Source organism: Mycolicibacterium setense (assembly GCF_000805385.1).
GTDB lineage: Bacteria > Actinomycetota > Actinomycetes > Mycobacteriales > Mycobacteriaceae > Mycobacterium > Mycobacterium setense.
This window is the reverse complement of the sequence record NZ_JTJW01000001.1, coordinates 55616-112829: the sequence shown is the minus strand read 5'-3', so window position 1 is coordinate 112829 and position 57214 is coordinate 55616. Positions and strand designations below refer to the sequence as shown.

Sequence of the window (57214 nt, the reverse complement as noted above, 5' to 3'; positions counted from 1 at the left end):
CCCTGAACGGCGTGATCGAACCCGCCGCCACCACGCAGTCAGGGCAGTCTGGCCCGGAAACGGATACCCCTCGGCACCGATATACCGCGGAGCTTGCGGGCCAGATCGAGCGCACCTGGCAGGAGCGGTGGCAGGCGCTGGGCACCTTCAACGTGGACAACCCGGTGGGCTCGCTGGCACCGCAAGACGGCTCCGCCGTGCCCGCCGACAAGATGTTCGTCCAGGACATGTTCCCGTACCCATCGGGTGAGGGCCTGCACGTCGGGCACCCGCTGGGCTATATCGCCACCGATGTCTACGCCCGCTATTTCCGGATGACCGGACGCAACGTGCTGCACGCGCTGGGCTTCGACGCGTTCGGCCTGCCTGCCGAGCAGTACGCCGTGCAGACCGGGACGCACCCCCGCACGCGTACCGAGGCCAACATCGTCAACTTCCGCCGCCAGTTGGGCCGGCTGGGGTTGGGCCATGACACGCGGCGCAGCTTCGCCACCACCGATGTCGACTTCTACAAGTGGACGCAGTGGATCTTCTTGCAGATCTACAACGCCTGGTTCGACACCGCGGCCGAGAAGGCCCGGCCCATCAGTGAGTTGGTGGCCGAATTCGACTCCGGGGCACGCACTCTCGACGACGGTAGGGTGTGGGCCGAATTGTCGGAGGCCGAGCGGGCCGACGTGGTGGACGACTACCGCTTGGTCTACCACGCCGACTCGATGGTGAACTGGTGCCCGGGGCTGGGCACCGTACTGGCCAACGAGGAGGTCACCGCCGACGGTCGCAGCGATCGCGGTAACTTCCCGGTGTTCCGGAAGCGCCTGCGGCAGTGGATGATGCGTATCACCGCCTACTCCGACCGGCTGCTGGACGACCTGGATGTGCTGGACTGGCCGGACAAGGTCAAGACCATGCAGCGCAACTGGATCGGCCGGTCTACCGGAGCCTCGGTCGAGTTTGCCACCGCGGCAGGCGATGTCGAGGTGTTCACCACCCGCCCGGACACCTTGTTCGGCGCCACCTATCTGGTGCTGGCTCCCGAGCACGCTCTGGTGGACGCACTGGTGGCCGATTCGTGGCCCGAGGGCACCGACTCGCGGTGGACCTTCGGTGCGTCGACTCCGGCCGAGGCCGTCGCCGCCTACCGGGCCGGCATCGCCGCCAAGTCGGATCTGGAGCGCCAGGAGAACAAGACCAAGACCGGTGTGTTCCTGGGTGCCTACGCCACCAATCCGGTTGACGGCCGGCAGATTCCGGTGTTCATCGCCGATTATGTGCTGGCCGGTTACGGCACCGGTGCCATCATGGCGGTGCCCGGTGGTGACCAAAGGGACTGGGACTTCGCAGGAGAGTTCGGCCTGCCGATCATCGAGGTGGTCTCCGGCGGCGACATCACCGAGGCTGCCTACAACGGCGACGGCACCATGGTGAACTCCGGCTACCTGAACGGATTGTCGGTCGCCGAAGCCAAGGCGAGGGTCATCGAACACCTCGAAGCCGACGGCCGCGGCCGCGCCCGCATCGAATACAAGCTGCGGGACTGGCTGTTCGCCCGGCAGCGGTACTGGGGTGAGCCGTTCCCCATCGTCTACGACGCCGACGGCCGCGCCCATCCGCTGCCGGAATCGGCTCTGCCGGTGGAACTTCCCGATGTACCGGACTATTCACCGGTGTCGTTCGACCCCGACGACGCCGACAGCGAGCCGTCGCCGCCGCTGGGCAAGGCCACCGAATGGGTGCACGTCGAGCTGGACCTGGGTGACGGGCTGCAGACCTACACCCGCGACACCAACGTGATGCCGCAGTGGGCGGGCAGCTCCTGGTACGAGCTGCGCTACACCGACCCGCACAACTCGGAAGAGCTGTGTGCCAAGGAGAACGAGGCCTATTGGATGGGCCCTCGACCGGCTGAGCACGGGCCGAACGATCCGGGCGGCGTCGACCTGTACGTCGGCGGTGTCGAGCACGCGGTGCTGCACCTGCTGTACTCGCGGTTCTGGCACAAGGTGCTCTTCGACCTGGGCCACGTCAGCTCGAGCGAGCCGTACCGCCGTCTGGTCAACCAGGGCTACATCCAGGCCTTCGCCTACACCGACGCCCGCGGCAGCTACGTGCCCGCAGCCGAAGTGGTCGAGCGCGATGGAAAGTTCTTCTGGCCCGGCCCCGACGGGGAAATAGAGGTCAACCAGGAGTTCGGCAAGATCGGCAAGAGCCTGAAGAACTCCGTCTCGCCCGACGAGATCTGCGACGAGTACGGCGCGGACACGCTGCGGGTCTACGAGATGTCCATGGGCCCGCTGGAAGCGTCGCGGCCGTGGGCCACCAAGGACGTCGTCGGTGCGCACCGCTTCCTGCAGCGGGTGTGGCGCGTGGTGGTCGACGAGAACACCGGTGCAACCGGCACGGCCGAGCATGAGGCTCTCGACACCGACACGTTGAAGATCCTGCACCGCACCATCGCCGGGGTGACCGAAGACTATGCGGCACTTCGCAACAACACCGCGGCCGCGAAACTGATCGAGTACACCAACCACCTGACCAAGGAGGGTGTGTCGGCCCGGGCCGCGATCGAACCGCTGGTGCTCATGGTCGCCCCGCTGGCACCGCACCTGGCCGAGGAGTTGTGGAAGCGGTTGGGCCACGAGACCTCGCTGGCGCACGGTCCGTTCCCGGTGGCCGATCCGCAGTATCTGGTTGACGACACCGTCGAGTTCCCGGTCCAGGTCAACGGCAAGGTGCGGGGCAAGATCACGGTGGCCGCCGATCTGGACCGAGCTGGGCTGGAGGCCGCGGCGCTGGCCGACGAGAAGGTGCAGGCCTTCCTCGACGGCGCTACGCCCAAGAAGGTCATCGTGGTGCCCGGCCGGCTGGTCAACCTCGTCGTCTGAGCCATTTGTGTGCGTTCACCGGCGCTGACCGCCGGTGGACGCACACAAATCACCCGGGGCGGACCACGATTTCGTGTACGTGGCCGTCGGGTGGGGTGGTGACGGCCGTCGCCACGAGCCCGGCGACGGTCTCGGGCTTGAGGAATTTCGCGGGTTCGTAATCGGCACTGTTGCCGTCCCCGTCAGTCACCGCGTTTTCATAGGCCACCAGATCGCGCTGCATCTCGGTGTCGGTGCGCCCGGGGAAGATCGAGGTGACCCGCAGGGACGGTTCGTCGGCGCGCAGTGAGTCCGCGAATGCCCGCAGCGCGAACTTGCTCGCCGAGTAGGACGCCATTCCTGGCGAAACCTTCTGTCCAGCACCGGAATTGATGAACACGACGTGTCCGCGGGCGGCCCGCAGTGCCGGTAGCAGGGCCAGGGTGAGCGCCACCGCGCCCGTGACGTTCACCTCGAAGGATGCCCGCCACTGTTCGGCGATCGATTCGGAGACGCTGCCCGGGTAGAGCACGCCGGCGTTGTGCACCAGTACGTCGAGTTCGGCGAGCACCTCGGTCGCCGATTCGATCGAATCGGCGTCGGTCAGGTCCAGCGGCCAGGTCGGTGCGCCGAGGCGTTCGGCGAGTGCATCGAGGCGGGCCGACGGGCGTCCGGCCAGAAACAGCGTGTGGGTGGGAGCAAGGGCGGCGGCGATGGCCGAACCGATCCCGCCGGCGGCTCCGGTGATCAATGCAGACGGCACGACTGCAACGTTACTGTGACGCCGAATCGGATGCCGCCGTCCTGCGGACCCGGCCGCGGCGTCGCATCATGGTAGGGATGCCACCCGATCCCAGCTTCGCTCCCACCCAGCTCGCCGCGCGCGCCGCCTACCTGCTGCGCGGCAACGACCTGGGTGTGATGACGACTGCCGCGCCGTTGCTGTATCCGCACATGTGGAGCTGGGATGCGGCGTTCGTGTCGATCGGGCTGGCTCCGCTGAGTGTGGAGCGTGCCGTGGTGGAGCTCGACACGCTGCTCTCGGCGCAGTGGCGCAACGGGATGATCCCGCACATCGTGTTCGCCAACGGGGTCGATGGCTACTTTCCCGGCCCGGCCCGGTGGGCCACCTCGGCTCTGGCCGCCAACGCGCCGCGGATCCGGCACACCTCCGGTATCACGCAGCCCCCGGTGCATGCGATCGCGGTGCAGCGCATCCTCGACCACGCCCGCAGGCGCGGCCGGTCCACCCGGGCGGTGGCGGCGAGCTTCCTGGACCGGCGCTGGGCGGATCTGGTGCGCTGGCATCGGTGGCTGGCCGAGACGCGCGATCAGGACGGCCGTGGCCGCATCACGCTGTATCACGGGTGGGAGTCCGGCATGGACAACTCGCCGCGCTGGGACAGCGCCTACGCCAACGTGATTCCCGGGACTGTGCCGGAGTATCAGCGTGAGGACAATTCGATCATCACCGATGCCACGCAGCGGCCGACCGATCTCGAGTATGACCGCTACCTGTGGCTGCTCGAGGAGATGAAATCTGTTCGCTACGACGATGATCTGCTTCCGAAGGTGATGAGCTTCGCGGTTGAAGACGTGTTCGTCTCGGCGATCTTCTCGGTGGCCTGCCAGGTACTCGCCGAGATCGGGGAGGAGTACAAACGCCCGAACGCCGATGTCCGCGATCTCTATTCATGGGCGGAGCGGTTCCGGGTCGGGGTCGTCGAGACCACCGATGAACGCAGCGGTGCGGCAAGGGATTACGACGTCCGCGCGAAGAAGTGGGTGCCGACCGAGACGGTCGCGCAGTTCGCCCCGCTGCTGTGCGGCGGGCTGCCGCACGACCGTGAACGCGCCCTGCTGCGGCTGCTGGAAGGTCCTCGCTTCTGCGGGCACCCGGATCTCAAGTACGCGCTCATCCCGTCGACCTCGCCGGTGTCGCGGGACTTCCGGTCGCGGGAGTACTGGCGCGGCCCGGTATGGCCGGTGATGACCTGGCTGTTCTCGTGGTGTTTTGCCCGGCGTGGCTGGGCCGAGCGATCTTCGACGCTACGCCGCGAAGGCTTGCGTCAGGCCAGTGACGGGACATTCGCCGAGTACTACGAGCCGTTCACGGGGGAGCCGCTGGGCAGCATGCAGCAGTCGTGGACCGCGGCCGCGGTGCTGGACTGGTTGGGCTAGCGCCGCTACTCGGACTTGGCGTGGGCGGCGGCCTGATCGTTCTGGCCGGCCAGCCGCTCCAAGGGCACCAGCGCGGCCGCGAGGGTGGCCAGATCCTCCTGGCTCAGGTTGGCCAGGCGCGCGGCCAGATCGGCCCGGCGCGCGGCCAGCGATTCGCGGTGTTGCACCAGGCCCCGCGGGGTGACCTCGACGAGCACGGCACGCAGGTCAGAGGGGTCGCGGGAGCGCTTTACCAGGCCGAGCTTCTCCAGCCGGCGGATAGCCACGGTGGTCGTGGGAGTGCGCACGCGCTCGCGTGCGGCCAGCTCGGTCATCCGGATCGGGCCCTGGTCGAGCAGGGTGAGCAGGATCGACAGCTGGGCCAGGGTGAGCTCCCCGGCAGTGCCCTTGTTCGTGTCGCCACGGCGCAGTACCGAGAACACCTTGGAGAGAACGCGTTGCAGCTCTCCGGCCAGCTCTGTGACCTGTGAATCGGGCTCCACCATAATTCGCTAGTCTAACCTGTCTGAGCCTGCCAGGTCGTCAGCTTGTGGGGTTTGGCGCAGAGGGTTCCCCTCACAGCACCTGCGACAGGAAGCGGCGCAGCCGATCCGTTTCGGCTGCTTCGAAGATCTGGTCGGGTGCGCCCGACTCGACCACGGTGCCGTGGTCCATGAACACCACCGTGTCGGCGGTGGAACGCGCGAAGCCCATCTCGTGGGTGACGGCCAGGATCGTCATCCCCTCGGCGGCCAGCTCCGCGATCAATTCGAGGATTCCCTTGACCAGCTCGGGGTCCAGCGCCGAGGTGGCCTCGTCGAAGAACATCACCTGTGGGGCCATGGCCAGCGCCCGCGCGATCGCGACCCGCTGTTGCTGACCGCCCGACAGCGTGGCCGGACGCACATCGGCCTTGTGCCGCAGACCAACCCGATCCAGTTGTTCGAGTCCGACGGTGCGGGCGTGATCGGGACTCAGCCGCTTGAGCTTGCGCGGGCCAAGGGTGACGTTGTCGAGGACGGTCTTGTGGGGGAACAGGTTGAACTGCTGGAAGACCATGCCGATGCGCTGGCGCAGCTGGTCGGGATTGTCGGTCAGCACCGAGCGTCCGTCGAGCAGGATGTCGCCGCGGTTGGGTTCGTACAGGCGGTTCAGGGTACGCAGCAGCGTCGATTTTCCGGACCCGGACGGTCCGATGATGGCTGTCGTGGTGCCGGCGGGCACATCCAAGTCCACCCCTCGCAGCACCGCATTCGGCCCGAACGACAGGTGGATGTCCTTGGCGGCCAGCGCTACCGGCTCTGGTGCCGACATCAGATCATCTCCTGGTGGGTCAGCGCGGGGGGAAGAGGATCTTCCTCGGTCGGGGGCCGACCTCGGCGGAGCCGGTTGTCGACGAAGTTCACCAGATGGGTCAGCGGAATGGTCAGCAGCAGGTAGAACAGTCCCGCCGCCACCAGCGGTGACAGATTCCCGGTCTGCGCGTTGAGATCTCGACCCACCTGGAACAGCTCTCGCTGACTGGCCACCAGGCCGAGGAAGTACACCAGCGACGAGGCTTTGAGCAGCGAGATGAACTGGTTCATCAGTGCGGGCAGCACCCGCCGGATGCCCTGGGGCACGACGATCAACCGCATCGACGAGGCGTAGCTGAAACCCAGCGCCCGGGAGGCTTCCAACTGCCCGGCTTCCACACTCTGGATGCCGGACCGGAAGATCTCCCCGATGTAGGCCGCGGCCATCAATCCCAGCGCCGCAATGCCCAGCGGAAACGGGTTGTTTCCGGTCAGCCCGCCGACGACGGGCCCGACCCCCAGGCCGATCAGCAGGATGATCACCACTTCGGGCAGGCCGCGGAAGATGTCGGTGTACACCCGGGCCGGCCAGCGCAGCCACCGTGACCGGGAGATGCCGGCCACCGCGAGCGCCATCCCGAGCACCAGCCCGATCACACTGGCGCACACGGTCAGGATCAGGGTGTTGGGCAGGCCGGTGCGCAGCAGGTCGGGGATCGCCTGCTTGTAGAGGTCCCAGTCCAGGAACGAGTCGCGCAGTTGCGCCAGTGTGGATTTGGGTGCCGCCGGGGCACCGGCGTCAGGCTTTTCCTTGGCTGCGGCGATCGCGGCGAAATCGGGCAGCTGGGGAACGGGTGCGGCCTTGGAGCCCGGCTTCCACCCGGGCGGCAGGGCCCGGGGCACCCAGTCGGAGTACAGCTTGGCCCAGGTGCCGTCGGCGATGACGGCGTCCAGTCCGGAGTTGAGCGCGTCGATCAGCGGCCGGTTCTCCGTGGCCACCGCCCATGCCACGAAATTGTCCAGGCTGAAGGTGTTTTCGATGATCTGAGCCGGGTCGCCGGGCTGCACCGTTCCCGAGGCCTGTTGCGACGGCGCCACCCAGGCGTCGATCTGACGGGTCTTGAGGCTGGCGTAGACGGTGTTGTAATCGGGGAACTTCACCGGCTGCAGGTGCAGCGTGTCGATGACGTAGGCCTCCTGCACGGTGCCCTGCACCACGCCGATGCGCTGTCCGGCGGCGAGCTGACCGAATCCGGTGATCGGTGAGCCGTTCGGCACCACGAGCGAGAAGTAGCCGAAGTCGTAGCCGTTGGTGAAGCCGACGGTGCGCCGCCGGGCGTCGGTGGTGGTGATCGACGAGGAGGCCACGTCGAAGCGCCGGGACGCGGTCTGAGCCAGCAGGCCCGAGAAGTCTGTGCCGACGAAGTTGACCCGGAGGCCCAGCTTGTCGGCGATGGCGCGCAGCAGTTCGTTGTCGAATCCGGTGAACTGTCCGGCCGAGTTGATGCAGATGCTGGGCGGTGCGTCCGACAGCGTGCCGACGGTGAGTACGCCGGACGTGCTCAGGCCGAGATTCTCGGGCCGGATCGTGTTGAGCGGGGCCACCGTGGCGGTGGTGTATTTGTCGGCGCCGGGGCCGGTGGCCGCCGCGGCCAGGTTGGTGGGCAGTGCGCTCGCGCTGTCGACCCCGGGCGGTGCGCATTGGTCGACGTCTGCGCCCGCCGGTGCCGCCCACACCAGCCCGAGCAGGATCAGGACCGTGGTCAGCAGTGCGGCCGGTCGTCTGGCGTCCATCTGATGCAACTTAGTGGGCGGGCACCCGGTGGTGAGTGATTCCGCTCAAGGGGACCGCAAGTCGCCGAACACTCCGCGCCGGGTGAGCTCGGCGATCATGATCTCCGCCATCCGATCGGCGCGCTCGGTGCAGGCCGTGTGGGCGGCCTCGGGATCACGGGCGTGGATGGCGGCGGTTTCGGCTTCGTATCCGGGGAGGAAGTCGACCTTGGCCTTGGGATAGCTGATCCAGAACTCCGAGGGAGCGAAGCTCTTGCCGGCGCGGATGGTGGCATGGAGGCGCGGGCCCGCGTACTCGTCGTTGATCGAGTCGCGGTACATCCAGCACGCCTCCTGGAAGGATCTGGTGTCCTTTGCTGAACGCATCATGCGCAACGTGTCGTCGAGGTGCGCCAAGATACGCGGAGTGGGGCTGGCGGCGCAGCGCGCAGAGGCGATGCCGTTGAGAATTCCGTACAACTCATGGTGCTCGGCCACGGTGGCTTCGTCGAACCTGGAGACGAATGCGCCACGGTGATATCGCGTCGAGAGAATGCCGTCGTGCTCGAGCTGGACCACGGCTTCCTGGATCGGGACGCGGCTCAGCCCGAGGTCACGGACGATCTCGTTGCGGTCGATACGGTCACCGGATCGTAGTTTGCCCGTCATCACCAGATTGATGATGTGTGTGACAACCTGATCCTTCTCTTTGACCCCGTAGTTTTTCGGCACCCTCTTGTAACTCCCCCTTTTAGCTGGGACGCACACCCCCCGTGCGTTGGCGTTGCGCAAGTTTCTCACGGGTGGCGGCAAAGGGTGATGCGAGTGGCTTCAGCTCATCCGCCGACCTTTGCGCGCCGTCCGTCGCGCCATCGGCACAGGGCCTCGGCTGCGGTCAGGTCGTAGTCCGGTCCGTTGACGCCCACGGTGACGATGCTGACCCCCAGGTCCGCCAGCGCATCGGCCTCGGCGAGCATCGCGTCGAGGCCGCCGGACTCCTGCACCCCGGCAGAGCGCTGGACTGTCGAGGGATCGCGGCCGGTGGCGGCACAGTGTTCGGCGAGAACCGCGGCTTTGCCCGGGTAGGTGTTGCGGTCGACGAATGCATGCCAGATGTGGGCGTGTTCGGCCACCAGGCGCAGCGTCTTGCGTTCGCCCTGCCCGCCGATCAGGATCGGGATCTCCCGCGTGGGGGCCGGGTTCAGCTTGGCCAGCCGGGCCTCGATGCGGGGCAGTGCTTCAGCGAGGTCGTCCAGCCGGCTGCCCGCGGTGCCGAACTCGTACCCGTACTCGTCGTAATCCTTTTGCTTCCAACCACTTCCGATACCGAGGATGAGCCGGCCGTCAGAGATGTGGTCGACAGTGCGGGCCATGTCGGCCAGCAATTCGGGATTGCGGTAGGAGTTGCAGCTGACGAGCGCGCCGATCTCGATACGTGAGGTCTGCTCGGCCCACGCGCCAAGCATCGTCCAACACTCGTAGTGCGCGCCGTCGGGGTCCCCGTAGAGGGGGAAGAAATGGTCCCAGTTGAAGGCGATGTCGACGCCGATGTCCTCACAGCGGCGGACCGCATCGCGGATGTGGCTGTACTTGGGGGAGTGCTGCGGCTGCAATTGCACGCCAATATGGATGGGATGGCTCACTTTTTCGAGCCTACTCACGTGCCGGATGGTCTTCGCGCAAGCGCTCAGACGGTGCCGGATGGTCTTCGCGCAAGCGCTCAGACGGTGCCGATCTGGCCGCCGGGCTTCCACACCGCGACCACGGCGGGCCGCGCGGGGGTGTCGGCACCACCCGGCCAGTGCGACAGCGGTTTGTCGAGGGTGTAGTCGTCGCCCTCTCCCGGATGCTGCACACACACCGTGACGAGATCGTCGGTCACCACCGGACCGCATGTCTCGGCGCCGACCGGCACGGTGAGGAACTGTTTGGTCTCACCGCGGTTCGGGCCGTCGAGCGCCACCGCGAACAGTCCGTCGTTGGCTTCGAGCGCGTTGCCGTCCGTCGAGATCCACAGGTTGCCGTGGCTGTCGAAGGCCAGGTTGTCCGGGCAGGAGATCGGGCTGACGCGGTCCTTGTCGAACCCGGCGTAGTAGGTGTCGGCCGCCTTGGGGTCACCGCACACCAACAGCAGATCCCAGGTGAAGTCGGTGCCGGTGTGGTTGTCGGTGATCTCCAGGATCTGGCCGTTCTTGTTCTCGTTGCGTGGGTTCGCCGCATCGACGCCGGCCTCACCGGGTGTGCCGCGCTCGTCGTTGTTGGTGAGCGCCACGTAGACCTTGCCGGTGTGTGGGTTGGCCTCGAAGTCCTCGGGCCGGTCCATCTTGGTGGCCCCGGCCTTGTCGGCGGCGATGCGGGTGAACACCGCCGCTTCCTGCGCGGTGACGCCGTCGACGAGCGATTCGGCCTGTCCGTCCGGTCCGGACCTGAGCAGCGGCACCCAGGTGCCGGATCGCGAGAACGAGCCCTTGGCCGGGAGCTTGCCGGTGCCGTCGATCTCACCGGCGGGGATGTCGCTGGTCAGCTTGGCCACGTACAACGTGCCTTCATCGAGGATGGTCATGTTGTGGGCCATCGCGGCCGGATCGGTCCTCCAGCCGGGAGCGATCTTCTTGGCGGACACGAATTTGTACATGTAGTCGAAGCGTTCGTCGTCTCCGGTGTAGACGACCACGCTGCCGTCGCCGGTCACGTAGACATTGGCGCCCTCGTGCTTGAGCCGGCCCAGCGCGGAGTGTTTGACCGGCGTCGAGGCCGGATCCCACGGGTTGAGTTCGATGACATAGCCGAAGCGATTGACCTCGTTGGGGGTCTTCGTGAGGTCGAAGCGCGGGTCGAAGTCTTCCCACTTGAGCTCGGACCGCTCGTGCTTCACGCCGTAGCGGTCGTAGCGTTCGGCGTCGGCCGGTTTCGGTGCCGGTGCCCCTTCGGCGGCCCCGAAGTAGCCGTGAAAGTTCTCCTCACCGGAAAGTACTGTGCCCCAGGGGGTTACACCGCCTGCACAATTGGCGAAGGTGCCGGCCACGGCGCGCCCGGTGGGGTCGGCGGCGGTCTTGACGAACTCGGTGCCTGCCGCGGGTCCGGTGAACGTGAACGGACTGTCAGCCGTGATGCGGCGGTTGTAGCGGCCCATCACGGTTTTCAGCGCGCCGTCCGTACCCCGTTCCACCTCGACCACACCCATCCCGACCGCGGCGATCTCGATGTCGAACTGCTCGCGGGTGGGCGCCTCTGGGTTGTATCCGCGGAACATGAACTCCGGTGTGACGTACTCGAAGTTGGTCACCAACAAGTACCGGTTGGCCTGTCCGTCGATCGGCAGGAGCGCGGCGAAGTCGTTGTTGAAGCCGAACTGCTTGCGCTGGGCATCGGCGGTCTGCCGGTTGATGTCGAACATCGGGGCATCGGGCAGGACCGGGTCGCCCCACGCGATGACCACCCGCTGCTGGTAACCCTCCGGGATCACCACGGCGTCTTCGGTGTTGGGTGCGACGGCGGCGAACTTCATGCCGGGCGGCGTTTCGACGGGTAGTGCGGCCGGCGACGGCGTCTGGCCGGGCTTCGTGTCGGTACCGCAGGCAGCCAGCACCGACCCGGCGCCGACGGCCAGCACGGTGACACCGGCGGCCTGCAGCATCGACCGGCGTGACATCTGCTTGACGATGTCGCCGAAATACGGGTTGTCACTGGTGTTCGGTGCCGGCTTCGAACACGCATCGCCACATCGGTAGCGGCAGGTCACGTGCTGACGCGACGACGTTCCACGGTGAGCGACAAACAGATTCAACGGTACGAGCGGCATTCCGCGCAGATCCTTCCGCCAGACACCGGCCGCGGGCTGGGAGGCCGGACTGCCGGAAACCTACGGGAGCTGAGCTAGCAGCGGGTGAACAGCAGGCAACCTGCTAGCGACCGAGGATGCCGCGCAGGATCTCCACCAGCTTGGCCGGCTGATCACCCTGTACAGAGTGCCCGGAGTCGGCGACCACGTGGGTGCGCTGAAACCCCGGTGCGGTCCTGGAGAACGTCTCGGCGTCCTCGTCGTTGACGAAGAACGAGTTCGCACCGCGGATCAGCGTGGTGGGCATGGTGATCGCCGGGACGTCATCCCACAGGCCTTCAAAACCGTCGCCCTTGCGGAACGAGTCGTACCGCCAGGTCCAGGTGCCGTCATCGAGCTGTTTGGAGTTGTGGAACACGCCGCGACGCAACGACTTCGGATCTCGGTGCGGCGCTGCGGCGATGGTCACGTCGAGCATGGCCTGAAACGTCGGGAACGTGCGTTGTTCCTGCACCAGGGCGACGGTTCCCATCTGCGCCTTGGTCATCTCGGTGTGGCGCTCGGGTGCCGACGGCGTGACGTCGACGAGTGCGAGTTCGGGCACCAGCCGGGGTTCGGTCGCCGCGATCCGCAGTGCGGTCAATCCACCCAGCGACATGCCGACCACCAACTGCGGAGTGGGAGCGTGTTTCTCGAGCACCGGGATCAGGCTTGTCGCATTGAGTTTCGGGCCGTAGTCGCCGTCTTCGCGCCAGGCGGAGCGGCCGTGGCCGGGCAGATCCACGGCCAGGGCGGGCTCGCCGAGCCCGAGAATCACGGTGTCCCAGGTGTGCGCGTTCTGGCCGCCGCCGTGCAGGAACACGATCCGGGGGGCGTCCGTGCCGAACTTCAGCCCGCTGATCGGCCCCTGCTCGATGCGCTGGACCGGCGGCAACGGGCCGGTCGCGCCGATCTGTTCGGCGTTCTCGTGCAGTAGGCCGAATTCATCGAGACCGGCTAGTGCGTCGTCGCTCACCACGCCCCGACCCTACTCGAAAACGACTCTGCGCCCAGGGCGTAGGTGTGCGAGAAGCACACGCCCTGGGCGCAGAGTGAAACCGAAAGATCAGCCCTCGATGAAGGTCTCCAGCTCGATGCGGGCGACATCGTCGGCGATCTGCTTGGGCGGGCTCTTCATCAGGTACGCCGAGGCGGCCTCGATGGGGCCGCCGATGCCGCGGTCCTTGGCGATCTTGGCGGCACGCACCGCGTCGATGATGACGCCGGCCGAGTTCGGCGAGTCCCACACCTCGAGCTTGTACTCCAGGTTCAGCGGCACGTCACCGAAGGCGCGGCCTTCCAGGCGGACGTAGGCCCACTTGCGGTCGTCGAGCCACGCGACGTGGTCGGACGGACCGATGTGCACGTTCTTGTCCTCGATCTTGCCGGCCAGCGAGCCGGTGAGGTTGGAGGTGACGGCCTGGGTCTTCGAGACCTTCTTGGACTCCAGGCGCGAGCGCTCCAGCATGTTCAGGAAGTCCATGTTGCCGCCGACGTTGAGCTGGTAGGTGCGGTCCAGCGTGACGCCGCGGTCTTCGAACAGCTTGGCCATCACGCGGTGGGTGATGGTGGCGCCGACCTGGCTCTTGATGTCGTCGCCGACGATGGGGACACCGGCGTCTTCGAACTTCTTGGCCCAGACCGGGTCGGAGGCGATGAACACGGGCAGCGCGTTGACGAAGGCCACGCCTGCATCGATGGCGCACTGGGCGTAGAACTTGTCGGCCTCTTCGGAGCCCACCGGCAGGTAGGAGACCAGCACGTCGACCTTGGCGTCCTTGAGTGCCTTGACGACGTCGACGGGCTCGAAGTCGGAGATCTCGATGGTGTCGGCGTAGTACTTGCCGATGCCGTCGAGGGTCGGGCCGCGCTGCACCGTCACATTGGTCGGCGGCACGTCGGCGATCTTGATGGTGTTGTTCTCGGAGGCGAAGATGGCCTCGGACAGGTCGAAGCCGACCTTCTTGGCGTCCACGTCGAACGCGGCCACGAACTTCACGTCGCGAACGTGGTACGGGCCGAACTTCACGTGCATCAGGCCCGGCACGGACGTGTTCTCGTCGGCGTTGTGGTAGTACTGCACGCCCTGGACCAGGGAAGATGCGCAGTTACCGACGCCGACAATGGCGACCCGGATTTCTCCTGCGTGCTCAGACATGGACGATCTCCTTACTCGTTCTGTGTGCTCGGCCTGGGGCCATCTGCGGCGCTGTGCTCATGGGCTTTCTGGGTGTCCCTGCGCCGTGCGCTCGGCCGCGATCAACTCGTTGAGCCATTTGACTTCTCGTTCACTGGACTCCAGGCCCAGTTGGTGCAGCTGACGGGTGTAGCGGTCGAACGAACTACTGGCCCGCGCCACGGCTTCACGCAGACCTTCCCGGCGTTCCTCCACCTGACGACGCCGCCCCTCCAAGATCCGCATCCTGGCCTCGGCCGGAGTGCGGTTGAAGAAGGCGAGGTGGACACCGAAACCGTCGTCGGAGAAGTTCTGCGGCCCCGTGTCGGCGACCAACTCGGTGAATCGCTGCTTGCCGGCATCGGTCAGCTGATAGACCCGCCGAGCCCGACGCACCTTGGTGGGTCCCAAGGGTGCGGCGTCCTCGACGATCAGGCCGTCGGCCTGCATGCGACGTAATGCCGGGTAGAGCGAGCCATACGAGAACGCCCTGAACGCCCCCAACAGACCCGTCAATCGCTTGCGCAGCTCATAGCCGTGCATGGGCGATTCGAGAAGGAGGCCGAGAACTGCGAGCTCCAGCATCGAGATCACCCCTTTCGACAGATCAGATGGAATTGATCGCTACGACGGATCAACACCTCGCCAAACTGTATCGCGCCGATATATTCGGTGCCAAGTGAATGCCCAGAGTCACGCTGGGGTGGCCGCCGGGCCCGAGCGTCACGGCAGCGTGACGGAGGCAGCCTGAGCAGCGACGACGGCACGTCCGCGGCGAGGGGCGCTCACCTGCTGTTGCGGTAGATCTCCTTGATGGTGCCGTCGGGGTAGAGGTCGATGTTCCCGCCTCCGAAGTCACTGTTGACGATGACGGCGATGTTGACGGCGTCCGGGGTGGAGGGATCCTCGGACGGTGTGATGCGCAGCCAGGTGCTCTTCACGTCGGCACGCTTGGTGTTGAGTGTGTCGGGGGCACCGCGCATGATCCCGAGGGCCTTTTCGTAGTCGAACGCCGCGAGGTCGACGAGGCGGTCCTCGTCGCGCAGGGTGTCCGGTGAGCCCGGGTCGCCCCAGCCGCCGGCGTAGCGGTAGTACACCTTCTTACGGCTGTCCTGTGGATCCGGTCGGTAGGCCATCGCCGAGTCCGGATCGATGTGCAGTTCGTAGCCCATGGTGTTGCCGAATTTCTGGCGCATCTGCTCGAACAGGCCTTTGACCCCGTTGAGCGATTGCAGCTGCGTCGGCGGGGTCAGCACCACCGGCTCGATGCCGTCCGGCACGGCGCCCGGGTCGGGGTTGAAACTCAGCGGGGAGGCGGTGTTTCCGTACAGGCCCCAGCCGATGCCGATGCCGAGCACCACCAGCACCGCGGCCGAGGCGAGCCGCAGGCCCCATCCGGCGCCACCCGAGTTGTTCATGCGCGGCAGGCGCGGCTTGGTCAGCGTCGGCATCTGCACCGGTGCATTGGCGTTCTGCAGATCCTCGACGAGGCTGGCCAGATCCCCCAGCGTGGTGGCATTGGTCGCGGCCGACACCCGTTGGCGATGTTCTTCCATGGACAACTGGCCCTCGCCGAGCGCGTTGTCGAGCACTTTGCACGTGTCGTTGCGATCGCTGTCTTTGGCCCGCGTGGTCGAGGCCTGCCGAGTTGCCACGCCGATGATCGTAGGAGCTGTGACGCGGTCGCGCCTCGGTGTCCAGGGGGTCGACGTACTCTGGTCTTCGTGCGATTGCAGAGACAGGTGGTGGATTACGCGCTTCGGCGGCGGTCCCTGCTGGCTGAGGTCTATTCGGGGCGCACCGGCGTCTCGGAGGTCTGTGACGCCAACCCGTACCTGCTGCGCGCGGCAAAGTTTCACGGCAAGCAGAGTTCGGTGATGTGTCCGATCTGCCGTAAAGAGCAGCTCACGCTGGTGTCGTGGGTTTTCGGTGATCATCTGGGCCCGGTATCGGGCTCGGCGCGCACCGCGGAGGAGCTGGTGATGTTGGCAACTCGTTACGACGAGTTCGCAGTCCATGTGGTTGAGGTATGCCGCACCTGCAGTTGGAATCATTTGGTCAAGTCATATGTCCTGGGCGCGCCTCGGCCGCCGAAGGCACGTGGCACTCGAGGCACGCGCAAGTCGGCGCGTACGGCCAGTGAATAGCGAAGGGCGCCACAGCCGGTCAGCCAATGACATCCGTAATGCGGCTGACCGCCTCGGTGCGCGCGAAAATCGGCCGCCTGCCCGGGAGAACCGGCCCCCGGCTCGCGAGAACGGGCCCACGGGGCGCGAGAACGGGCCCACGGGGCGGGAGAACGGTCCCACCGGACGTCCCCGCCCGGGAGTTCCGCCCGACGACCGGCTCACTGCCGTGTTGCCACCGGTGCGTGACGGCGGGCCCGCCCCGCTCGATGTCGTCAGGGCCGCGATGGACGGCACACCGCCGCCCAAGCCGTCGCCACCCAAGTCTCCGCCTCCGCCGCCGGGAGGCGGTCGTGGATCGGGCCCTTCGGGTCCGTCAGGGCCGGAGCCCGGGCCCACCCGGCAGTTCCACATCAACTGGAAGCTGGTCCGACGCCTCTCGATAGCCGCGGTGGCGGCGATGATCCTGCTTCCGATCGTGACGTTCGGTATGGCGTACATGATCGTCGACGTCCCGCAGCCCGGTGATATCCGCACCAACCAGGTGTCGACCATCCTGGCCAGCGATGGCAGTGAGATCGCGCGCATCGTGCCTCCCGAAGGCAACCGGGTGGACGTCACCATCGACCAGATTCCGGAACAGGTCCGCAACGCGGTGATGGCCGCAGAGGACCGTGATTTCTATTCCAATCCGGGCTTCTCGTTCACCGCGCTGTTGCGTGCGATCAAGAACAACCTGGTCGGCGGCGATCTGCAGGGCGGATCGACCATCACCCAGCAGTACGTCAAGAACGCGTTGGTGGGTGACGAGCGCTCGGGCATCGGCGGTCTGATCCGTAAGGCCAAGGAGCTTGTCATCTCCACCAAGATGGCCGGTGAATGGTCCAAAGACGCTGTGATGCAGGCGTATTTGAACATGATCTACTTCGGCCGCGGCTCGTACGGGATCGCGGCGGCGGCCAAGGCGTACTTCGACAAGCCCGTCGAACAGCTCAACGTCGCCGAGGGCGCACTGATGGCCGCGCTGATCCAGCGGCCCTCGACATTGGACCCCGCGGTCGATCCCGAAGGCGCCGCCGACCGGTGGAACTGGGTGCTCGACGGCATGGTGGACATGGGCGCACTCTCGGCCGAGGAGCGCGCCACACAGGTGTTCCCGCCGACCGTGCCGCCGGATCAGGCCCGCCAGCAGTTCCAGACCACCGGCCCGAACGGGCTGATCGAACGGCAGGTCACCAAGGAACTGCTGGATCTGTTCGACATCAGTGAGCAGGCGCTGAACACCGAGGGCCTGCAGGTCACCACGACGATCGACCCGCAGGCACAGCAAGCCGCGGAGACTGCGGTGTCCAAGTACATGGACGGCCAAGACCCGGATATGCGGACCGCAGTGGTGTCCGTCGATCCGCGTGACGGCGCGGTCAAGGCCTACTACGGCGGCTCGGATGCCAATGGCTTCGACTTCGCTCAGGCCGGTCTGCCGACGGGTTCGTCGTTCAAGGTGTTCGCGCTCGTCGCCGCCCTCCAGCAGGGCATCGGCCTTGGTTACCAGGTGGACAGCGGGCCGGTCACCGTCAACGGCATCAAGATCAGCAACGTCGAGGGTGAGGGGTGCGGCACCTGCTCGATCGCCGAGGCGCTCAAGCGGTCGCTCAACACCAGCTACTACCGACTGATGCTCAAACTGGAGAACGGTCCCGAGGACGTGGCCAAGGCCGCCCACGATGCGGGCGTGGCCGAGAGCTTCCCCGGCGTCGAGCACACGCTGTCCGAGGACGGCAAGGGCGGCCCGCCGAACAACGGCGTGGTGCTGGGCCAGTACCAGTCACGTGTGATCGACATGGCGTCGGCGTATGCCACGCTCGCGGCGTCGGGCGTCTATCACAAGCCGCATTTCGTGCAGAAGGTCGTGAACTCCTCGGGCCAGGTGCTGTTCGACGCCTCAAGCCAGGACAACGGCGAGCAGCGCATCGACAAGGCCGTCGCCGACAACGTCACCTCGGCGATGCAGCCGATCGCGGGTTGGTCCAAAGGACACAACCTGGCCGGCGGACGCGCCTCGGCCGCCAAGACCGGCACCAACCAGCTCGGCGATACCGGGGACAACCGCGACGCCTGGATGGTCGGATACACGCCCTCGCTTTCGACAGCGGTCTGGGTGGGTACCTCCGAAGGCGTGAAACCGTTGAAGAATTCGTGGGGGGGACCGGTCTACGGATCCGGTCTGCCGTCGGACATCTGGAAGGCCACCATGGACGGTGCGCTGGAAGGCACCGACAAGGAGACCTTCCCCAAGCCGACGGAAATCGGCGGCTATGCGGGTGTGCCGCAGGCCCCGGCTGCACCGCCGCCCGGGACTCTCCCGCCAGGGGGTCCGCAGCCGTCGGTGATGCCTTCGGAGACCGTGATCCAGCCGACCATCGAAGTGGCCCCGGGTATCACGATCCCGATCGGCCCTCCGACGACCGTGCCGATCGGACCGCCGCCGGGAGCCCCCGTCGTGCCCGGCGCGCCGGGCGTTCCGGTGCCACCGCCGCCTCCGTGACGGGCGAGGTATCGCCCGCTCCGCGGGCCGGGTTCGACTCGCCGGCTCCGTCGACCGGGCTGGATTCGCCGGCTCCGCCGGCAGGGCTGGATTCGCCGGCTCCGCCGGCAGAAGACCGGCGGAGCGCCGACAACCGCGACCTCCCCAGCCGCAACGACCGGCTCGCCGAGGCGCTGTCGCAGACGGTCGGCGGCCCCGTCGGCCGTCACGCGTTGATCGGCCGGTCGCGGTTCATGACGCCACTGCGCGTGATGTTCGTGATCGCCGTGGTGTTCCTTGCGTTGGGGTACACGTCCAAGGCCGCCTGTCTGCAGACGACCGGCAAGGGCACCGCTGGTGAGCGCGTGGCCAACTGGGAGAACAACCGGGCCTATTACGAGCTGTGTTATTCCGACACGGTTCCGCTCTACACCGCAGAGTTGTTGAACCTCGGCAAGTTTCCCTACAAGTCCAGTTGGGTCGAGAACGACGCGACCGGCAAGCCTCGCCTGCAATACGACGGCAGCCCGGCGATCCGCTACATGGAGTATCCGGTGCTCACCGGGCTCTACCAGTACGTGTCGATGTCGCTGGCCAAGACCTACACCGCGGTGACCAAGCTGGTGTCGGTTCCGGTCGTGGCAGAAGTGGTGATGTTCTTCAACATCTCGGCATTCGGTTTGGCGTTGGCCTGGCTGGCCACGATCTGGGCCACCGCACGAATGGCCGGCCGGCGGGTGTGGGATGCCGCGTTGGTGGCGGGTTCGCCCATCGTGATCTTCCAGGTTTTCACCAACTTCGATGCGCTGGCCACCGCCTCCGCGGCCGGCGCGATGCTGGCATGGGCTCGCCGAAAACCGGTGTGGGCGGGGGCATTGATCGGAATTGGCGTGGCGGCCAAGCTGTATCCGCTGCTGCTGTTCGTTCCGCTGGTGCTGCTCGGGCTGCGCACCGGGCGCCTGCGTGAGGTCGGCAAGACGGCGGTGTCGGCCGTGCTGGTATGGGTGGCGGTCAATCTGCCCATAATGTTGCTCTTCCCGCGTGGCTGGTCAGAGTTCTTCCGGCTCAACACCCGTCGCGGTGACGACATGGATTCGCTGTACAACGTGGTGAAGTCGTTCACCGATTGGCGCGGCTTCGATCCGGACCTCGGCTTCTGGCAGCCGCCGACGGTGCTCAACACGGTCACCGCGGTGTTGTTCGCGGCCTGCTGTATCGCGATCGGTTACATCGCATTGACTGCGCGGCAGCGGCCCAGGCTGGCGCAACTGGCGTTCCTGGTGGTGGCGGCCTTCTTGCTGACCAATAAGGTGTGGAGCCCGCAGTTTTCGCTGTGGCTGGTGCCCCTGGCCGTGCTGGCCCTGCCGCATCGACGAATTCTGTTGGCATGGATGACGATCGACGCTCTCGTCTGGGTGCCGCGCATGCTCTATCTGTACGGCGAGGCCAACAAGGGCCTGCCCGAACAGTGGTTCACCACCACTGTGTTGCTCCGCGACCTCGCGGTGATCGTGCTGTGTGCGTTGGTTATTCGACAGATTTATCGTCCGGAACTGGATCTGGTACGTCACGGCGGCCGCATCGACGATCCCACCGGCGGAGTCTTCGACGGGGCCCCTGATGATCCACCGCGTTGGCTGCCCGATTGGCTGCAGCCATCGGCGGACCGCGTCCGGATCGAGCCCAAGCCGGATCCCGAACCGGAGTTGGAGCCGGCCGGTCGACGTGGCGACTGAGACTGCGGGTGCATCGGTTCCTACGTCAGGGCGGCGAATTCTGTTCTCGCTCAACCCCTAGGTAGAAACCGCCGGTCCGGGGCGAGAGCGCTTGTGCTCAACGCGGATACGGTGGGTACGCCGGAGAAGGTTGATAGGCCTGGGCCGCCACCGGGTGTGGTTTGGCCGGCTTGGCCTGAATCCACCTTGCGGTCGACGGCAGCATCGCCAGCACGAGCGTCAAGGTCGGAAAGACGAGACCCACGATTATGGCCACGCTGAATCCGACGGGCTCACGGCTGGGATTGCCTGTGATACCGATAGCCATGTCGCAGAGGGCGGCGAGACCCGACAGGATGGCCACGGCGCATCCGCCGATGATGAGTCGGCGGCCGATCATCTTGCGGCGAAACAGCGCAATCGCACCGATGAAGAGCGCCAGTCCGACGGCGGCGCCGGCCAGACCAAAGACGGCACCCACGGCGTATTCATGGTCAGACCAGATGATGACCACCGACGTCACCACGTAGAACAAACCGACCAGGGCGCCCGGTAGCGCCAGGATGGCGGCGATGATCCCGGTCGCGCCACTGGGACCCTTGGGCAGGTTCGGCTGATACCCGGCCGGGTAGCCGGGCTGCGGATAGCCGGGGAAATGGCCGGGTTGCTGCGGCCACCCCGGGTGCTGGGGATAGCCCGGCTGTTGGGGGTAGCCGGGCGTATCCGTAAAGCCCTGGCCATAGGGGCCATTGGGAAAGGTCACAGATTCCCCCGAATTCTCGATGCCGACGCGTGAACCTGGTCCGAATTGCGAAGTACAACCCGGGCTTCCGGCGGTGGCCGGCAATAGGTAGCTGCGATCACATCGTATTGCGCTGGATCCACGCCGCTGTGGACGGGAGCAAGGCCAACACGAGCGTCACGATGGGCAGTATGAGGCTCACGATCGCGAGCCCGCTGGCGCCGGGCGCCCCGTAGCCGGCCGTCGTGGCCAAGCTCAGCCCGACGCTGATCAGACTGCCCACGATGATCAACACGCAGCCGCTGACGATGAGCCGGCGGCCAATCATCTTGCGCCGCAACAGCGCCACGGTGCCGGCCAGGAGAAGGATTCCGCAGACGACGCTCAGCAGAGTCGCCAGGACCGTCAGTGTGAGTGCCCCGGCAGACCTGAGCGCCAGCGTTCGCAGGCCCGCGTCACCGGCAAGTGCGGCAAGCCCGGTCACCCCGAGAATGCCGTTGCCGAGCGTCAGCAGCGCGCCGACCCCCGCCAGGAGAGCCGTGATGATCGCCGTGACCGCACTGGGCGACACCGCAACCGATGGTTGCAGCCCATCCGGTGGGGCTTCGGGATGTTCGAGCTCTTGGTCGCCACTTTGCTCCGGATCACTTGTCTCACCGGGTAAATTCGCGCCCTGGGGTCCGTGTGGAGAGGTCACTGCTGCTCCGATCCTGGGTGATTGGCGGCCCGCACAAAGACCTTCGCAGATCGGCCTGGATAGGGTGGGTAAAACTGGGGCACAACCGGATTCCGATTCGCCAGAATCCACCTGGTCGTCGACGGCAGCAGGACCAATCCGCTCAGCCCTGATAGGGCGGGTACTGCTGTGGCACGGGTGGATAGAACTGGGGCGCAACAGGACTCGGCTTGGCGTTGATCCATGCAGTTGTCGACGGCAGTAGGGCGAGAACGATCGTCGCGATGGGGAAGACGAGACCGAACAGTTGGAACAGGCCGCCACCGCCGTAAGTGCCGTAGGCCGAGGCCGCGGCGGCACCCACGCCGAAGCTGATCAGGCTACTCAGTATCGCCAGCGCGGACGCGGCGACAACCAGCCAGCGGCCGAGCATCTTCCGTTGGAACAATAAGACAGCTCCGGTGGCGATCGTCAGCCCGAACACAAAGTTGAACAGGACCACCAGGACCACCAGCGCGTACACCCCGCCGGAGATGTCGGAGGTGCTGCTCATGCCGCTTAATGCGGCCAGGCCGATAGCCGCGAACGCGCCGCCGACGAGGCCCGCCACAGCGCCCAACGCTGCGAGCACGGCGGCGATGGTTCCTGTGGTGCCACTGGGTTCAGCGGCTGACAAACCATAGGGTTGCTGGAAGCCGCCCTGCTGGGGGTAGCCCGAAGGGGGGAAACCCGGCTGCTGCGGGTAACCAGGCTGCTGGGAGTAGTCGGGCTGCTGGGGGTAGCCGGTCTGTTGGGGAAAGCCGGGCTGCGGCGGATATCCGGGCGGTTGCGGCTGTCCTGGTTGCCCTGGCAGCCCTTGCCCGTAAGGCCCGTACGGATAGTTCACGCATCCCCCTCGACTCCAGAACCAAGGAGCTCACCCTATACGGATTTCGCAGTTCAGCGCGCTTTCAGGTAGCCTGGGCCGGTTGCCGACGCAGGCGACCCTCCTGCCACGGAACACGCCGTGGCCGCAACGACCATAGGAGGTGATGGGTTCCACATGCGTCCATACGAAATCATGGTCATTCTCGACCCCACACTTGACGAGCGCACCGTAGCTCCGTCGCTGGAGACGTTCCTGAACGTCGTCCGCAAGGATGGCGGGACTGTCGAAAAGGTTGACATCTGGGGCCGCCGCCGGCTGGCCTACGAGATCGCCAAGCACGCCGAGGGCATCTACGCCATCGTCGACGTCAAGGCAGAACCGGCCACCGTGTCCGAGCTCGACCGTCAGCTGAACCTGAACGAGTCCGTGCTGCGGACCAAGGTGATGCGGACCGACAAGCACTAAAGGCTGTCAGTCGTCGGCGCAGCTACGTAGGCTTCGCGCAAACGGACATGCCTATCCCAGGAGGATCTCGTGGCGGGTGACACCACCATCACTGTTGTCGGAAACCTGACTGCCGACCCGGAACTGCGTTTCACGCCGTCCGGTGCGGCCGTCGCCAACTTCACCGTTGCATCGACACCGCGCATGTTCGACCGCCAGACCAACGAGTGGAAGGACGGCGAGGCGCTGTTCCTCCGGTGCAACATCTGGCGTGAGGCTGCCGAGAACGTGGCCGAGAGCCTGGTCCGAGGTTCGCGGGTGATCGTCACAGGCCGGCTCAAGCAACGTTCCTTCGAAACCCGTGAGGGCGAGAAGCGCACCGTTGTCGAGGTCGAGGTCGACGAGATCGGTCCGTCCCTCCGTTACGCCACGGCGAAGGTCAACAAGGCCAGCCGTAGTGGCGGTGGGGGGGGCGGCTTCGGCGGTGGCAGTGGTGGCGGCGGCGGTGCCGCGCGCCAGTCCGAGCCCAAAGACGATCCGTGGGGTAGTGCGCCGGCGTCCGGTTCCTTCAGCGGGGCCGACGACGAGCCGCCGTTCTGATCAACATCGAAAATTTTGCAAGGAAGAGATAACCAATGGCCAAGTCCACAAAGCGACGGCCGGCACCGGAAAAGCCGGTCAAGACTCGCAAGTGCGTGTTCTGCTCCAAGAAGGGTAAGGGGCAGATCATCGACTACAAGGACACCGCGCTGCTGCGCACCTACATCAGCGAGCGCGGCAAGATCCGTGCCCGTCGGGTGACCGGCAACTGCGTCCAGCATCAGCGCGATGTCGCCATCGCGGTGAAGAACGCCCGTGAGGTGGCTCTGCTGCCGTTCGGCTCGTCGACGCGCTAGCCAGGAACGGAGTACACACCATGAAGCTGATTCTCACCGCTGAGGTGGAACATCTGGGCGTCGCAGGCGACGTCGTCGAGGTCAAGGACGGCTACGGCCGTAACTACCTGTTGCCGCGCGGGCTGGCCATCGTGGCCACCCGTGGCGCCGAGCGCCAGGCCGACGAGATCCGTCGCGCCCGCGAGACCAAGGAGATCCGCGGCGTCGAGCACGCCAACGAGCTCAAGACCGCTCTGGAGAACCTGGGCGAGGTGTCGCTGCCGGTTCACGCCGCCGGTGACACCGGCAAGCTGTTCGGCTCGGTCACCGCTGCCGACGTCGTGTCCGTGATCAAGAAGGCCGGTGGGCCCAACTTGGACAAGCGCACGGTGCAGCTGCCCAAGGCGCACATCAAGTCGGTCGGCACGCATCCGGTCATCGTCCGGTTGCACACCGGGGTGGAAGCCAAGGTGTCGCTCAACGTCGTCGCGGAGTAATCCGGTCGCGGGAGTAATCCCGTAGCGGAGTAGTTCCGCCGGCATTCAATCGCCCGGGTGGAAGCCTGCAAAGGTTTCCACTCGGGCGTTTGCTGTATGTCTGGCGAACGCGCTGCGCAAAACTCTGGACAGCGAAGCACACCTGGTGTTAACCGGCGCGGTTCCGGCACGCAACACAACACGCCCGGGACGGCAACCCGGCACGACACGCCGAAGAACTTCCCATGCACAATCACTGACAGTCTCTATGGCACCCTGACCTGGGAAAACAACAGATTGTTCTGGAATGATCCACAGGTTCTCCCCAGAGGTTCAACACCGCGACCGAGACCTATCCCCATGCCATCCACAGGTTCATCAACAGGGGTGGTTTCGGGCGACGCCAGCAACGTCTACCGTGATGCGTCGCAGCGCCGTCACGAAGCTTTGTCGGAGCCCTGTTCTACAGTTGCAGTACCGATTCGAATAGATGTTCGAGCCCGTCGTGAGATGGGTTTCGGAAGGGGGTGGGGAGTCCGTGGCGGTGGTGGACGACCTGGGGCATCCGGATTCGCATATGGATGGCCCTCCGCCTGGGGAGGACTTCGGCCGGCAGCCGCCGCAGGACATGGCGGCCGAGCAGGCTGTCCTCGGCGGCATGCTGTTGAGCAAGGACGCGATCGCCGATGTGCTCGAGCGGTTGCGGCCCGGCGACTTCTACCGCCCGGCCCACCAGAACGTCTATGACGCGATCCTCGATTTGTACGGGCGCGGTGAGCCCGCGGACGCCGTCACCGTGGCCTCCGAACTCGATCGCCGGGGGCTGTTGCGCCGCATCGGCGGCGCCCCGTATCTGCACACCTTGATCTCAACAGTGCCGACGGCGGCCAACGCCGGTTTCTATGCCGCCATCGTCGCCGACAAGGCGATGCTGCGCCGGTTGGTGGAGGCGGGCACCCGGGTGGTGCAGTACGGCTACGCCGGGGCCGACGGTGCGGATGTCAGCGATGTGGTCGACCGCGCGCAGGCCGAGATCTACGACGTCACCGAACGTCGCGCCTCGGAGGACTTCGTCCCGCTCGAGGACCTGCTGCAGCCCACGATGGACGAGATCGACGCGATCGCCTCGCAGGGCGGCATCTCCCGCGGCGTGCCCACCGGTTTCACCGAACTCGACGAGATCACCAATGGGCTGCATGCCGGGCAGATGATCATCATCGCGGCGCGTCCAGGCGTGGGGAAAAGCACTCTGGGACTTGACTTTATGCGGTCCTGCTCGATCAAGCACCGGATGGCCAGCGTCATCTTCTCGCTGGAAATGAGCAAGTCCGAGATCGTCATGCGACTGCTCTCGGCCGAGGCGAAAATCAAACTGGGCGATATGCGTTCGGGTCGGATGAGCGATGACGACTGGACCAAGCTGGCCCGCCGGATGAGCGAGATCAGCGAGGCGCCGCTCTACATCGACGATTCGCCGAACCTGACCATGATGGAGATCCGGGCAAAAGGTCGACGGCTCGCCCAAAAGGCGGATCTGAAACTGGTGGTCGTTGACTATATGCAGCTGATGAGTTCGGGTAAGAAATACGAATCACGTCAGCAAGAAGTGTCAGATTTTTCGCGTAGCCTCAAATTGATGGCAAAAGAACTAAATGTTCCGGTGGTAGCAATTAGCCAGCTTAACCGTGGTCCGGAACAGCGCACAGATAAACGTCCGCAAGTCTCTGACCTGCGCGAATCCGGATCACTCGAGCAAGATGCGGACATGGTCATGCTGTTGCACAGGCCTGATGCAATCGATCGTGAAGACCCGCGCGGTGGTGAAGCCGATATTATTCTGGGTAAGCACCGCAACGGCCCGACGGCGAATATCACTGTGGCGCACCAGCTTCACTTCTCGCGGTTTACGAATATGGCGCGCTAGATGCAGCCCGTAGATTGTCCTTCCTGACGTCATGTGTGACAGGGCAGTGAGATTCGACCGCGCGATTCAGGGCGCGGGTTGAAGATCGTGGTGATGCGCCCGAGTGCTTCTCTACGACGTGAAGAGTTCGTCGAGATGCTGATCGATTGCGGCGAGAGCCTCCCCGGGATTGATGACCTCCAGGTCGAGAAGGGGTGTCAGGCCGGTCAACGCAAGGACGCGGTCGGTCTCGGTGTCGGCGTCGCGATCGCGGGCGATCTTTCCCTCAGTGATCGCTTGGGTGATGAGTGCTTTGACCTGTTCCCGTCCCTGACGTAAGCCCTCGCGCGTGCGATCGCGAATCGTGTTGTCGTGCAGTGCTTCGAGAACGTAGGCGGCATTCATTCGGCTCGTCGCGCGCGCATCTGCGTGCAGCGGCAGCATTTCGACGAGTGTCAACCGCAGGACGTCTCGAGGGTGCGGCGCCGCGCCGAGCTCCTGCAGGCCACGGGCCACGCGCTGAGCAGTCTGTTCGGCGGCGAAGTCCATCGCGAACGAAAGCAGCTCCTGACGACTCGCGAAGTAGTGCTGGAGCTGTCCGTGTGACATCTCGGCCTCTGTCGCCACCTCGCGCAGACTCAGACGCAAGACTCCGCGTTGATCCACCACACGCCAGAGAGCGCGGGCGATCGTTTCGCGACGCTCCTGGTGATCGACCTGTTTCGGCATTTGTCTCCCTTTCGTTGTTCCAATACAGACGTAATAATACACATGGATTGTTAACGCCGGGCCGCGTTCGGGGCAGCTTCACTGACGCCGACGCGTGTCCGGCGATGGACGTCGCGGTTCGCAGCGGCCGCCGGCTCGTGAGATGTGCGTCAGGATGTACGGCGTGTCGAAGAGGGACTGGGCGGGTCGCACATGAGTTCCGCTGAACGGGCGTGGCGGGGTAGTGGCTACTACGCGACGTACGGCGGCCGTGAGTATCGCGCGTGGTTGCTCCGTGAGGGCCGTGTGCGTCTGTTCTCCAACGATGAGCCGCTCCCCGCAGGATTTGAGCCATCGCGGAGGCAGCGGGCAAGGGGCGAACGGCTGATGCCGATGGATGAGGTCGAGCGGCTCGTCAAGGTGCGCACGACATGCCAGTGGCGTGGGCACCCTTTCGAAATCGGCTCGGACACCGCTGGTACCGCGTTCGTCACCTACCTGGGTGTGAACTTCGACGAGGTGTGCGGGCTGCCGGGAATGTCGCGGCCCGACAAGTACGAGGTGATGGGCGAGGTCCCGGTGTCGGAGCTGAGCGACATAGAGGAGCAGTCAGAAGACGTGTCCTGATCGACAACGCCATCCCGCGGGGTAGACATCGCCTTGGTCAGTTCGTAGCCTGTCCGGGAGATATCCAGCCGGGCCATGAGCGGTCCTTGCAGTGAAGGACCGTGACAATCCGAATGACCGGGGTGCGCCGCTTGCTGGGGCGAACGGCGTGCGGTTCAGTGGCCGCGGTCCTGGTGCTCGCGACGGCGACAGCCGGCGTGCAGGCGGAGCCTGCGGCTGACGCGATGGCCGAGCTCAACGAGCTGTCCCGTCAGGCGGTTCAGACTCGCGAGTCCGTGACAGCTGCCCAACGCGATGTCGACGCCAGGCTGGCCGAACAGACGGCGGCGGCAGACCGCCATCGCGTCGACCAGGAGGCGCTCGACGTCGCGAACACCCAGCTTCAGCCCCATCAGGCCGCCGTCAACCGGGTGGCCGCGATGACCTATATGAGTGGACGCACCGGTGATGTGGCGGCGATGCTGACCGCAGGTTCTCCGCAACAGCTGATCGATCAGCTGTCGATCCAGCGGGCGGTCGCCGATGGGGCAGCGGGCCAGCTGGAGGCCTATCGATCGGCACGTGAGCGGGCGGCCGAGGCTGCCGCGGCGTCGGAGAAATCGGCCGCTGATGCCCGCGTCGCGGCCGAGCGTGCGGAGTCGGTGCGCGCAGACCTGCAGGCCAAGTGGCGCGAATTGCTGCGGCAGATCGCCGACGCCGAAGCGCAGTACGGAGCGTTGACACCACAACAGCAGGCCGTGGTCGACAACGCGAGCGCGCCCGCTCTGTCAGAACCGTCCCTCGCGGCGGCTCGGGCAGACATCCCCGAGGCGCTGCCCGTCGGCGTCGCGAACGAGGCAGGGTTGCAGCCCAACACCGTCCTGGCCGCCCGGGCCGTGAGCGCACGGTTTCCCCAGATCGCCGACATCGATGGAGTCCGGCCGGATTCGAAGCCGTGGCACCCCAACGGTCTGGCGATCGACATCATGATTCCCAATCCCGAAAGCCCCGAGGGCATCGCGCTCGGCGACGAGATTCTCGCGTTCGCGATGAGCAACGCGGCCCGTTTGGGGTTACAGGATGTGATCTGGCGCGGCACCTATTACACGCCGTCCGGCCCACAGGCATCGGGTTACGGCCACTACGACCACGTGCACATCACCACGACACCTCGCCACTGACCGACCGCCCCGCGAAGCGCTAGACGTGACCGCCGGGGAACATCGTCTTGACTGCCTGGGTGACGGTGTTGCGAGCCGAGGCTCCGTCGCCGGGTTCCAGAGAGCCGATCGCCATGACGTAGCGGCGTTCGGGTCCGATCGCGCCGGTGGACACGTGCAACTGGTTGCCGCCGTTCCAGCAGCAGAACCAGCCCTGCTTGACCGCGACCGCCTCGGCATAGAGTCCGTCGGGGATGCCGAAGCGCTGCGGGTATCCGTCGGTTCCCGTCGGCGTGGATTGCGCGAGGTTGTTCATGATCACCTCGGCCTGCTCGGCCGGCAGCCCACCGCTGCCGTCCAACAGCATGTCGTAGTAACGGACCAGATCGCTTGCGGTGCTTTGCGTGACGTCCCAGTGTCCGTTGTAGGGCGCGGTGGTACCCGTCAACCCGTACCGCGCCACGATGCGTGAGATGACGGCGTTGCCGCCGCTGCGGTCCCAGAAGCTCTGGGCCGCACCGTCATCGGAGGAGCGCAGCATGACGTCGAGCGACTTGCGGTCGGCCGCAGACAGTTTCGTCTCGCCCTTCGACTCCTGCAGCAGCAGGTCGTCGGCGATGAACAGCTTCACCACCGAGGCGATCGGGAAGGGTTTGTTGGCGCCGTTGGAGACGACCTGGCCGGTGTCGCGGTCCAGTGCGACGATCTCGATGTCGGCCCCGGACTTGGCCGCGTCGGCGGTGGCTTGACGGGTGCGGGCATCGAGTCCCTCGAATGCCGCCGGCGGCGGGGCCGCGGGCAGCGCGGGAAACGAGGCAGGCGGGTTCTCGGGGGCCGGAGGCGTGCTCCACGCCTGGGCCTCACAACCGTTCACGAGCAGCGCCACAGAGACGATTGCCATTCTCGTCACCGCTCGATTCAACAGCCGCCCACGCATGAGTCTCCTTCGAGTAGATCCCGGACCAGGGAGCAGGTTCACGCTGCGCTCACCGGCCATCACAGCCTAAACGGCGCGATTCGGCTGGGTCATCCGCAAGGTAACGCCCCCTGCCCGGTGGTCGATAATCGGAGCATGACTGCGTTCCGCCTTGCCGGCATTCTCGGCATCGTGGTGACGGCCCCCTGGTACTGGACGGCCGCGGCCCACGCCGAGGGCTCCGCGCAACTCGACCGCGTTCCGGTGGTGGCGTCCCCGACGTGTGCCGGAAGCGTCAGTGCCGAGGCTCAGGTGACGCCGGTACAGGTCGACGATCGTGTCGAGGACGGCGTGCGTGTTGCGATCCACTACGACGCCGGCATCTACGACGGTTCGTGTGCACTCACCGTGACAGCCGCGTGGGTGAATCTCGATACCGGCGCCTCGGGGCGGGGTGACATCACCGCCGTATCGACGATCGACGGGCACTACGGGTTCATCGGCTACGCCAACAGCACATTCGAGACAGGCAGCGGCACCGTGGTGGTCACGCTCAGTTCGCATCCGGGCGCCGAGATGCGGGTCACGGCCGCCTGATGTGGTTCAGCCCCTCACGGATGTAGGTTCCACTGGCCGCAATCCTGGGCCAGGGCGTCGTTGACGTCGACGCGGATGCCGCCGACCACCGGTCCCGGATTCGAGGCGGTATCGATGATCCGCTGGTACATCACTGCGGCCGGGTGGACCTGACCGCCTGACCAGGATCGGGTCTGCCATGCCCACGCGCGGCCGGGCGTGCTCGACCTCCCGATCACACCATCGGCAATCGCCCACTGGCACGGCCTGATACCGGCGTAGATACCGGTGCGCTGCACCCCGATCACGGAGTTGATTCCCCGAAACCACGGCAGTGCGAGGGAATTCCACGTGTTCCGGTCGATGTCGTCGTCGACGCTGAAGAAGATCGGTGCGGTCTTGCCGCCACCGGCGGCGGTGTGCAGCTGCCAGGCGGTGCGCGCGTCGGCGATGCCACCGGCGTAACCGCGCGTGAAGTCCGACGGTGCGGTCCCGCCCGGCTTGCCGTACTGGTAGTTGCTGACGATAGCCAGCCCGGCGGCGTTCAATTCCCGGGCGTAGGGCAGCGTGATCGGCTTGGCGCCGAACGTCGAGCCGGGCCGTGACGTCGAGACGTAGTTGATCACCCCGGCGTGACCGGCCGCCCGGATGTCCCGGGCCGGTATCTGACGCGCGGCGAAGTCGATCAGGGTGGGCGCGGCGGCCGACGCCGTGGGTGCGCCAAGACCTGCCGCCGCACCCAGTCCGGCCATTGCCGACACCGCGGCGGCATAGCGCAGCGCGTCACGCCGGGAAACCTGCACGGCGCGATGTTAACAAAGTGACGGCAGTTAACAGTGTGACCGCGCCGCAACTGATACCAGGATGTATCCGATCGGTCGTGCATGGCCGAGGCATGATGTCGGTAGCGCTGCGGTGTACCGGCATGCGTATTGAACGAACCCGTAACAACGTCAACGAAAGGACGCCTGGTGCGGTACCGCGATCAGCCCACTGTGGAAGTGACACAGGTTGTGCCATGCGATGCCGACGTCGCATGGCGCTACGTCACGGACATCGAACTGCCGGTGCGTAACTCGGCTGAACTCAAGCACGTCGAGTGGCTTGACGGTGCCGATCACATCGAGGTCGGGGCGCGCTTCCGCGGGTATAACCGGCACGACGCCTTCGGCGAATGGCAAACCGTCTGCGAAGTCGCCGAAGTGGAGCCCGGTCGCCGCTGGACCTGGAACGTCCACGGTGCCGAAGGTATCACCGCCACATGGGGTTTCGAAGTCGAGCCGTCCAGCCAGGGCGCCATCGTGCGTCAGTGGGCGAGGATGGGCCCGGGGCCTTCGGGACTGACCCCCGCGATTCTTGCCATGCCGGAAAAGGAAGGCAGAATCGTCGCCCGCCGACTTGAGGAATGGCAGCAGAACATGCGTACCAACCTTGCGTGGCTCGCCGAACAACTCGGAGCCAAGGAGTCGTCGTGAAGATCGGCGTGGTCATCGAACCCCGGATGCCGGGAGCCGGGAGTTTCGCAGCCGAAGCCGAACAGCTTGGCGTGGACTCCCTGTGGGTGCCCGAAGTGTGGGGATACGACGCCCTCACCGGACTGGCCTACCTGGCCGCCCGCACCGACCGGATCGGCCTGGGCACCTTCGTGGTCCAGCTCGGCTCGCGCAGCCCCGCCCTGTTGGCCACCTCAGCCCTGAGCCTGCAGGAACTATCGCAGGGCCGATTCATGCTCGGTGTCGGAACCTCGGGCCCACGGGTCATGGAGGGTTGGCACGGTGTCCCATTCCGTAAGCCTGTTCAAACCACCCGCGAGACAATCGAAATCCTCCGCATCGTCAGCCGCGGCGAGCGGCTGGAACATCAGGGTGAGGTCTATCCCCTGCCGCTGCCCGACAGCAGCGGGGCCGCGCTCAAGCCACTCGTGGCCCCCCGCCACGTCCCCGTGTACATCGCCGCCATGGGCCCGAAGAACCTTCGGTTGACCGGGGAAGTCGCCGACGGCTGGCTCGGTAACGCCTTCATCCCCGAAGCGGCCGAAGTGTTCCTCGGCCCGCTGCGGGAGGGCGCCACCGCTGCCGGCCGCACGTTAGGCGACCTCGATCTCGTCGCGCCGGTCGCTGTCGAACTCCACAGTGACGCCGAGGCTGCCGAAGCCGCTGCCCGCCGCCACGCAGACGGCTACGCGTTCACCATCGGCGCCATGGGAGCACGCGGGCGCAACTTCTACAACGACGCGTTCAACCGTCTGGGCTATGAACGTGACGTCGCTCGTGTCATCGAACTCTGGCAAGCAGAGCGGCGAGAAGAAGCGCGCGCCGCCGTCCCCATCGACTTGGGCCGCCTCACCAACCTTCTGGGCACCCCAGAGGCCATCGCCGAACGTGTTGCGGCGTACCGCAATGCGTCCATCACCACGCTGCTGGTCAAACTCGATGGCGATTACCGCCAGCAGCTCGCCACGCTGGGACAACTGATGTCGATCGTGTAAGCCGCGGATTTACGCGCGTTTGGGCGCGCAGGTAGGGCCACGCTCGCAATGACAACTCGGCTCATGACGCGTTCCGAGCACCGTGAGAGAGAGCGCGGTGAAAAAGCCAGCCATAGAATCTGACCGAAAACCAACGCGGCATGAGGTACTTGCCCATGAGGTCCATGAAATTGTTTGTGGCACCAGGGATGACGTGGGCACGCTTGCCTAAGCTGTTCAGCGAAGTGCGGGCCACCTGCGACGGCGCCATCACCGACACCCCGCGCATGTCGATTCCTGCCTTTTGATGGCCCTGCGTTTGCGTCGGTCCGGGGGAAACGACGAGAACGTCGACGCCATCCTTTTTCAGTTCGTAATTCAATGCCCGGCCGAGGGATAAGACGTACGCCTTGACCGCGGCGTAGTTGGCCAGATACGGCACGGGGCTGGCTGCGATCGTCGAGGACACCAGAATGATGCCGCCGCGGCGTCGCCGCGCGAAGTCCTGTCCGAAGCGGTGCGCCATCTGTAGGGGAACTGCACCGTCGAGGGTGAGAACGTTGAGCTCCTCGGCTGATGAATGGTCGAGCATTCGCCCCGTGGAGGAAATGCCCGCGTTCGCGACGACGATCCCCACGTCCAGATCGTTGACCTGGCGCCATAATTCGTCGACGGCACCCTCGTTGAGGAGGTCGAGCGCGATGACTTCGTTCGTGGTGCCGTGCAAACGGGAGAGCTCGTCGGCCAACGCCTTTAGTTGGTTCTGGCGGCGTGCCACCAGGATGACGTTGACGCCCGCGGCAGCCAGCTGGCGTGCGAATTCCTCTCCTATACCTGAGGACGCCCCGGTTACGACCGCGTACTGACCATATGCGGTGCGAAGATCCTTCATTTCAATTCCTGTCTAGACGGTGGGCCAACTGGTTGTCCACATCGACTTGGTCCCGGCGAGCGGATCCGCAACCCAGCTCAGCTGATGACACCAAGTGCCATCACACTACAGTGCGATGGCACTTGGTGTCATTCGCTGTCGCGCCGTCCTAAGGTGTGGGGATGAGTCGGTGGGAGCCCAACGCTCCAGAGCGGCTGGTAGAAGCCGCGATGGAGTTGTTCGTCGAGCGGGGGTACGACAGCGTGACCGTGACGGAAATCGCGCAGCGGGCGGGATTGACCAAGAGGACCTACTTCCGTCATTTCGCTGACAAGCGCGAGATCCTGTTCGGCGCCCAAGAAGCGCACCGCCGATTGTTCGCCGACGCGATCGCCGATGCGCCCGCCACCGCCACGCCGCTGGAAGCGATCGGTGCGGGGATGGCGGCATTCGCTGCTGAGTTCGGAGAAGAGAGGCGGGACTTCCTCGCCAAACGCCAGGCCATCATTGCCGTCAACTCCGATCTGCAGGAGCGCGAACTGCTGAAAAGAGCCACACTCACCGGCGAGATGGCAGAGGTCCTCGGCCAGCGCGGTGTGAAAGAGCCGACCGCCGGCCTGGCCGCCGAGGTCGGCGCGCTCGCCCTCAGCGCTGCCTACCTCCGCTGGCTCGAGCCGGCAAATCGTCGCACACTCTCCAAGCTTGCCGAACAGTCTCTGCGCGAATTGAGTGCGGCGATCGCGGCTTTACGCTGAGTGTCAAGGGCGTATCGGTCAACTTCGTTGGCAGCAGTGGAGATGACCTGGCCTTTAGGCCAGGATCGGGTCTATCATGCCCACGCGCGGCCGGGCGTCCGCCGATGTGATGTCCGTTCGAAAGCGCACCGTCAAGACAACAGGAAGAACGCCATGCCAACAGCGGCCAGCAACACCGCTGCGGCAACCAATGCCAGGGCGACGGCCGCCCAACGGTTGTTCTTGGCCCAGATCCGTATCGACGGCACTGTGATGTAGATATGTGGTTCCGCGCTGACCATCGAATCTCCTCACGCTGTTGTCGCCAGGCTAATTGAGCCGCGACGCCTACGGCGCCGGTGTCACATCCGTCCCTGCCCCCTTGATCGATGCTTTCGCGCGATTCTCGGCGCGTACGGCTCGCTTGCCGCGTACGTATCCCGTAGCCGAGATCGTCGCCGCCAGCAGTGCCTCCTCGCCCTTGACGAACGGGTGGAACCCCACACCGGCACCGCCGCGGCCCTTGACCGGGATGTCGGCGACTTCGGTGACCTTCCAGCTCTTCTCCGACAGGGACAGGATCGCCTCACCGTTTTCACACGAAACCGGTAGCGCGGCAATCACTTCATCGCCGTCGCCCGCAAGCTTCACCCCCGCCACGCCGTTGCCGGCCGCGCCCTGTGGATTGACCGCGGCAGGGTCGATGCGCAATACCTTCCCGCGTCGCGTCACCAGGGCCAGGTGGTGGCCGGGTGGCAGCACGCCCGAGCACAGGAGTCCCGTGATGTCCGGGGCCACCGGGATGTCGCGGATCTTGTAGGGCAGGCCACCGCCGGTGGTGAGTTTGATGCGTCCGTCGGTCCACACCGCCCAGCCCAACCCTGAGGTGAGCAGCTCGCCGTGGCTGTCGGAGAACACTCCGCGGTCGTCGAGACGCCAGGCGGCGTTGACCTTCCGCTCGCGGGGCCCGTCATCGTCGGACGACGAGGTCACGGGGGTGGCCTCGGCATCCAGCACAGTGCGCCGGTCGTACTCGGGACCCTTGAACAGCTTCGCGGTCTCGACCAGCTCCTGGTCGATCACCTTCCGGCGCGCATCTGGATTGCCCACCAGCTCGGTGAGTTCGGCGAACTCGGTGTCCAGCTTCTCCGCCTCGGCCTGCAGCTCGATCACGTCGAGCTTGGTCAGCCGCCGAAGTTGCAGTGACAGAACATAATCGGCCTGTCCGGCGTCGATCGAGAACCGCTCCTGCAAACCCTGGCGGGCCTCGTCGACGGTCTCGGACCCTCGGATGACCGCGACGGCGGCGTCGATGTCGAGGTGGATCTTCATCAACCCGGCCACCAGATGGCGCCGTGCGGTGACCTTCTCCAAGCGGTACTCGCTGCGCCGCACCACCACCGAATCGCGCAGATGCAGGAACGCCGAGATCAGCTCGCGGACGGTCCACCAGCGCGGCACGCGATCCTCGTCGAGGGCGACCAGGCTGGCGGCGAACGTCGATTCCAGCGGGGTCAGGGCCAGGAGCTGATCGCGGATCTGCTCGGCACTGTGGCCGCGCTTCGCGGTGACGACGATGCGCAGCCCGTTGCGGCGGTCGGTCAGATCCGACATATCGGCCACACCCGACATTTCGCCGGATTCGACCAGGGCCCGGATCCGGTCCTGCACAGTGTTACTCGCGACGCCGGGCGGCAGTTCGGTGACGATGCAGTTCTTCCCGTCGACGGTGACGGTGCCGCGGACCGTCAACTGGCCGCGGCCGGTGGTGATGTACTCGCGCAGACCGGCCGCGCCGACAACGGTGGCCCCGCAGCCCCAGTCGGGACCGGGGATGAGTTTGACCAACCTGTCGTCGGTCATGTTGGGGGTTTTCAGCAGTGCCCGGCAGGCTGCGAGCACCTCGCGCGGATTGTGCGCGGGAACCTTGGTGGCCCATCCCTCGGCGATGCCGACCGCGCCGTTGCACAGCAGCACGGGCCACTGGGCCGGCAGCCACGTCGGCTCGGTCCACTCGCCGTCGAATGTCGGCACCATCGGCACCGCGTGATTGTCGAGTTCGGCCGTCAGTGCCGCACCAGGAGCGGACAAGCGCATCTCGGTGTAACGGTCGGCGGCGGGGATGTCGCCCTGGATACGGGGGAATGCGCCTTGCCCGTCAATGACTTTCACGCGCTGGAAGTCGGCGGCCATCAGAGCGGCGGCACCGTACATCGATGCGCCGCCGTGCGGGTGCAGGTTGCCGGTGACCGCGGAACAGATCTTCGAGGACTTCTGTGGTTTGTTGGCGGGCAGCAGTTTCGACTCGTGCATTTGGTAGAGCAGACGCCGCTGACCGGGCTTGAGCCCGTCGTAGGCTGACGGGATGGCACGGTCGCTCACGCTGTAGAGCGCGAACGTCAGCTGGTACTGATTCCAGTAGTCGTCGGCCCTCTGGTCGAGCACCAGATCGGGGTTCTGCTCGGGAACGTCCAGGGTGGCGGTCACAGTCTTCTACCTACGATCTCTCAAGTCAGGTCCAGCGCGGCGGTGTCGATGCGGGAGGCCACATCGGCCATCCAGGTGCGTCGGCCCTCGGGTGGCCCACCGAACAACGTGTGATGCAGCTTCTTCTCGCTGTCGTCCGGATGAACCCGAATCACGGTGCGCCGCTCCGGATCCAGCACGGTGTTCCAGAAGTCATCGGCGTCCATCTCGCCGAGACCCTTGTTGCGCTGCACCTCCACCCGCTTCTTGGAACTCTCCTTCAGCCGGGCCACCGCGGCGTCACGCTCGGATTCGTCCTGGCAGTAGATCCGCTCGTCGCCGTTCTTCACCACGAACAGCGGCGGCAGCGTCACGTACACCATCCCGGCCTCGACGAGCGGACGGTAGAAGTCCAGGAACATCGAGATCAGGCTGGAGTTGATGTTGCCGCCATCCGGGTCCGCGTCGGAGGCGAACAGGATCCGGTCATACCGGCACAGTTCGGGGTCGCAGTGGTCACGCACCCCGCAGCCCAGGATCCGTTCGATCGAGTCGAATTCGTCCTTGGCCCGCGCCTTGCTCAAGGCATACCCATAGACGTTGGGCGGCTTACCTTTCAGCGGGAAGGCGGCCTGGAAGGTGGCGTCCCGCGCGGCCTTGATGGTGCCCAGCGCCGAATCACCCTCGCAGAGGAACAATTCGGCGCCCGAGCCGCGCCCCGACTCACGGCTGGGGAGCAGCTTGGGTGGCAGCGACAGGTTCGTGCCCAGCCCCTTGGCCTTCGAAGCTGCCCGAGCGCGGGCCTTGGCGCCTTCGGCGCTACGGCGGGCCCGGGCGGCCTCCAACGCCAGCTTCGTCCACAACGTGACGGTGTCACCATTGGCCGGGTTGGCGGCCCAGATGGTGACGCTGCGCGCCACGTCCGGGGCCATCGCGACATTCAGCGACCGCGACGACACCGCGGTCTTGGCCTGCGAGTCCCACGCCACGTCGGGGGCCCGAGTGTCCACCGCGAGCGCGGTGACGGAGACGAAGTCCTGCGGTTCGGGTCCGTCCTCGCCCTTGGCCAGGCCCAGGTCCCGGATCCGGGAGGCACGATCGGCCAGCGCCTCGGACAGGCCCTTCATCGCGGCCGTCAGGTGCGATCCGCCGTTGGGCGTACGCACGGTGTTGCAGAAGGCGGCGACGGTGGCCGGTTCAGCCGGGCCCGCGGTCAGTGACCACCGGAACGGGGTCGGGCCGCGTCCGGTGGAGTATTCGCCGCGGCCCTCCACCACGGCGCGTACTTCGGGCACGGGAGTGCCCGCGGCGGTGCACATGAGGCCCAGCAGGGTGTCGGTGCCCCAGGGACCGCTGAACGGCTCGAGCAACGCGGGCGGAACCTCGTCGCCGGGCCAGCCGTCATCGACGACGATCAGGTGTACCCCGGGAGACATCCGTGCCGCGGCGTGCGCGCGCAGCAGCACCTCACCGATGTCCAGGCTGGATTCGGGCACCACGGCCGGGTCGAACAGGATGCGCACCGTGGTGCCGTGCGCTTCGGGCTTTCGGTTGCCCGCGCCGCGCAGTTTCTGCGTGTCGGAGCGGGTGAAGGGCGCGTCCGGATCGAAATCCTTACCCTCGAACGAACCGGGGTAGCCCGCGCCGAAACTCTGCAGATACGTCTTGCCGGCGCGACGCACGGTCACATCGGTGCGCGCGGAGATGAACACCGCTGCGGCGGCACCGATTCCGTTCAATCCGGCACCGGTGCTCGTGGCATCGGCGTGCACGGAGAATTTGCCGCCGGCCCGTGCTGTGCCCAGGGTCTTGACGATGCCGTTCTTCCCGGTCACCGGGTCGGAGTCGACTGGTAGGCCGCGGCCGTCGTCGGCGACGCTGACCGATCCGTCGGCGTGCAGGGTGATGGTCACGCATGACCCGCCGTGGCTGGGGTCTGCGACCTCCTCGATCGCGTTGTCCACCAGCTCCCGCAACGCGGTGTTGAGGACATCCAGGCCAAGGTTCACCGCCGGCCGCAGGCGTGTGTGCTGGACATCGTCGAGCTCGGTGATGTCTGCGGCGTTGTAACTCACTGCTGTCCTTTCCACCAGGGCCGATGCCGCAGCAATCGGCTCCCGTCGGGGTGTCACCGTGCTCGGCGACCCCGCCGTGCAGCCACCCCTGTGGCACGGGAGGCATACGCATTCTGCCCTGAGTCGCCGACACCGGGCGCCACTGCCACGGCCAAACCGGCCACGAAGCCGGCGATGGCGGCAGAGATTGCCCGCAATGCGACCATAAGGCCATGACCGCAACGCTTGTCGCGAAGAACGTGGCCGGCGGATTCGCCCACCGCACCCTGTTCGAGGCGCTGGACCTGACCGTGGGACCAGGCGATGTCGTGGGAGTGGTGGGCGCCAACGGTGCGGGCAAGAGCACATTGCTGCGCATCCTCGCCGGGGATCTCGAGCCACTCGACGGTGTGATCAATCTCGCTCCGGTCGACGGCTTCGTCGGCTGGCTGCCGCAGGAACACGAGCGAGTGCCGGGCGAGACCGTGGCCGCCTATATCGCGCGGCGTACCGGCTGTTCCGAGGCCACGCTCGCCATGGAGTCGGCAGCTGAGGCGCTGGCCGATCCGGCAGCAGATGCCGACGGCTACTCCGCTGCGCTGGACCACTGGCTTGCCACCGGCGCCGCGGACCTCGACGAACGGTTGCCTGCGGTGCTGGCCGACTTGGGGTTCGACGCCCAGGCGGTGCGGCCGGAATCGACTCTGATGACCGCACTGTCGGGCGGTCAGGCGGCACGGGTCGGGCTTGCCGCGCTGATGCTGTCGCGGTTCGACATCGTCCTGCTCGATGAGCCGACCAACGATCTGGACCTCGATGGCCTGGCGCGGCTCGAGAGCATCGTCGGGGACCTTCGCGGTGGTGTGGTGCTGGTCAGTCACGACCGGGAATTCTTGGCGCGCACCGTGACCCGCGTCCTGGAACTCGATCTGGCGCAGAACCGGACCACTGTGTACGGCGGTGGTTACGAGAGCTATCTGGCAGAGCGGGAAGTCGCCCGCCGCCACCGCCGCGAAGAGTACGACGAGTTCGCCGACAAGAAGGCCGATCTCGTGGCGCGGGCGCGGACCCAGCGGGAGTGGTCGAGCCAGGGCGTCCGGAACGCGATGCGAAAGGCACCCGACAACGACAAGAACCGGCGCCGAGCGCAAACCGAATCCAGCGAGAAACAAGCCCAGAAGGTCCGGCAGATGGAGAGCCGGATCGCTCGCCTGGAGGAGGTCGAGGAGCCCCGCAAGGAGTGGAGCCTGCAGTTCAGCATCGCGGCGGCTCCGCGGTCCAGCGCGGTGGTCGCCACGCTGGACAATGCCGTTGTGCGGCAAGGTGATTTCGTTCTGGGCCCGGTGTCGCTGCAGGTGAACGCAGGCGAGCGGATCGGGATCACGGGCCCCAACGGGGCTGGTAAGTCGACGTTGCTGCGGCTCCTGCTGGGCCGTCAGCATCCGGACGAGGGACGCGCGAGCCTGGGCGCCAATGTCGCCATCGGTGAAATCGACCAGGCCCGTGCCGATTTCACGGGTGCCGGACAACTCGTCGACCGGTTCGAGCGGCTTGTGCCGGAGTGGTCGACGGCCGACGTGCGGACCCTGCTGGCGAAGTTCGGTCTGAGGGCCGACCACGTGGAACGTGCGGTCGACGATCTGTCACCCGGTGAGCGCACCCGTGCCGGCCTGGCACTGCTGCAGGCGCGTGGCACGAATGTGCTGGTGCTCGATGAGCCGACCAACCATCTGGACCTCCCCGCGATCGAGCAGCTCGAGCAGGCCCTGGAAAGCTATGACGGGGCGTTGCTGCTGGTCACCCATGATCGGCGGATGCTGCAGAACGTCCGGCTAGACCGGTCGTGGTCGGTCGACAACGGCCGGGTCGCAGCGTTGTAGCAATACGTTTTGGGCGACTGAGCAGTCGCTCCGGATAGAGTCTGACGGCATGACCGAGATAGCGGCGAACGCCGGAATTACCAAGGTCGGGATCCTCAGCCTCGGTGCGTACCGTCCGTCTCGGATCGTCACCAACGACGAGGTGTGTGAGCACATCGATTCGTCCGACGAGTGGATCTACACCCGCACGGGGATCAAGACTCGCAGGTTCGCCGCCGACGACGAGTCGGCCGCATCCATGGCCGTCGAAGCAGGCCGGAGAGCGGTGGCCAATGCCCTGCTCAGCGGCCCGGACGTGGATGCGGTGATCGTCGCGACGAGCACCAATTACCGCCAGACGCCGGCGTGCGCGCCTGCCGTTGCCAGCGAGCTCGGTGCGCACGGTGTGCCCGCGTTCGACCTTTCCGCGGGCTGCGCCGGCTTCGGATACGGGCTCGGACTGGCTGCCGACATGGTGCGTGGGGGCAGCGCACACAGAGTCGTGGTCATCGGTTCGGAGAAACTCTCGCTCGCCCTCGATATGCACGACCGTGGCAACTGCTTCATCTTCGGGGACGGTGCGGGTGCCGTAGTGGTCGGTGAAACCCCAGATCAGGGCATCGGCCCGACGGTGTGGGGAAGCGACGGGCGTCAGGACAACGCCATCCGCCAGGACATCGACTGGATGGATTTCGCCGCCGACCCGGCCGGGCCACGCCCGTACCTGCGTGTCGAGGGCACATCGGTGTTTCGATGGGCCGCCTTCGAGATGGGCAATGTGGGGCTGCGGGCACTGGAGGCAGCGAAGGTGGGGCCGGAGGACGTCGACGTCTTCGTGCCGCATCAGGCGAACAGCCGGATCAATCAACTGTTGGCGAAGAATCTGGGGCTGCGTGCCGACGCGGTGATCGCCGACGACATCGAGCGCACCGGCAACACCTCGGCCGCGTCGGTGCCGCTGGCGGTGGAGGACCTGCTGTCCACGGGCAAGGCCAAACCCGGCGATCTGGCGTTGCTCATCGGTTACGGTGCCGGCCTGAGCTATGCGGCCCAGGTGGTCAAGCTGCCGCCGGTGCCCTTCGAGTGAGCGCCAACTAGCCGGGCCAGCCCATTTCCACACCGAACTGGCCCTCGATCAGGTGGCGCTTCAAGACCTTGCCCGTGGCGGTGCGGGGCAGCTGATCGACGAAGGTGACGTCACGCGGAATCGAGAAGCGGCTCAAGCGGTTCCGGACGTAGTTCTTGACGGTGTCCTCGTCGAGTGACGATCCTTCGGTGCGGACGACGAATGCGGCCAGGCGCTGGCCGAATTCTGGATCCGGAACGCCGACCACCGCCACGTCGGCGACCTGGGGCAGCACGGCGATGGCTTCTTCGACCGGGCGTGGAAAGACGTTCTCGCCGCCCGAGATGATCATGTCGTCGTCACGCCCGGCGACGAAGAGACGTCCACTGCCGTCGAGGTACCCGAGATCGCCGGTGTCCATCAGCCTGTCTTCGACGGCAGGCGATTTCGCATTGGTGTAGCCGTCGAAGAGCATGTCGTTGCCGACGAAGATGCGCCCGACGGCCCCGACGGGGGCGATGCGGCCGCGCTCGTCGAGAATGGCGACGCGGGTACCCAGGGGTGGCCGGCCCGCTGTGGTGGGGGCGACGCGGAGGTCGGCGGGATCGGCGATGGTCGCCCAGGACACCTCGGTGGACCCGTAGAAGTTGTAGAGGACGTCGCCGAAGATCTCCATGAATTTGGTGACGGCCGTGCCCGGAATCGGCGACCCGCTGCTGGCGACCACCTTCAGCGACGAGGTGTCGTATCGCTTGATCACGGCGGCAGGCAGCTCGAGAATGCGCTGCAACATCACCGGCACCAGGATCACCACGGTGCAGCGGTGGCGCTCAATGGCTTTGAGGCATTCTTCGGCGTCGAACCGTTCCGTCAGCACCACCGTCGCGAGCAGCGGGGTGCTCACCTGCAGTGCGGCCAGACCCCAGGTGTGGAACAGCGGCGCGCACAGCAGCATCACTTCGCCGTGACGTAGCGGCATGCGCGACAGCATCGCGGCGATGGCACCGAAGCCGGGTGGCGTGGGCCGTCGGGCCCCCTTGGGGGTGCCGGTGGTGCCCGAGGTGAGAGCTACCAGCTTGCCGGGTTGTTTCGGTGGCGCCACCGGTGCGGCGCCGGTGCCCGTGGAAATGAGATCGTCCACCGAGCGACGCTGCGGCGTAGACGAATTGGCGTGTATGGAGATTCGCGGGATATCTGCGGCGACATACCGCACCTCGGATTCGAAGTCGCCGTCTACGAATATGGCGTCGACACTGTGCCGGTTGACGATCTCTTCGATCGCGCGGGCGGCAAGGCCGGTGTTGAGCAACACCAGGTCGGCACCCAACTTGCTCGTGGCCACCATGCACTCGACCATCGCCGAATGATTGCGGGCGAGGACCGCGAACGTGCTGTCGCTGGTGAAACCGATGACCGCGAGGCCCGAGGCCAATTGTGTGGTGCGTTCGGCCATGTCGGCGTAGGTCGATGTCCCGTATCCGTCGATCGACGCGGTGGTCCGGGGTGCGCGCGCGGCAGCGGCGGCGAGGCCGCCGGCGAGCGTGAATCCCCATTTGGCGAGTGAATTGAGTTGGCGAAGACCGCGATCGGGCCGAGACGCGCGGACCACACCGCTGGTGATCATGGTCTTCAGGACGTTGAGTTGCAGTGAGCGCCCGTCACCCATGTTGACCAGTTGCGCGGACGGCTCACCCGACAGGTAGTCCGAGATTCGCTGGAGCCCTTCGCGGATCCAGCTCTCGATGGCGTTGTCGCTGGCTTTTGCGATATCGGGGTGGAGCGTGCCGACCGCGAAGATCCTCAGTGCGATCCGAGCGCCACGCCCTTCAGGGGTCAGCCGAATCGAGGCGAAACAGCGGCCTGTCTGCGTCGCATCGAGACGCAGTTCCGTGCCCGAGAGGCGGACCGTCCGGCGCATCTCGAGGACCACGACGGCACCGCGGGAGGTGGACAGCCGCACCTCGAACAGGTGCGGATCGCCGGCGGCCTGCTCGCACGAACCGATGCCGCGAAAGAACCGCGGGTAGAGCTCAGCTGCCGCAAGGACGGGCCAGACATCGGGGCATGGGTGATCGAGCGTTGTGTCGACGGCGATCACTTCTCGTGCCACGGTGGTTCTGCCAGGTGTCCTTAGTTAGCTGCGGCAGTTAGCTGCGACTAGCCATTCTGGTTCATCTGACCTCGATCCGCGCCTGTTTCGCCGACTGTGATCATCCGCAGGTCAACCCGCCAGGGGTTACCGACTGCCGGCCGAGACGCGATGAAGCCTCAGCGGCAGCCGCTTGTGGCGGCGAATGATGTTGTTGATTGCCCAGGTCGGGGTGCCGGTCAGCTCGATCCGTTCCACTCGCTCGATGAGCGCGTGCAGCATCGCGCTCGTCTCAAGGCGTGCCAGGCTCTGGCCGGCGCAGGCATGGGCGCCCTGTCCGAATCCGAGGTGACGGGTCGCGTCGCGCCGTATATCGAAGGTCTCGGGGTCGACCCATTCACGTTCGTCGCGGTTGGCGGAGGCGTAGAGAACGAGCACGCGGGCGCCTGCGACGACCGGCGTCCCCGCGATTTCGGTGTCGTGCAGAACTTTTCGTGAAAAGGCCCGCAACGGCGATTCGAATCGGATCACCTCGTTGACCGCGTTGGGAACCAACGTCGGGTCGTCACGAAGCAGCTGCCACTGCCCTGGATGGGCTCCGAACAGGTAAAGCGCGTTGGAGATGGCGCTGATGGTGGTGTCCAGCGACGGCGCGATGTAGTCGACCATCAGCGGCGGGCATTCGGCATGGGAGAGCTTGCCGCCGTCGGCGGCGAGGAGCACGTCATGACCCAGACTGCCTTCGAGCATGGCCCGTTTGCGGACAACCTTGCGTGCGAAGCGCAGCATCTGCATCGCGCCGGGCATCGCTCTGAGCGAGTGCTTGTTGAAGGGCCCGAGAACGTCGAACGTGGCTCCGGCCCACGGCAACAGGTGGTCTCGTTGGTCGCGTGGCCAGCCGACGAGATCGGGCACCACCGCCATGGGCAACGCCGTCGCGACGTCGGCAACGCCGTCGATCGCCCCGTTGGCCACCGCGGCGTCGACCACGGATGCGGCTTGTGCGTCGACACTGCTGCTGATTGCCCGCAGGGCGCGCGGCAGCATCCGGTGCGCGACGAGCTTGCGGCGTTCGTCGTGTTCACCGCCGTCGCTGTTGAGGGTCGTCCCTCGGGAGAGGCGGTTGATGAACGGGTTGAGCGCGACACCCTTGCCCGAGATGAATGTCTGGTCGTCGCGAAGGACGGCCTTGCATTCGGTGTAGCGGGGCAGTGCGTAGGCACGTTGCCGCGGTAACCAGACCACGGGGCCGAGTTCGCGCAACCGGGCGTAGTGGGGGTATGGGTCGATGATGGCTTCGGTGCTGTAGAGGTCCTGACGGTATGCGGGAATACCGCTGTGCGTCTTGGTCATCGGCCGGGCCTCATTCTGCCGGTGGGCTGAGTCGGGGCAACGCAATGGAATGTGGGAAGCACGGTGCACAGGGCGCCGATGTCTCGTCCCGCCTTCATGACGGTCCGGTCGGGCCGGACGATCGCGGCTGTCGCGCGGCCGCGATGTAGCCATCGCGCCAGTTCGGAGCCTGGTGCGGCGACGTGGAGGGCGGCTCCGCGCTGAGCGATGAGCGTCTGCTGCTCCGGACCTGGCGCGATGGTGGTGACGATCGCAAAGCCGGCCCCGAGTTTCGCGTCAAGCCGGTGACCTTCGGCGACCTCCGGGTTCGGACACAGCGTGCCCGCAAGATTCCCTGGTGCCCTTGACTTGAGAACCAGCCGGGAACGGTGGAGCCGTGGAGTCCTGCTGTCGATGACCCTGGCATTCAGGCCGGGCAACCGGTGCAATTGCGGGAGCAGGACTCGCCGGACGAGGTTGCCCAGATCGCCGCCCGCAGTCATCGCGTGACCGACACCGAGCGCCAGCCGGATCAGCTGACGCGCGTGTGGTTTTCGCTCTTGCTCATAAGTGTCCAACACATCCTGGCCCAGGGTGCCACGCAGGACACCGGCGAGTTTCCAGGCCAGGTTCATCGCATCGCGCACGCCTGCGCCCAGGCCCTGCCCGATGAACGGTGGCGTGAGGTGGGCGGCGTCGCCGAGGAGGAAGACACGTCCCCGCCGCCAGCGTTCGGCAAGTTGGGCGCGGAAGGTGTACTCAGTCACCCGCACCAGATGCAGGTCAACCGCGGCAGCGCTCCGGACCCAGGGCTCGATCAGCGGCCGCACTTTGTCCAGTGTGTCGAACTCCGCGCTGGTCTCGCCGTCCAGGAGCCGGAACTCCCAGCGGTAGCGTGTCGCACCGATTCGCATGTAGGTGCCAGCCCTGACTGGGTCGCAAACCTGGTGGACGCCCTCCCACTGGTGCAGATCGGTAGACGTCGCGACATCGATGACCAGCCAGCGCTGCTCGAATTCGAGATCGTCCATGCAGGAACCGATTCGGGTGCGCACCAGGCTGTTGGCGCCGTCGCATCCCAGGACGTACTCGGCGTCGACGGCGTGTTCGGTGCCGGTGACGCGGTCGGTGTAGGCGACGCGGACGCGATCCGCGACGTTCTCGATGTCGATGACCTCGGCGTCGCCCCGGAGTTCCGCGCTCTGGTATCGCTCGAGATTGGACCGCAGGAGAGCTTCGAGCTCCGGTTGGTCGAACATATTGGCTTGGGGAAATCCGTTGCGGCTCAGCCCGGTGTCGCGGGTGAACTCAGCGAGCACATTCATGGAGTCGTCGAGCAGGCGCAATCCCAGTGCAGGCCGAGAGATCGCGGCGATCTGGTCTGCAACACCCAGGCGGGCGAAGGTGCGGACGATCTCGTCGTCCATGTGGACCGCGCGTGGTTGCGGATATACCTGCGCCCAGCGGTCGAGGATCAGCGTGTCGACACCGTACTGGGCGAGCAGCGTGGCGACGGTGACACCGGTGGGCCCGGCGCCGACGATGACCACCGTTGAGCGGTCGGGAACGGCCGCGGTCACGCGTATCGCACCACGGAGCGCTGGGCGCCGAGGTCGATCGTCTTGTCGTCGGTGGCGACACTCGCTTCGACGACGTCGCCCTCCCGCAGGTACTTCGCGTTCTTCGACTGACTCTTGAAGAAGGCCTTCCACTTCACCGCGGGCGGCAACAGCGACCCGATGATCTCGATGGGTTTCGGGGGTGCGGTGAGCGCCGTGCCGGCAGGCGTGCCGGTGAGGACCAGGTCGCCGACGTCCATCCGCTGGAACCGGGTGAGCTCTTGCAGCGCGCGCAGCGGCCGGTAGATCATGTCGCCCGAGACCGTGGAGTTCTGACGTACGTCTCCGTTGACACTCAGCTGTAGACGCAGCTCGCCGAAGCGCTGTAGCTCGTCGGCGTCGAGCAGCACCAGGGCGGGGCCCACCGGAGTGAACGTCGGATACGACTTCGCCTCGTAGAACTGGGTTTTCGGCAGCTGGATGTCGCGGGCGGAGATGTCGTTGGTGACGACGAGCCCGGCGATGTACTCGGCGAGGTTCGCCTCGGTGACCTCGGTGCCGACGGCGAGTTCCTTGCCGATGACCAGACCGATCTCCACTTCGTAGTCCATGAAGCGGACGTGCGACGGCTTGACGATGTCTGCGCTCGGTCCGTTGATCGAACCGGATGTCTTGCGGAAGAACGTCAATGGGATGGTCGCGGGGTTCATTCCGGAGTCTTTGACGTGGGAGACGTAGTTGGTCATCTGAGCCACGACGCGGCACGGCGCGGTCACCGGTGACGCGAGCTCAAGGGATTCGACCGCGACATCGCCGGTGCCGCGGCAGGCGGTGTCGATCGCGGCGCGGTCGCCCAGCAACTCGCCGGTGGTGGTCGCGGAGGTGTCGATCCTCACCGCGCCGGTGTCGGTCTGGACATACCAGGCGTCGACGGTCCGCAGAATGGTCGTGGTCATGAGCTGGCTACTTTCAGGAGGCCGCCGAGGCGGGTCAGGGTGAATTCGTTGTCCGGGTCTCGGACCGCGGCCAGCATCGAGCGGAGTTCGTCGAGTGACTCGCGACCGGGCGCCATGCCGAGGAAGTCTTTGGTCACGGGCGGTCCCCATTGCGCGAGGCCGGACGCGGTGAATGCGGCCCAGCCGGGTTCGAGCGTGTTGTCGAACATGTCGCCGTCGGTGAAGTGCTCGACGAGGAAGCCGTCCGGATCGCGCCAGTAGTCGAAGATCTGGCTGCCCTGGATGTGGCGGCCGATTCCCCATGATCGCTGGTAGCCACGCTCCCGCAGGTATTCGCCCCCGGCGGCCAGCGCGTCGAGGTCGGCCACCTGGTAGGCGGAGTGCACGTATCGGTTGCGGGGCCCGAGAGCGATGGCCAGGGTGTGATGGTCGGTGGGAGTGCCACCACGGTCGCATCGAATGAAACTCATCGTCGGGCCCTGGTCGCGTTGGCCGGGGAAGTACAGGAAGTCGCTGACGATCATGCCGAGGTTGTCCAGGTACCAGTTCAGCGCCTCGACGTACCTGGTGCTCTGCAGCACGACGTGGCCGAGCCGATGGACTCTGGCCGGGATCCGCGCCGGACGCTGAGTTTCGTTGATGCGCACCAGTTCTCGACCGACGTTCAATGTGCGCGGGGGTTGCGGTGGCAGCGGCGGCAAGGCGTGAATGCCCGCGGCCACGCGCACCGGGACACCGCTGGGGTCGACGAGGTCGACCGCAATCCCGCCGATGCCGTCGGGTAGAGCCCGGGTCGACGCCCCGAGTGCGCCGGCCAGCCGGAGCACGTCGACCTCGTCCTGTGCGCTGAACGTGACGCCGGTGAATCGCGAGCGCTGCCCCTTGCGCACCATCAGGCACGGCGCGGCAGCGTCGGTGCCGCGGAACCGCAACTGATCGTCGGAACAACCCACGGTGGCGAATCCGAAGGCATGCGCGAAGGCCTCGGCGCGGACGAGGTCGGGCTTCTCGAATTCCAGCCAGGCGATGTCGTGGACCTTGATAACCGGATTGCGGCTGCGGCCCAGATGCTCACCGGCGACGGCGCCGTGCTCACTGTGCAGGCCTTGGTGTGCGCCAACGGTGTCTGTCACGTACGCCGCCCTTCACTAGAACTGACGAAATCGTCACATACGAGGTTATCCTCAGTCAACCTTTTCTGACGAATTCCTCAACAATGAGGATCGCGTTATTCTTGGCGAGCAAGAAGGGACGTGACATGACCTCGCAACCCGTAGATGAACAGGGGAAACCGCGCAATCGCTCGTCGCGGCGCAAGGAGCGCACGCGAGCGGCGTTGATCTCGGCCGCCATGTCCTTCATCGCTGCAGGGAAACTCAATGTCCCGGTCCTGGAGATCACCCAGGCGGCCGACGTCGGGATGGGGTCGTTCTACAACCACTTCGACAGCAAGGAGCAGTTGTTCGACGCAGCATTGACCGAGGTGCTCGACGCCCACGGTGCATTGCTGGACGAACTCACCAAGTCGCTGGACGATCCGGCGGAGGCGTTCGCGTGCAGCTTCCGCCTGACCGGAAGGTTGTTCCGCCGGCGTCCGCAGGAGAGCAAGGTCCTGTTGTCCACTGGGCTGGCCCTGCTTTCCTCCGACAAAGGTGTGGCGCCGAGGGCTCGTCGCGACGTCAGCGCGGGCATCGACGCGGGTCGTTTCCACGTTCAGGATCTGACGTTGGCGATGGCAGTCGTAGGCGGTGCGCTGCTCGGTTTGGGCCAACTACTCCACGACGAACCCGGCCGCGACGATGCCGAAGCGGCGGACGCCGTCACCGAACACGTCCTCAAGATGCTCGGGATGGCTGCGGACGAAGCGCACCGCATCTGTCAGCTGCCACTGCCCGACATCGAAACACTGGCCCGAGCGGGTTCGGCGGCCTGACACTGGCCAAGGGACCTGTCAGGAAACGCCCTGCCAGAGGTGCCCCATCATCACGGGATAGCGCACCGGCCGGAATCCGGTGAAGGTGATATCGCGGACCTGGCTGAATCCGGACCAGAGCATCTTGCCTCCCTTCAGCCTTTGCGTTGCGCGGACGCTCTGCCGCACCTGGTCGAGCTCGGGTGACGTTGCGGGCCGCAGGGCACCGACGGTGCCGTACAGCCGCACTGCGGGCGGCGCGATGAAACGGCCCGTCAGAAGTGAGCGAAGCCAGAACAGACGGCCACTGTCGACCGCCATCACGCACACCCTGGGGTCGTGATCGACATTGCGGGCCAGTGCGCTGGTGTACTCGTCGAAATAGAAGCCGGTGTGATCCTCGCGGAGGAATATCGTTCCGACCGGCGTGATGTGAGGTCCGCCGTCAGGGGCGATCGAGGCGATCGCACAGTGCATGGTCGACTTCTTGGCCCGGCCGACGACATCTCTGATCGCCGCCCACATCTCGTCATCGAGCACGGACCGATCCTCGTCCGTCATGCGCACATTCAACCATGATGGGATGGCCCGAAAGCCTTACCAACCCGAGTGCACCGCGGATACGCTTCGGTCCGTGACGCGATCCGCTTCGCGGCGTGAAGTACTCAGGTATGCCGCGCTGTTCGCCCCGGCATTGGCCGTACCGGGCGCGCTGGCCACGTCGGTCGGAACACCGTCAGCCGAGGCCGACGGGCTGCAAATCGTCGATTTCGCCGACCGGTTGGTTCAACCCGAGCAGCTGAAGTCCGCGGGCTTCGGCGGTGCGCTGGTCTATGTGTCCGAGCTGCGACCGGGAGCCACGTTCGATTTCAAGCCGGTCACCCGGGACTACGCTGATCGGCTGCAGGCGGCGGGCCTACAGGTCGTCAGCTGCTATCAGTTCGGCAAGCCGGGATGGCCGACGCCGTCGGATTTCACCCGCGGTTACGACGGCGGCGTGGCGGATGCCAAGACGGCGTTGAGGCTTCACACCGCGGCGGGCGGTCCGGCGACGGCGCCGATCTTCTTCAGCGTCGACGAGGACATCGACGCCTCGACATGGAAAAGCCAGGCAGTCCAATGGTTTCGGGGTATCAACTCGGTCCTGGGCGTCGCGCGTACCGGAATCTACGGGGGCCGTCGCCAGTGCGGCTGGGCGATCGCCGACGCCGTCATCGGCTCTTCCACCAGCGCGGGTTATCGTTGGGCGTGGCAGACGAAGGCGTGGTCACGCGGTGAGCGCGAGCCGGCTGCCGTGCTGTTCCAGCGGGAAGTCGTCACCGCGTCCGATCCGGGTTTCGTGATCGACGACATTCATGTTGACGTGAACGACGTGCTCGCAGCCGATTTCGGCCAATGGGATCTCGCCCGATAGGAGTCATTGCCATGAGCAACACCGACACACTGGACGCCGTCGCCGCCGCGGGTACGGCGATGGAACAGGCCGTCGCGATTTTCATGCTGCATCCGGAGAATTTCGCCGCCAGTAGCGCCGCCGGTTATGAGAACCCGTTGGCCGGCTATGTCGCCGGCCGTGGCGGAGTGCTGGGTGAGGCGACCGGTGCGACGGTCAGCGCGGTCTTTGCGGTGTTCGAGCCGAAGGGGCTGGCGGCGATGTGGGACGAAGGTGTCGCGGTCCGTGGCGCTGCCGGTGCGGCACAACAGTATTGGGAACAGGCTGCGGATTTCGGACGCAAGTATCTTTCTGGCGCCGATGGGCTGGACCGTGTCGCCGCACTGGGGGAGAAGCTCATCGCGACGACGCCGATCGCGGGTTTGCCGTTGTTCGCCGGCTGGCGCGCGATGCCGTTGGCCGACGATGCCCCTGCTCGGGCGTTGCAGGTGATGTTCGTGCTCCGCGAGTTGCGTGCGGGCGTGCACTTCAACGCGCTCACGATTTCGGGCATCGCCCCGGTCGAGGCTCACATGCTCAACAAGGGGCCGCAGTACACCACGATGTTCGGCTGGCCTGAGCCGTTCCCCGACGGTGCGGACAAGAAGGACCGCTACGCCGAGATCGAGCAGACGACCAACCGGCGGATGGCGGAGATCTTCACGGCTGCCCTCGATCCGGACGAGGCCGCCGAACTTGCCCGGCTGAGCGCCGATGCTCTGGCGACGTTGAAGGCGGCCGTCCCTGGCTGAGTGGGCGACGCGGTGCGGTTGAGCCGGGAGGAGCGCGATCAGGTGTTCGCCGCAGTAGCGGACGAGCGCCGGTCGATCGCCGCCTTGATCGCGGAACTCGATGCCGACCAGCTCGCCACGGCGAGTCTGTGTGCCGGGTGGGACGTGAAAACCGTTGCGGCCCATCTGGTCAGCGATTTCGAGGACGGCTTCTGGGGCTTCCTGGCCAGCGGCCTGCGCCACGGCGGCATAAACCGTGGGATCGATGCGTTGGCCCGAAGTCGCGCGCAGTGCCCAGCGGCAGACATCGCCGAGACGTTGCGCAGCCGGGCCGACTACCGCCTGAGCCCACCCGTGACGGGTCCGTTGTCGGGGCTGACCGATGTGTTGGTGCACGGTGCCGATATCCGGATACCGCTCGGACTTCCGCATCTCCCGGACCCGCGGCATGTCGCTCGGGTACTCGATTTCCTCACCAGCCGAACGCAACTCGGATTCTTTCCGCACCGTCGCCTGCGCGGCATCGCGCTTCACGATGAGGACACCGGGCGAATCTGGGGCGAAGGCCGGCCCATCACCGGGCCGGGCGTCGCGCTGATGCTGGCCGTGTGCGGCCGCACCGTCGCGTTCGACGATCTGGCAGGCGACGGCGTGACCGTCCTGCGCTCGCGGCTTACCTAGCTGAAGCGGATGTTCATGGTCGCCAGGCCGAAGATCTTCTTGCCGTCGGCCTTCGCGGAGACGACGATCACGCCCGTGCGGTTCTCCGGGTCCAGCGATTTGATCTTGCCGCTGAACTCGATGTCGGCGCCCTCTTTGGCCGACACGATGGCCGGCTGGGACAGCCGCACCGCGTACCGGGTCACGGCCCCTGGATCACCGGTCCAGGTGGAGACGAATCCGGCGCCCAGACCCATGGTCAGCATGCCGTGGGCGATCACGTCGGGCAGCCCGGCCAGCTTGGCGATGTCCTCGTCCCAGTGGATCGGGTTGGCGTCGCCGGCCACTCCGGCGTAGTTCACCAGATCGCCGCGCGACAGCCGGGTGTGGTGCACCCCGAGCTCGTCGCCGACCTTGACGTCCTCGAAGGACGGCGTCCCCGGGGTGCGGGTCAGCCCGTCCTGGGCGATGCGGACCTCGCCTTCGGGGCGGACGGTCCTCTCATACTCGTCGTCGTTGATCGCGAAGAGGTCGACGTCATGCATCATCGCCCTCTGCACCGCGGACTTGATCTCAGGGTTGAGATCCTCGGCGGTGACACCGACGACGGTGGTGTGCAGTGTGTGTACCCGCTCGCCGTCGGTGTCGGTGAAGGTGTTGGTGACGGTGATCATGTCGCGGCCGGCGATCCGGCGCACCGATGACAGTTCGACGTCGACATGCAGTTCGTCGCCGGCAACGATCGGGCGGTGCTGCTCGAAGACCTCTTCGGTCTGCAGGTAGGTGTCGTAACCGACGACGATCGACTCGAACAGGTGGCGGTTGGCGGCCATGGCCGGGGTAGACGTGAAGGTCAGCGGCGCGACCAGGCCCGAGTAGCCCAGCTTCGCGGCGGCGTCGACGTCCCAGTGTGCGGGGTGGTAGTCCTGCACGGCACGGGCATACTCGCGTACCTTCTCGCGGCCGACCAAGTAGGGGCCATCCGCCTCGTAATAGTGGCCGACGCGGGCTTCGAGCTCCGATGCTTCTGGTGCTGCGGTCATGAATTCGCTCAACTTTCCGATCGGCTTGTTCGCTGAAGCCGACGAAAGCACAGTAACGTCTGGTCGCCGCGGCAATCCACATCGGTACGCATCGCCGGTAGGCGAACGTGGCGCGATGGACACCGTCATCCGCCAGGTCGGTCCGCTGCGGCCAGGCGCTGTTCGACGACCGCGAGTGCCCGGCCCGCCCAGTCGATGTTCTCTTCCTCGAAGCGGATTCCGCGCAGGAGTGTCAGATACGGCCCGATGCGCTCGGCTTCGGCCAGGTATGCGTCTTCAGTGCGCCCGGCCAGCAGGTGATCCTGAACGCGGCGGTAGCGGGCGAGTTTGGCGGTGGCCCATTGCCGGCGTTCGGTGAGCGCGTCGCGGACCGCCTCGATGTTGCCGGTATCGACTGCTTGGATCTGAACCAGGAGGTCCTCGCGGATCGCTCCGGGTTTCGGCGCGATCGCGGTGAACTCGTGCAAGGCGAGCCGGCCCTGGTCGGTCAGCGAATACAGGCGCTTGTTCGGTCGGCGATCCTGTTCGACGAGCCGTGCGGTGATCAGCCCGTCTGCGGCCATGCGGTCGAGTTCGCGGTAGAGCTGCTGAGGTGTGGCCATCCAGAAGTTCGCGACCGACGCATCGAACCCTTTGGCCAGGTCGTAGCCCGATGCTTCGCCGTCGAGCAGCGCGGCCAGGACTGCGTCGCGTAACGCCATGGGCCGATGTTAGCAGCGAAGTGATTATTCAAAATGTTGACTATCAAACAGCCCGGCGCATAGCATCGCCGCCAGTCGAAGAATTGCGATGGAGGTGTCAGGTGCATCTGTTCAGGGAAGCGGTCGAGGCCCGCGACGAGGCCGCGATCGAGGCGCTGTTGGCAGACGATGTGGTGTTCACCAGCCCGGTGGCGTTCAAGCCGTATCCGGGCAAGCCGATCACCGCGGCCATCCTGCGCGCCGTCATGCGGGTCTTCGAGGACTTTCGGTACATCCGGGAAATCGCCGATGCGTCGGGCCACGATCATGCGCTGGTCTTCGAGGCCACGGTCGACGGCAAGAAGATCACCGGCTGCGACTTCCTGCACCACGATGACGACGGCAAGATCGACGACTTCATGGTGATGGTGCGGCCGCTGTCCGCAGCGACCGCTTTGTCGGAGGCCATGGCCGCACAGTTCGATCGGATCAAACAAGAAGCCGCGGAACAGATTCAGCGGGAGTCCGCTACTGCTTGATCAGCGGCTCGCCTACGGCCTGATCAGGGTCCCCGCGTCCGACGCCGCCTTCTGCAGTTCCGGAATCGTCATGTCGGCGTAGTCGGCGTTGACCGGCCCTGATGCGTTGCCCAGCCACGGCACCACGCCGGGGTCCGGGGTGACGCCCAGGTGGTATGCCTGGATGCCGGGCAGGTGGTACTGCAGGAAGTTGACCAGGATGTCGACGACGAAGATGGCGCCGCCGATCGGTCCGGTGCTCAGCAGTGCCGCCGAGTTCATCAGCGGGATGGCGGCGTCGGGATTGCCGATCATCACGATCGATCCGTAGTGGGGCTTGCTGCCTCCGCCGGGCACGTACTCCGGCATGAACGGCTGCAGACCGGGCAGATCGGTGGAGAAATAGGCGGCGGTATCCCCGTAGGTGAGGACGTTGACGAATCCTGAGTCGGCGCCGTTGCCCGGCACCGTGGTGTTGAGGCCGGGGCTCTCAAAACCGATGCCGCCCAAGCCCGTCTGCTGTGCGACGTATGCGGCTTCCCATCCGCCGAGCGAGTGCCCGGTGACGAAGATGTCTTCCTTGCGGTAGCCCTGCGCGATCGCTGCGGCCTCCACCTCCTGCTCGAAGGCAACTGCGTCGATGAAGGCCTGAGGCGGGGTGTCGGTGAAGATCACCTGGGTGTCCGCGATCACCTGGGAAACCGCGATCAGCGGGTTGTGCAGCAGGTTCGTGCCACCCGTTGTGCCCTGGTAGGCGATGATGATCTGCCCTTCGGGCGTCACCCACGCCTTGCCCGACATACCGGTCAGCACATTGGTGGATTCCATCTGCTTGCCGTCGACCACGAACGGTTTCAGGTCGCCGGGGGTGCCGCCCCACACGTACGCGGCCGTCGCGGCGTTGAGGAACTGCGACACCGTCGGGGTCTTGCCGGTGGTGGGCCCGTCATAGATCATCGTCGGCGGCACTGGTTGCGCGGCAGGGGTTTTCGTCAGCCCCAGCTGGCCTTCGATCTCACGGAACGCCGCGAAGAGCGCGTTGTTGATCGGCGCGAAGTCGAGCGGGCTCTCGGGTCCGTTGGCGGAGACGGTGATGTCGAGCACCTGCAGCACCGTGTTGACGATGCGGCCGGGAAGTTCGGCGATCTTGGCGATCGGCGACAGCGGCTCCGGGGGATTCGGAGTCGGCTTGGTCGTGGTGGTGACCGCGGCGACCTTCGCGGTCGGGGGGATCGCGTTCGCGGCGGTCTTCGGCGCGGCGTGGATTACCGCCGTGATCTCCGGCAGGGCTGTCTTGCGTGCCGGGCCGGCCGCCGATATCGCGGAGCGGATCTCGTCGCGGATGGTTGCCGCCGGCGGCGCGACCACGGCCAGGCGCTTGGCCGTCGTGCGGGGTGAGAAGTCCGACTTGGCCAAACGTGTGCCGTCGGCCCGGGTCGGGACAGGCGGCTTGATGTCGCGGAGCTTGCCGCGAACGATATCGGCGAGCGACTCCTGCTGCAGCGTGGTCGAGTTCGGCTGTGCAGCTGGTGAGGTGTCGTCATCGTTCGACGACGTCGCGTCGGGCGCTGTGGTGTCAGCGGTGTCGAGGTCCGGGGTCTTCGCAGACGGCGACAGCCGGTTCGGACGTGTGCTGCGTCGGTCCGCCGGCTTCTTGGGTCCGTGGCCGGTTCCCGCACGTGAGTGGCTCGACGACTGGCCCGAGGATGCCGACGAGGACGACGAGGACGACGAACCGGTGCTGCCGGGATCCGCCCACGCCACGGCCTGTGCGCTCGTGCCGGCGATCCCGACCCCGATACCGACGGCTATGACCGACAGGCCGTATCGCAGCGGCATGCGTCCTGCGTTCTCCGGGCAGCGCGAACTGTTCACCATTACCGATGTCCCCCTTGACATTCCGCGATGGTGTCCGGATCTGCCGGTGACGGGAATGCCAGCCGCTACGAACACACGCCGGCCCAATATATGACATCGCCTGATGTCATAAGAGGGCTTTTGCCATCTTGCGTGACGGTCTCGGCGGGGTGGCCGAAATCAGTGAGTTCAGCCCCTTCGCCGCGGGCGTGGGATAGTGGCCAGGCCGTTGCGGCGCACGGTGGTCATGATGCTGAACCACCACGGTCGGCCCGGGTCGGGATCGAGGCCGTTGGACATCCGGTGGATCTGGTCGGTGTGCCATTGAATATCGAGCAGCGCATCGGCGGCGTGCAGGTCGACGATGCGGCCCAGCAGTGAGCGCGCCGCGATACGGGGAGTTCCGGCTGCGGCGTGGTGCCCGGCGTTGTCCAATAGTCGTTGCGCGGCCTGCGGGTCGATGCAGAGCGGGCGACCGATACCCACGATGTCGCAGGCACCTTCGGCGAGCGCGCGATCCATGGC

General features: G+C 66.1%; 54 protein-coding genes (1 of these 54 only partly in view). 23 read left to right on the top strand and 31 right to left on the bottom strand.

The features are described 5' to 3' along the window. The first annotated feature begins 11 nt into the window (after window positions 1-11). On the top strand, window positions 12-2885 hold the full coding sequence (gene leuS, locus QQ25_RS00565; RefSeq protein ID WP_039326624.1) for a leucine--tRNA ligase: 2874 nt from the start codon (window positions 12-14) through the stop codon (window positions 2883-2885). Between the two features lie 49 nt (window positions 2886-2934). Here the strand turns inward: leuS and QQ25_RS00560 are convergent, their stop codons facing one another. Beyond that, a complete protein-coding gene (locus tag QQ25_RS00560; protein ID WP_039326623.1) occupies window positions 2935-3627 on the bottom strand; it encodes an SDR family oxidoreductase in 693 nt (230 codons plus the stop codon). Between the two features lie 77 nt (window positions 3628-3704). Between QQ25_RS00560 and ggh the strand changes: the two genes are divergently transcribed. Next, window positions 3705-5045: a glucosylglycerate hydrolase gene (ggh, locus tag QQ25_RS00555; protein ID WP_039326622.1), complete on the top strand. Its 1341-nt coding sequence runs from the start codon at window positions 3705-3707 to the stop codon at window positions 5043-5045. A 5-nt stretch (window positions 5046-5050) separates the two neighbouring features. Here ggh and QQ25_RS00550 read toward each other — a convergent pair whose 3' ends face one another. The 10 genes from QQ25_RS00550 to QQ25_RS00505 form a co-directional block, all read right to left on the bottom strand. Beyond that, the gene (locus QQ25_RS00550; protein WP_039326621.1) at window positions 5051-5530 is read right to left on the bottom strand and encodes a MarR family winged helix-turn-helix transcriptional regulator; all 480 of its coding nucleotides are present in this window, start codon (window positions 5528-5530) and stop codon (window positions 5051-5053) included. A gap of 70 nt (window positions 5531-5600) precedes the next feature. Then, a complete protein-coding gene (locus tag QQ25_RS00545) occupies window positions 5601-6338 on the bottom strand; it encodes an amino acid ABC transporter ATP-binding protein (protein ID WP_039376563.1) in 738 nt (245 codons plus the stop codon). Then, window positions 6338-8113 (bottom strand): ABC transporter substrate-binding protein/permease, encoded by a 1776-nt coding sequence (locus QQ25_RS00540; protein ID WP_039376562.1) that lies wholly within the window; start codon window positions 8111-8113, stop codon window positions 6338-6340. Before QQ25_RS00540 ends, QQ25_RS00545 begins: the two co-directional genes overlap by 1 nt. A 45-nt stretch (window positions 8114-8158) precedes the next feature. Next, complete coding sequence (locus QQ25_RS00535; protein ID WP_039376561.1) at window positions 8159-8824, bottom strand: GntR family transcriptional regulator; 666 nt, start codon at window positions 8822-8824, stop codon at window positions 8159-8161. Window positions 8825-8928: 104 nt separating this feature from the next. Further along, window positions 8929-9735: an LLM class F420-dependent oxidoreductase gene (locus tag QQ25_RS00530; protein WP_039376560.1), complete on the bottom strand. Its 807-nt coding sequence runs from the start codon at window positions 9733-9735 to the stop codon at window positions 8929-8931. A gap of 77 nt (window positions 9736-9812) precedes the next feature. Next, entirely contained in the window at window positions 9813-11894 is a 2082-nt protein-coding gene (locus QQ25_RS00525) for a PhoX family protein (RefSeq protein ID WP_039376559.1), read from the bottom strand. A gap of 103 nt (window positions 11895-11997) precedes the next feature. Further along, the gene (locus tag QQ25_RS00520; RefSeq protein ID WP_039376558.1) at window positions 11998-12891 is read right to left on the bottom strand and encodes an Rv0045c family esterase; all 894 of its coding nucleotides are present in this window, start codon (window positions 12889-12891) and stop codon (window positions 11998-12000) included. An 87-nt stretch (window positions 12892-12978) separates the two neighbouring features. Beyond that, window positions 12979-14070 (bottom strand): inositol-3-phosphate synthase, encoded by a 1092-nt coding sequence (locus QQ25_RS00515; RefSeq protein ID WP_029109246.1) that lies wholly within the window; start codon window positions 14068-14070, stop codon window positions 12979-12981. Window positions 14071-14127: 57 nt separating this feature from the next. After that, entirely contained in the window at window positions 14128-14673 is a 546-nt protein-coding gene (locus QQ25_RS00510; protein WP_029109245.1) for a PadR family transcriptional regulator, read from the bottom strand. 200 nt (window positions 14674-14873) lie between these two features. After that, a complete protein-coding gene (locus QQ25_RS00505; RefSeq protein ID WP_039376556.1) occupies window positions 14874-15743 on the bottom strand; it encodes a DUF1707 SHOCT-like domain-containing protein in 870 nt (289 codons plus the stop codon). Between the two features lie 69 nt (window positions 15744-15812). Between QQ25_RS00505 and QQ25_RS00500 the strand changes: the two genes are divergently transcribed. From QQ25_RS00500 to QQ25_RS00490, 3 genes are all read left to right on the top strand, one after another. Further along, window positions 15813-16235: a DUF5318 domain-containing protein gene (locus QQ25_RS00500; RefSeq protein WP_036443617.1), complete on the top strand. Its 423-nt coding sequence runs from the start codon at window positions 15813-15815 to the stop codon at window positions 16233-16235. Beyond that, a complete protein-coding gene (locus QQ25_RS00495; RefSeq protein ID WP_308205424.1) occupies window positions 16228-18759 on the top strand; it encodes a transglycosylase domain-containing protein in 2532 nt (843 codons plus the stop codon). Before QQ25_RS00500 ends, QQ25_RS00495 begins: the two co-directional genes overlap by 8 nt. Window positions 18760-18845: 86 nt before the next feature. Beyond that, window positions 18846-20474: a glycosyltransferase family 87 protein gene (locus QQ25_RS00490; RefSeq protein WP_039376769.1), complete on the top strand. Its 1629-nt coding sequence runs from the start codon at window positions 18846-18848 to the stop codon at window positions 20472-20474. Between the two features lie 97 nt (window positions 20475-20571). On the opposite strand, the gene QQ25_RS00485 is transcribed toward QQ25_RS00490, so the two are convergent. The 3 genes from QQ25_RS00485 to QQ25_RS31160 form a co-directional block, all read right to left on the bottom strand. Next, window positions 20572-21216 carry a hypothetical protein gene (locus tag QQ25_RS00485; protein ID WP_052235534.1) on the bottom strand — a complete coding sequence of 215 codons (645 nt, stop codon included), beginning with the start codon at window positions 21214-21216 and terminating at the stop codon, window positions 20572-20574. Between the two features lie 97 nt (window positions 21217-21313). Beyond that, window positions 21314-21892, bottom strand: coding sequence for a hypothetical protein (locus QQ25_RS00480; protein ID WP_131546049.1), 579 nt, complete (start codon window positions 21890-21892; stop codon window positions 21314-21316). 142 nt (window positions 21893-22034) lie between these two features. Next, window positions 22035-22757 carry a hypothetical protein gene (locus tag QQ25_RS31160; RefSeq protein WP_201774188.1) on the bottom strand — a complete coding sequence of 241 codons (723 nt, stop codon included), beginning with the start codon at window positions 22755-22757 and terminating at the stop codon, window positions 22035-22037. Window positions 22758-22913: 156 nt separating this feature from the next. Here QQ25_RS31160 and rpsF point away from each other — a divergent pair, with 156 nt between their 5' ends. The 5 genes from rpsF (at window position 22914) to dnaB (ending at window position 26458) form a co-directional block, all read left to right on the top strand. After that, window positions 22914-23204, top strand: a complete 291-nt coding sequence (gene rpsF / locus QQ25_RS00470; RefSeq protein ID WP_039326612.1) for a 30S ribosomal protein S6 — start codon at window positions 22914-22916, stop codon at window positions 23202-23204. 69 nt (window positions 23205-23273) lie between these two features. Next, the gene (locus tag QQ25_RS00465) at window positions 23274-23783 is read left to right on the top strand and encodes a single-stranded DNA-binding protein (RefSeq protein WP_039376553.1); all 510 of its coding nucleotides are present in this window, start codon (window positions 23274-23276) and stop codon (window positions 23781-23783) included. Between the two features lie 35 nt (window positions 23784-23818). Then, window positions 23819-24079 carry a 30S ribosomal protein S18 gene (rpsR, locus tag QQ25_RS00460; protein WP_029109238.1) on the top strand — a complete coding sequence of 87 codons (261 nt, stop codon included), beginning with the start codon at window positions 23819-23821 and terminating at the stop codon, window positions 24077-24079. Between the two features lie 20 nt (window positions 24080-24099). Continuing rightward, window positions 24100-24555, top strand: coding sequence for a 50S ribosomal protein L9 (gene rplI, locus QQ25_RS00455; RefSeq protein WP_039326610.1), 456 nt, complete (start codon window positions 24100-24102; stop codon window positions 24553-24555). Between the two features lie 517 nt (window positions 24556-25072). After that, complete coding sequence (gene dnaB / locus QQ25_RS00450) at window positions 25073-26458, top strand: replicative DNA helicase (RefSeq protein ID WP_039327306.1); 1386 nt, start codon at window positions 25073-25075, stop codon at window positions 26456-26458. Window positions 26459-26569: 111 nt separating this feature from the next. On the opposite strand, the gene QQ25_RS00445 is transcribed toward dnaB, so the two are convergent. Further along, entirely contained in the window at window positions 26570-27166 is a 597-nt protein-coding gene (locus QQ25_RS00445) for a TetR/AcrR family transcriptional regulator (protein WP_039326608.1), read from the bottom strand. 366 nt (window positions 27167-27532) lie between these two features. On the opposite strand from QQ25_RS00445, the gene QQ25_RS30760 reads away from it, so the two are divergent. Continuing rightward, window positions 27533-27772 carry a hypothetical protein gene (locus QQ25_RS30760; RefSeq protein ID WP_131546047.1) on the top strand — a complete coding sequence of 80 codons (240 nt, stop codon included), beginning with the start codon at window positions 27533-27535 and terminating at the stop codon, window positions 27770-27772. A gap of 113 nt (window positions 27773-27885) precedes the next feature. Further along, entirely contained in the window at window positions 27886-28932 is a 1047-nt protein-coding gene (locus QQ25_RS00435; protein WP_039376551.1) for a coiled-coil domain-containing protein, read from the top strand. Window positions 28933-28951: 19 nt separating this feature from the next. Here the strand turns inward: QQ25_RS00435 and QQ25_RS00430 are convergent, their stop codons facing one another. Next, window positions 28952-29848 carry a serine hydrolase gene (locus QQ25_RS00430; protein ID WP_039326604.1) on the bottom strand — a complete coding sequence of 299 codons (897 nt, stop codon included), beginning with the start codon at window positions 29846-29848 and terminating at the stop codon, window positions 28952-28954. 135 nt (window positions 29849-29983) lie between these two features. Between QQ25_RS00430 and QQ25_RS00425 the strand changes: the two genes are divergently transcribed. Then, window positions 29984-30424, top strand: a complete 441-nt coding sequence (locus tag QQ25_RS00425) for a hypothetical protein (RefSeq protein WP_039326602.1) — start codon at window positions 29984-29986, stop codon at window positions 30422-30424. Between the two features lie 14 nt (window positions 30425-30438). On the opposite strand, the gene QQ25_RS00420 is transcribed toward QQ25_RS00425, so the two are convergent. Further along, window positions 30439-31155, bottom strand: coding sequence for a DUF1906 domain-containing protein (locus QQ25_RS00420; RefSeq protein WP_101906538.1), 717 nt, complete (start codon window positions 31153-31155; stop codon window positions 30439-30441). A gap of 219 nt (window positions 31156-31374) precedes the next feature. Here QQ25_RS00420 and QQ25_RS00415 point away from each other — a divergent pair, with 219 nt between their 5' ends. Both QQ25_RS00415 and QQ25_RS00410 read left to right on the top strand, forming a co-directional pair. Beyond that, complete coding sequence (locus tag QQ25_RS00415) at window positions 31375-31878, top strand: SRPBCC family protein (RefSeq protein WP_039376549.1); 504 nt, start codon at window positions 31375-31377, stop codon at window positions 31876-31878. After that, on the top strand, window positions 31875-32891 hold the full coding sequence (locus QQ25_RS00410) for an LLM class flavin-dependent oxidoreductase (protein WP_039376548.1): 1017 nt from the start codon (window positions 31875-31877) through the stop codon (window positions 32889-32891). Before QQ25_RS00415 ends, QQ25_RS00410 begins: the two co-directional genes overlap by 4 nt. Window positions 32892-32952: 61 nt before the next feature. Here QQ25_RS00410 and QQ25_RS00405 read toward each other — a convergent pair whose 3' ends face one another. Beyond that, window positions 32953-33762 carry an SDR family NAD(P)-dependent oxidoreductase gene (locus QQ25_RS00405; RefSeq protein ID WP_039376546.1) on the bottom strand — a complete coding sequence of 270 codons (810 nt, stop codon included), beginning with the start codon at window positions 33760-33762 and terminating at the stop codon, window positions 32953-32955. 161 nt (window positions 33763-33923) lie between these two features. Between QQ25_RS00405 and QQ25_RS00400 the strand changes: the two genes are divergently transcribed. After that, entirely contained in the window at window positions 33924-34496 is a 573-nt protein-coding gene (locus tag QQ25_RS00400; RefSeq protein WP_039376543.1) for a TetR/AcrR family transcriptional regulator, read from the top strand. Window positions 34497-34627: 131 nt separating this feature from the next. On the opposite strand, the gene QQ25_RS30890 is transcribed toward QQ25_RS00400, so the two are convergent. The 3 genes from QQ25_RS30890 to QQ25_RS00390 are packed head-to-tail and all read right to left on the bottom strand — an operon-like array spanning window position 34628 to window position 39016. Continuing rightward, complete coding sequence (locus tag QQ25_RS30890; protein ID WP_157847778.1) at window positions 34628-34777, bottom strand: hypothetical protein; 150 nt, start codon at window positions 34775-34777, stop codon at window positions 34628-34630. Between the two features lie 46 nt (window positions 34778-34823). Then, window positions 34824-36962 carry a DNA gyrase subunit A gene (locus QQ25_RS00395; RefSeq protein WP_039376541.1) on the bottom strand — a complete coding sequence of 713 codons (2139 nt, stop codon included), beginning with the start codon at window positions 36960-36962 and terminating at the stop codon, window positions 34824-34826. Between the two features lie 20 nt (window positions 36963-36982). Next, window positions 36983-39016 carry a toprim domain-containing protein gene (locus tag QQ25_RS00390; protein WP_039376538.1) on the bottom strand — a complete coding sequence of 678 codons (2034 nt, stop codon included), beginning with the start codon at window positions 39014-39016 and terminating at the stop codon, window positions 36983-36985. Window positions 39017-39228: 212 nt separating this feature from the next. On the opposite strand from QQ25_RS00390, the gene QQ25_RS00385 reads away from it, so the two are divergent. Both QQ25_RS00385 and QQ25_RS00380 read left to right on the top strand, forming a co-directional pair. Next, a complete protein-coding gene (locus tag QQ25_RS00385) occupies window positions 39229-40875 on the top strand; it encodes an ABC-F family ATP-binding cassette domain-containing protein (RefSeq protein WP_039376536.1) in 1647 nt (548 codons plus the stop codon). 49 nt (window positions 40876-40924) lie between these two features. Beyond that, window positions 40925-41941 (top strand): beta-ketoacyl-ACP synthase III, encoded by a 1017-nt coding sequence (locus QQ25_RS00380; RefSeq protein ID WP_039326590.1) that lies wholly within the window; start codon window positions 40925-40927, stop codon window positions 41939-41941. 7 nt (window positions 41942-41948) lie between these two features. On the opposite strand, the gene QQ25_RS00375 is transcribed toward QQ25_RS00380, so the two are convergent. The 5 genes from QQ25_RS00375 to QQ25_RS00355 all read right to left on the bottom strand — a co-directional run bounded on the left by QQ25_RS00375 (window position 41949) and on the right by QQ25_RS00355 (window position 48989). Then, complete coding sequence (locus tag QQ25_RS00375) at window positions 41949-44030, bottom strand: AMP-binding protein (protein WP_039376535.1); 2082 nt, start codon at window positions 44028-44030, stop codon at window positions 41949-41951. A gap of 126 nt (window positions 44031-44156) precedes the next feature. Continuing rightward, window positions 44157-45362, bottom strand: coding sequence for a cytochrome P450 (locus QQ25_RS00370; RefSeq protein ID WP_039376533.1), 1206 nt, complete (start codon window positions 45360-45362; stop codon window positions 44157-44159). Beyond that, window positions 45359-46921, bottom strand: a complete 1563-nt coding sequence (mhpA, locus tag QQ25_RS00365) for a bifunctional 3-(3-hydroxy-phenyl)propionate/3-hydroxycinnamic acid hydroxylase MhpA (RefSeq protein WP_052235530.1) — start codon at window positions 46919-46921, stop codon at window positions 45359-45361. The genes QQ25_RS00370 and mhpA overlap by 4 nt, the downstream gene beginning before the upstream one ends. After that, window positions 46918-47856, bottom strand: coding sequence for a fumarylacetoacetate hydrolase family protein (locus QQ25_RS00360; RefSeq protein ID WP_039376532.1), 939 nt, complete (start codon window positions 47854-47856; stop codon window positions 46918-46920). Before QQ25_RS00360 ends, mhpA begins: the two co-directional genes overlap by 4 nt. After that, the gene (locus tag QQ25_RS00355) at window positions 47853-48989 is read right to left on the bottom strand and encodes a VOC family protein (RefSeq protein ID WP_039376531.1); all 1137 of its coding nucleotides are present in this window, start codon (window positions 48987-48989) and stop codon (window positions 47853-47855) included. Before QQ25_RS00355 ends, QQ25_RS00360 begins: the two co-directional genes overlap by 4 nt. A 125-nt stretch (window positions 48990-49114) precedes the next feature. Between QQ25_RS00355 and QQ25_RS00350 the strand changes: the two genes are divergently transcribed. Further along, window positions 49115-49789, top strand: coding sequence for a TetR/AcrR family transcriptional regulator (locus QQ25_RS00350; RefSeq protein ID WP_039327298.1), 675 nt, complete (start codon window positions 49115-49117; stop codon window positions 49787-49789). 18 nt (window positions 49790-49807) lie between these two features. On the opposite strand, the gene QQ25_RS00345 is transcribed toward QQ25_RS00350, so the two are convergent. Beyond that, window positions 49808-50329, bottom strand: coding sequence for a pyridoxamine 5'-phosphate oxidase family protein (locus QQ25_RS00345; RefSeq protein ID WP_052235551.1), 522 nt, complete (start codon window positions 50327-50329; stop codon window positions 49808-49810). 118 nt (window positions 50330-50447) lie between these two features. Between QQ25_RS00345 and QQ25_RS00340 the strand changes: the two genes are divergently transcribed. From QQ25_RS00340 to QQ25_RS00330, 3 genes are read left to right on the top strand one after another with little or no spacing between them, the layout of a single operon-like run. Further along, window positions 50448-51182 carry a DUF1906 domain-containing protein gene (locus QQ25_RS00340; RefSeq protein ID WP_409370969.1) on the top strand — a complete coding sequence of 245 codons (735 nt, stop codon included), beginning with the start codon at window positions 50448-50450 and terminating at the stop codon, window positions 51180-51182. Window positions 51183-51193: 11 nt separating this feature from the next. Next, complete coding sequence (locus QQ25_RS00335) at window positions 51194-51952, top strand: SCO6745 family protein (RefSeq protein WP_052235529.1); 759 nt, start codon at window positions 51194-51196, stop codon at window positions 51950-51952. Window positions 51953-51964: 12 nt separating this feature from the next. Then, entirely contained in the window at window positions 51965-52612 is a 648-nt protein-coding gene (locus tag QQ25_RS00330) for a maleylpyruvate isomerase family mycothiol-dependent enzyme (RefSeq protein WP_039327296.1), read from the top strand. On the opposite strand, the gene QQ25_RS00325 is transcribed toward QQ25_RS00330, so the two are convergent. Continuing rightward, on the bottom strand, window positions 52609-53634 hold the full coding sequence (locus tag QQ25_RS00325) for a fused (3R)-hydroxyacyl-ACP dehydratase subunits HadA/HadB (RefSeq protein WP_039376759.1): 1026 nt from the start codon (window positions 53632-53634) through the stop codon (window positions 52609-52611). The two genes, QQ25_RS00330 and QQ25_RS00325, sit on opposite strands and share 4 nt — an antisense overlap. Window positions 53635-53759: 125 nt before the next feature. Next, entirely contained in the window at window positions 53760-54335 is a 576-nt protein-coding gene (locus tag QQ25_RS00320) for a PadR family transcriptional regulator (RefSeq protein ID WP_039326578.1), read from the bottom strand. Between the two features lie 101 nt (window positions 54336-54436). On the opposite strand from QQ25_RS00320, the gene QQ25_RS00315 reads away from it, so the two are divergent. Continuing rightward, complete coding sequence (locus QQ25_RS00315; RefSeq protein WP_039376528.1) at window positions 54437-54853, top strand: nuclear transport factor 2 family protein; 417 nt, start codon at window positions 54437-54439, stop codon at window positions 54851-54853. Between the two features lie 12 nt (window positions 54854-54865). On the opposite strand, the gene QQ25_RS00310 is transcribed toward QQ25_RS00315, so the two are convergent. Continuing rightward, window positions 54866-56710 carry a hypothetical protein gene (locus tag QQ25_RS00310; RefSeq protein ID WP_039376526.1) on the bottom strand — a complete coding sequence of 615 codons (1845 nt, stop codon included), beginning with the start codon at window positions 56708-56710 and terminating at the stop codon, window positions 54866-54868. Between the two features lie 168 nt (window positions 56711-56878). Next, window positions 56879-57214, bottom strand: partial view of an NADH:flavin oxidoreductase/NADH oxidase family protein gene (locus QQ25_RS00305; protein WP_039376525.1) — the final stretch only. 915 nt of this gene lie beyond the right edge of the window; 336 of the gene's 1251 nt are visible here — the last part of the coding sequence; its start codon lies beyond the right edge, outside the window — the gene reads right to left on this strand; the stop codon is at window positions 56879-56881.

Coding starts and splice junctions, on each gene's coding strand:
- ggh (WP_039326622.1), top strand. CDS start 3,705: ATGCCACCCGATCCCAGCTTCGCTCCCACCCAGCTCGCCGCGCGCGCC.
- QQ25_RS00550 (WP_039326621.1), bottom strand. CDS start 5,530: ATGGTGGAGCCCGATTCACAGGTCACAGAGCTGGCCGGAGAGCTGCAA.
- QQ25_RS00545 (WP_039376563.1), bottom strand. CDS start 6,338: ATGTCGGCACCAGAGCCGGTAGCGCTGGCCGCCAAGGACATCCACCTG.
- QQ25_RS00540 (WP_039376562.1), bottom strand. CDS start 8,113: ATGGACGCCAGACGACCGGCCGCACTGCTGACCACGGTCCTGATCCTG.
- QQ25_RS00525 (WP_039376559.1), bottom strand. CDS start 11,894: ATGCCGCTCGTACCGTTGAATCTGTTTGTCGCTCACCGTGGAACGTCG.
- QQ25_RS00515 (WP_029109246.1), bottom strand. CDS start 14,070: ATGTCTGAGCACGCAGGAGAAATCCGGGTCGCCATTGTCGGCGTCGGT.
- QQ25_RS00510 (WP_029109245.1), bottom strand. CDS start 14,673: ATGCTGGAGCTCGCAGTTCTCGGCCTCCTTCTCGAATCGCCCATGCAC.
- rpsF (WP_039326612.1), top strand. CDS start 22,914: ATGCGTCCATACGAAATCATGGTCATTCTCGACCCCACACTTGACGAG.
- rpsR (WP_029109238.1), top strand. CDS start 23,819: ATGGCCAAGTCCACAAAGCGACGGCCGGCACCGGAAAAGCCGGTCAAG.
- rplI (WP_039326610.1), top strand. CDS start 24,100: ATGAAGCTGATTCTCACCGCTGAGGTGGAACATCTGGGCGTCGCAGGC.
- QQ25_RS00445 (WP_039326608.1), bottom strand. CDS start 27,166: ATGCCGAAACAGGTCGATCACCAGGAGCGTCGCGAAACGATCGCCCGC.
- QQ25_RS30760 (WP_131546047.1), top strand. CDS start 27,533: ATGCCGATGGATGAGGTCGAGCGGCTCGTCAAGGTGCGCACGACATGC.
- QQ25_RS00435 (WP_039376551.1), top strand. CDS start 27,886: ATGACCGGGGTGCGCCGCTTGCTGGGGCGAACGGCGTGCGGTTCAGTG.
- QQ25_RS00430 (WP_039326604.1), bottom strand. CDS start 29,848: ATGCGTGGGCGGCTGTTGAATCGAGCGGTGACGAGAATGGCAATCGTC.
- QQ25_RS00425 (WP_039326602.1), top strand. CDS start 29,984: ATGACTGCGTTCCGCCTTGCCGGCATTCTCGGCATCGTGGTGACGGCC.
- QQ25_RS00420 (WP_101906538.1), bottom strand. CDS start 31,155: ATGGCCGGACTGGGTGCGGCGGCAGGTCTTGGCGCACCCACGGCGTCG.
- QQ25_RS00405 (WP_039376546.1), bottom strand. CDS start 33,762: ATGAAGGATCTTCGCACCGCATATGGTCAGTACGCGGTCGTAACCGGG.
- QQ25_RS00400 (WP_039376543.1), top strand. CDS start 33,924: ATGAGTCGGTGGGAGCCCAACGCTCCAGAGCGGCTGGTAGAAGCCGCG.
- QQ25_RS30890 (WP_157847778.1), bottom strand. CDS start 34,777: ATGGTCAGCGCGGAACCACATATCTACATCACAGTGCCGTCGATACGG.
- QQ25_RS00385 (WP_039376536.1), top strand. CDS start 39,229: ATGACCGCAACGCTTGTCGCGAAGAACGTGGCCGGCGGATTCGCCCAC.
- QQ25_RS00380 (WP_039326590.1), top strand. CDS start 40,925: ATGACCGAGATAGCGGCGAACGCCGGAATTACCAAGGTCGGGATCCTC.
- QQ25_RS00370 (WP_039376533.1), bottom strand. CDS start 45,362: ATGACCAAGACGCACAGCGGTATTCCCGCATACCGTCAGGACCTCTAC.
- QQ25_RS00360 (WP_039376532.1), bottom strand. CDS start 47,856: ATGACCACGACCATTCTGCGGACCGTCGACGCCTGGTATGTCCAGACC.
- QQ25_RS00350 (WP_039327298.1), top strand. CDS start 49,115: ATGACCTCGCAACCCGTAGATGAACAGGGGAAACCGCGCAATCGCTCG.
- QQ25_RS00345 (WP_052235551.1), bottom strand. CDS start 50,329: ATGACGGACGAGGATCGGTCCGTGCTCGATGACGAGATGTGGGCGGCG.
- QQ25_RS00335 (WP_052235529.1), top strand. CDS start 51,194: ATGAGCAACACCGACACACTGGACGCCGTCGCCGCCGCGGGTACGGCG.
- QQ25_RS00325 (WP_039376759.1), bottom strand. CDS start 53,634: ATGACCGCAGCACCAGAAGCATCGGAGCTCGAAGCCCGCGTCGGCCAC.
- QQ25_RS00320 (WP_039326578.1), bottom strand. CDS start 54,335: ATGGCGTTACGCGACGCAGTCCTGGCCGCGCTGCTCGACGGCGAAGCA.
- QQ25_RS00310 (WP_039376526.1), bottom strand. CDS start 56,710: ATGGTGAACAGTTCGCGCTGCCCGGAGAACGCAGGACGCATGCCGCTG.